Below are 54,303 nucleotides of genomic sequence, written 5' to 3'. Positions count from 1 at the left end.
CCTTCCACACCTGCTTGAACAGCGCGCCCGCGATCATCCCGCCCAGCACGCTGATCAGCAGTGACAGTGGCTTGTAGATCAGGGCCATCGCACCTCACCCCATTTCGACGTGCCGGCGGGCCCGGCGGCGGCGCAGCCACACGAACATGAGCAGGCCGATCCCCGCGGCGGCGGCGCCGCGCGCCCCTGGCGTGGCCGCCGGTGACGTGGCGACGTGGCGCACCTGTACCCCGCTCCGCCGAGCGGCCCACAGCGCTCGCTGCCAGGGGGTCTGCCTGACGGCGTTGCGGCGGCGCAGCCACGCCGTCACGGCGACGGCCCCGCCGCCCGCCGTCGCGACCGCGGCGGTGGCGACGGCGCCGCGACGCACCGCCGGCATGGCGTTGTCCTTCGTGGCGATCTCCCGCGCCTTGGTGGTGACCTCGGTGGCCATGGTCCGGACGTGGGCTTCCGCCTGGTGCGCATGAGCGGCGAGGTTCGCCTTGACGTGCTCGGTCTTGTCCTTGGCCCCGGCCTTCGCACGGGCCTTGACGTCGGCCTTGGCGGCCAGCGCCTCCACGATGTCCCCCAGGTCCTCGCGCATCTGGGCGATGTCGGCACGCAGCCGCGCGGTGGAGTCGGTCTTGTCATCCCCCTGGGGCGACCCGACCTGGGTCGAGTTCGTACTGTGGGATCCGCTGATGGTCATCGTCGTACTCTTTCTTGATCTCGGTCACGTCTTGTCGGGTGCTGTCGATCGCCCGCCAGGGAGGTGCCGGCGCATCGCGTAGGCGACCCGTTCGCGGCCTGTCAGGCCCACCGGCAGGCGGTTGCACCGTGTCATTGCCGTTCGTCTCCTCGCCTGCTGCGCGCAGCCTGCGACGTTCCTCCCCTAGCTGCACCGCTACCCCTCGATGGCCCTCACCATGTGTCATCAGGGCAGGCTCCCTCGTCGGGGACAGGTCAGGGGGAAGCGGAGGAGACCGGAAAGCCGTGGCCCTCGGCGAGTGCCGCGGAAGGGCTCTGCGGGCCGCGATCACTCGATCGCCTGACGGGATGACGAGCTCGGGCCGCGCCCGGGATGGATGAGACGCTCGCTTATGCGCCTGCGCGTCTCGACGATGTTCAGTCTTACCGCCGGCTGATGGACTAGAGCCATGACGAACAACGACAACACCACCACCCTGGTTCTCGGAGCTACCGGCAAGACCGGCCGCCGCGTGGCGGACCGCCTGAAGGCGTTGGGCCGCGACGTGCGCGCCGGCTCCCGCCCCGATTTCGACTGGGAGGACAGCGCCACCTGGGCGCCGATCGTGCGCGACGTCCATGCCGTCTACATCACCTACTACCCCGACCTGGCCTTCCCCGGCGCTCTGGACCGCATCCGCCAGTTCACCGCGCTGGCCGTCCAGGCCGGAGTGCGCCGCCTGGTGCTGCTGTCGGGCCGCAACGAGGAGCTGGCCCAGCAGGCCGAGCAGGTCGTGCTCAACTCCGGCGTCGAGGCCACGATCGTGCGCTGCAGCTGGTTCATGCAGAACTTCAGCGAGGGCTGGCTGCTCGACCCGGTGCTGAGCGGCACGATCGCGCTGCCCGCGGGGGAGGTGACGGAGCCCTTCGTCGACGTCGAGGACATCGCCGACGTGGCCACCGCCGCCCTCACCGAGGAAGGGCACGCGGGGAAGGTGTACGAGCTCACGGGGCCGCGCCTGCTGTCCTTCGCCGAGGCCGCGGCGGACATCTCCGCCGCCAGCGGCCGCGAGGTCGCCTACGTGCCGGTCACCCCCGAGGAGTTCGCCGAGGGCGCACGCGCGGCGGGCCTGCCCGAGGACGAGATCGTCGGCCTCAACGCGCTGTTCGCCGAGGTGCTCGACGGCCGCAACGAGAGCCTCGCCGACGGGGTACGGCAGGCACTGGGCCGACCGGCGCGCGACTTCACCCAGTACGCCAAGGACGCCGCCGACGCCTGGCGCGCCTGAAACGCGAGGTTGCCGACTCGGCCGGCGCCGACCGCACGAGGTCCTCGGCGGCGTGCCGGTCGCCGGTCAGCAGGTACGCCGCGAGGCGATGCGTACAGGATGCGCGGCATACCGGCGGGGCTTCGTGATCGCGTCGTTGCGACCCCAGGCGGACCCGCCGTACTGCGCAAGTCGCACATGAAGCTGGACATTCGTCCGAAGCGCGCGCCTCGGCGAGATCGAGAGCATGGGCGTCATGCAAACCAAGATCATGCGCGGTGCCCGTGTCGCGGGCGCCGTCACGGCGGGCCTGCTCGCCCTCCTCGCGGTCGTGCCGGCGCAGGCCGCGACTCTGACGCGTACCGAGCCCGCCCAGGACAAGAGCCTGGCGCTGCCGGCGCCCACCGGAGCCCAGCCGGTGGGGACGGTCAGTCTGCACCTGGTCGACCGCGGTCGTCCCGATCCCTGGGTGCCTTCGGAGAAGGCCAGGGAGCTCATGGTCTCGCTGTGGTACCCCGCCGAGAAGGGCGCAGGCGGCCGGCCCGCGCGGTACATGACCGACGAGGAGGCCGAGGCCCTGCTGAAGGGTCAGAACCTCACCGGCGTGCCGAGCGAGGTGATCAGCGGCGCCAAGACGCACGCCACCACAGGGGCCCGTCCTGCCGGGCGCAAGGGCGCGCTGCCGCTGATCGTGCTCTCACCCGGGTTCACGATGTCGCGCTCGTCGCTGACCAGCCTCGCCGAGGAGCTGGCCAGCAGGGGGTACGTGGTCGTCGGCATCGACCACGTGCACGAGTCGTACGGCACAAGCCTGCCCGGCGACCGGCTGGCCGGCTGCGCGGCCTGCAAGGAGCAGGAAGCCGACCCCTGGGCCTTCGGCGCCAAGGCGGTCAAGGGACGGCAGGCGGACGTGTCGTTCGTGCTCGACCGCCTGCTCGGGCGGCACCCGGTGTGGAAGGGCGCCAGGCTCATCGACCGCTCGCGTATCGGCATGGCAGGGCACTCGGTGGGCGGCTCGAGCGCGACGTGGACGATGCTGAAGGATTCGCGCGTGCGGGCCGGAGTCAACATGGACGGCACCTTCTTCGTGCCCATCCCTGACAAGGGTCTGGCCCGGCCGTTCATGCTGATGGGCGCGGGCGAGGTGCACGAGCCTGGTGGCAAGGACTTCACCTGGGGCCGCGACTGGGCGCGCATGACGGAGTGGAAGCGCTGGATCACGGTGGAGGGCGGCGACCATACCTCCTTCACGGACTACCCGCTGCTGACCAAGCAGTCGGCCAGGGAACTGGAGGTCACCCGGGCCTACGTGGTCGCCTTCATGGACCGGCACCTGCGCGGGCGCGAGCAGGAGTTGCTGGACGGGCCCTCCGCGACCTTCCCCGAGGCCAAGTTCTGGAAGTGAGGCCCACCGCGGGCCGTTCCTGAGATGGCCGGAGGAAGCTGACCGATCCCGTCCGGTCGTCCTGATCGGACGGGCGCGCGCGCCTCAGGTGATGTCTCTGCGCAGCGGTGCCAGGACCGCGATGGCCACCGCGACCAGCGCGTAGCCCACCAGCACCGCGCCACCGGCCGGCGCGGACAGGAGCGGGACGGCCGGCTCGCCCGTCTGGCCGGCGACGGCGTCGGCCAGGTAGGTGAACCCGGTCAACGCGGCCGTGGCCCCGCCGGGCAGGAGGGGGTACAGGGCCTTCACCCCTGGGATCATCGTCAACGCGGTCTCCACCGCGTAGAGATACCCGCCGACGACCGCCATCGCGGCGACCTGATTGCGCAGGAGCGCGCCGATCGCCACACCCAGGAGGGTGTAGACGGCCATGGTCAGCGCCACACGGGCCAGCAGCGACAGCACGACACCCACCGGCAGACCGAGCGTGACGCCGTCGATCGCGGCCGCGGCGAACAGGGCCGCGCCCGCCACAGCCGCGGCCAGGAATCCGTAGACGAGGCCGGCCCCCGTGTAGGCCAGCAGTTTGGCGGTGAGCCAGGTCCAGCGCCTGGGCGCGAAGAGGCTCGTGGTGGTGACCGTCCCGTGACGGTATTCCGAGGCCACGGCGGCGGTGCCGAACAGGGCGGGGAGGCAGGCGAGGAAGCCGAGCAGGCCCACCAGCACCCGAGTGCCCTCAGCGGTGTCCAGTGGAGGCAGCGGAGGGTCGAAGTTCTCCGGGCCCGCCAGAGCAAGCAGCCCGATGAAGGCGCCGCTGGCGAGCGCGGCGACCCCGCCCCACAGCCAGATCCTGCTGCTGGTCAGGCGGATCCACTCGGCGGAGATGAGTGTGGTCAAGGGGTGCCTCCTGTCAGGTGGAGAAATGCCTGCTCCAGGGTGGGCCGCTCGGAGGTGAGCTCCTGCAGCGGGATGCCGTGCGCGGCGGCCACCGAGGCGATCTCAGCGGCGCTCAGGTCGTGGACACGCAGGGCCTCGGAGCTCAGGATCTCCGTCGGCGCCGCGAGCATCGTGCGCAGCCGGTCCGCCTGCGGCGAGCGGACCAGGACCGAGGCGGAGCCGTACAGCTCGCTGAGAGGGCCCGCGGTGACCAGCCGCCCTTCGCGGATGACGACGACCCGGTCGGCCGTCTGCTCGATCTCGCCGAGCACGTGGCTGGAGACCAGGATCGTGCGGCCCTGCGCGGCCAGGTCGCGCAGGAACCGGCGTAGCCAGGCGATGCCCTCAGGGTCCAGGCCGTTGCTCGGCTCGTCGAGCAACAACACCCGCGGGTCGCCGAGCAGGGCGGTGGCCAGGTTGAGCCGCTGCCGCATGCCGGTGGACAGGCCACGGGTCCGCCGGTGGGCGAAAGCGGAGACCCCGGTCACCTCGGCCACGCGGGCGACGCGGTCGCTGCCGTACCGGCCCATGCGGGCGTACAGACGCAGGTGGTCGCGGGCGGTGTGCGCGGGGTGGAAGCCGGAGCTGTCGAGTACGGCGCCGACGACGGAGGTGGGGTCCCGCAGTTCGCGGTACGGCCTGCCGTCGATGGTGACGCTGCCCGAGCCGGGAGCCACCAGGCCCAGCATCATCCGCATGGTGGTGGTCTTGCCTGCTCCGTTGGGGCCGAGGAAGCCTGTCACGGTGCCGGGTCCGACGTCGAAGGTGAGGTCGGTGACGGCGGCCACCGGGCCGAAGGTCTTGGTCAGACCGCGCACCTCGATCATCGGCGCACCTCCGCCAAGGCCGGCGCGGGAGCGCTGAGGATCAGTTCGTCGTATCCCGAGGAACGGTCGGCCAGGACGATCCGCACGCCGGGCTCGCCCCGCCTGGCGGCGACCAGGCGCTTGACGCCCCGCAGGGAGATCCAGGCGCCGACCTTGGCGACGCCGCTCATGCGCATTCCGGCATGCAGGCCGGTGGCGGCGCGGAGCGGGTGGTCGAGGTGCTCGATCTCGCGGATGGACGCCAGCGGCACGGTCATGGAGCTCCTGCGGGTGAACAGCCGGGCCCACGGGTCGAACAGCACGGTCAGGGCTTGGTCACGAATCTCGATCTTGATCACGTTGATCTCCTAGATCTATCTGTTCTATTAGTTATACATCAGATAAGATGGCCTTGTGAATCTGAGTCTCGATCTGGACAGCGAGGTCCCGATCTACCAGCAGATCCGTGACCGGATCGTGGAGGCCATCGCCTGCGGCGAGGCACGGGAAGGCGATCCGCTCCCCTCCACGCGGCAGCTGGCGGCCGACTTCGGCATCAACTTCCACACCGTGAACAAGGCCTACGACCTGCTGCGGCATCAGGGCGTGATCCGGATCAACCGCAAGAGCGGCGCGGTCATCCGGCGTGACGCCGCCTCCGGCCCACCGGAGGCCGGCTTCACCGACGACTGGGAGGAACGCATGCGCGTACTGCTGGCCGAAGCCACCGTCCACGGCCTCGACCGCGACGAGGTGGTTCGCCGCTGCGAGACACTGCTGGAGGGATTTCGCCCGTGATCGCCATGAACCTGGCCACTGTCACGCTGATCACCATCGTGATGGCCGCGCTCCCTGCGCTGTCCCGTCCGACGCTGCCGTTCGGGGTGCGGGTCCCCGCGGAACGGGCCTCCGACCCGGTGATCATCGCCGAGCGGCGGGTCTACGCCCGCCTGATCGTGGCAGCGGGCGTGGTCGCCGCGGCCCTCTCCTTCGAGGTGCTCGCCGTCGTCGCCCTGGTGCCTGTCGACCTGCTGCTGTTCTACCGCGCCCATCGCCGGGTCGCGCGCGCGAAGCAGGAAGGACGATGGCAGGCCGGACACCGTCAGCGCGTCACCGTGGACACCAGCTTCCGCACCGATCCGGTCCGCATCCCCTGGCGCTGGGCCCTGCCCGCGCTTGCCGTCCTGCTGTCCACCGCCGCCCTCGGCTGGTCACGGTACGGCGGGCTGCCCGCCACCCTCCCGGCGTTCGGCGGCTACGGCGTCGACCCCGCGCGCCGCGTGGCCACCACGATGCCGAGCGCCTTCCAGCCCGTGTTCCTCCAGGCCGCGATCACTGTGCTGACCCTCGCGCTCATGCTGGTGAGCCTGCGCGCACGCCCCGACCTCGACGCGGCCAGGCCTCGGGGCTCGGCCCGCCGATACCGGACCTACCTGCGCGGCATCGCCGTGCTGTCGCTGCTGGCCGCCGCCTGCCTGAACCTGGGCCTGCTGATCTCGGCCCTGCAGCTCTGGGGTGTCGTCGAGCCGTCCGGCGGCTGGCGGGTGGCCACGTACCTGCCGCTGGCCGCGCTGGGGGTCGGGGCTCTGGCCTGGGAGCGACGGGTGGGCTCGGCGGGGCACCGCCTGCCCGCCCTGCCCGGCGAGGAGAGGGAGGACTCCGGGGTCGTCCAGCGCGATGACGACCGGCACTGGTTCCTGGCAGGCATGGTGTACGTCAACCGCCGCGACCCCGCCCTGCTCGTCCACGCCCGCATCGGCCACACCTGGACGCTCAACCTCGGACACCCGGTGGCCTGGGTCGTCGCGGCCCTCCTGGTCGGGCTGATCCTGCTCGCCCTGACCGGCGTGGTCGATCTGCCCATGAGGGAGAGCGCCTTCTAACCGCCTCCGGAGGCATGACCCGCTTGCGTTAGTCGGACTAACGATATAAGTTCGTTCGTGTCATAAACGTTTGCCGCACTAACAGATTGTCGGGCCATGCCCTCCATTGATGTCCTGGACTCCTCCATCCACTACGAAGACAGCGGAAGCGGCGCCCCGATCGTCTTCCTCCACGGCAACCCCTCCTCCTCCCACGCCTGGCGGAAGGTCCTGCCCGCGATCGGCGAACCGGCCCGGCTGCTGGCCCCCGACCTGATCGGCATGGGGCGCTCCGGCAAGCCCGACATCGCCTACACCTTCGCCGACCACGCCCGCTACCTCGACGCCTGGTTCGACGCCCTCGACCTGCGGGACGTCGTCCTCGTGGGCCACGACTGGGGCGGCGCCCTCGCCTTCGACCAGGCCGCCCGCCACCCCGGACGGGTGCGCGGCATCGCCTTCTTCGAAACCATCGTCCGCCCCCTGTCATGGAACGAGCTGGGCGAAGGCCCCCGCTCCCGTGCTGAGACGATGCGCTCGCCGAAGGGCGAAGAGCTGGTGCTCGACCAGAACTTCTTCATCGAGACCGCCTACACCGGCGGCGTCCTCACCCCGCTGACCCCGGACGAGATGGCCCCCTACCTCGACCCCTACCCCACCCGCGAAAGCCGCCGCCCCGTCCTGCAGTGGGCCCGCTCGCTGCCGCTCGACGGCGACCCCGCCGACGTGGCCGAACGCGTGGCCGCCTACGACACCTGGCTGGCCGCCAGCCCCGACGTCCCCAAGCTGCTGCTCACCTTCGACTCCTCACCGACCCTGCTCATCACCCAGGAAACGGCCGCCTGGTGCAGGGACAACATCGCCGGCCTGAGGATCGAGCACATCGGCCCGTCCGGCCACCACGCCACCGAGGACCAGCCCGAGGCGATCGCGGCGGCGATCACGGCCTGGATCGCGGGGAGCACCAGTCACTGACCCTCGTGCCGCCGGCGAGCAGCACGCCGGGCTCGCCCGGGAGCACACCGATCGCGAGGCCCGTCGCGGTTCCTATCAGCGACTCCGACCACCAGGTGAGCGGTGCCATTGCGCAGAGGGGAAACGACAGGATCCCGCCCGAACATCACGATCGGACGAGATCCTGCCGGCCGTCCAGGAGCGGGTGACCGGGGAGCCCAGGCTCGCGCCGGTCACGCCTGTCAGACGATCAGCAGTACTTGGCCTTCCTGACGCTGCCGACGGCGGTGGGGGCGGTGATCCGCGCGTTGACTCCGTGACGGATCTCGCGACACAACGGATCCGGCCCGTACGCGATGTCGAGCGTCACGAGGTCCGTGCTGCCGCAGTTGAGGACATCCGCCCAGGCCTTCCCGCTGGTCTCGCCCTTGGCCGTGATGTGAAGGCCGGTCTTCCCCGAGCACGGGGCGCCGCTCGCGCCCGCCGAGGCCGCGGTGGTTCCCGCTCCCAGCCCCACGATGGTGAGAGCTCCGACGAGGAGTGCGCCCGCCGTACGCCTGTGGATCGACATCTGTCCCCTATTCTGACTTGAAGGCAAAGATCACGTTCGGCCGCATTGTAAAGGTTTGTCCGCCACCGGTGCGGGCGAACGCGGAGAGCGGGCGGCCCCGGCACATCGACCTTCTCGAAGCGGATGCGGGGCCCCCGGGCCGGAGAGACGGCGCACTCCGTGTTCGTGGGAAGATCATTAGCGGTGGGCGATGGGCGAGCCGTATGCCAAGCGCGGCCGCCACGCCGCCGGCGGCCGTTCCCTGCCCGAGCCTGCGGCGCGGCAGCTCGGACAGGAACGGCCGCACCGACCACACATGCCCCCTGTCCGGCCCTCGGAATGCGCGGCTCGCGTGACCATCTTGATCAGATATGGATGATCATGTGATACTTCGCGCAAAGAGTGACATATGTCGGAAGAGCGACTCTTTTGGCATGTGATGCCCGAGGCGTTTGAAGTGGGGATCGACGCATGCCGTTCGACGCGGACACCGCTGCCTCTGGACTGCGCGTCCTTCCCTTCTACCGTGCCGTCCCCCGACTGGTGAAGGATCCGGTCACCGAGCTGGCCAAGATGGGCACCGAGACCGGCGGCCGGATCGTCCGGTTGGACATCGGTCCTTTCCGGCCGTACCTGGTCTCCCACCCCGACCACGTCCAGCAGGTACTGAAGACGGACTGGTCCAACTTCGTGCGCGAGGGAATGTTCTGGCGGCCGCTCCAGCGCGTGATCGGCCGGAGCATCCTCGGGGAGGGCGAGGGCTGGGAGTCCAGCAGGAGGATCCTCCAGCCGCTGTTCACCGCGAGATACACCGCCTCGCTGGGCGAGGACATGGCCGACATCATCGCCGACTGTATCCTCGAGCTCGACGCGTACGCGCTGAGCGGCCGGCCCGTCGACGGCGGCCATCAGATGACGAGGATCGTCAACCAGGCCGTCATCAAGGTGCTGTTCGGTGGGCGGATCTCCCGCGACGTCGCCGAGCGGCTTGCGCCGGAGTTCGCCACGTGCGCGACCTCGATCGCCTTCCGGCTGCTGTTCCCCTTCGCGCCCTACTCCATCAAGGTGCCGGGGGACCGCGCCTTTCTCGCGGCCGCCAAGAAGATCGACGAGATCGTCTATCCCCTGATCGAGCAGGCGCGCACCGAGGGCACCGGCTCCAGAGAGGTGGTCTCCGCGCTGATCGGCGCCAGGATCCGGCAGGACGGTGAAGTCGACCTCAAGCAGGTCCGCGACGACCTGGTCAGCATCTACGGGGCCGCGTCGGAGACCACCGCGATGTCGCTGACCTGGCTGTGGTCCGTCCTGCATGATCATCCTGACGTCTACGCCCGCCTGCAGGCGGAGGTCGACGAGGTGGTCGGGGAAGGCCCGGTCCGCTCGGAGCACGTCCCCAGGCTCGGCTACCTCCGCATGGTCCTGCAGGAGCTGTTGCGTGTCTACCCGTCGGGGTGGATCATCCCTCGCCAGACGGTGGCGGACACGGAGATCGGTGGCGTCCCGATCAAGGCGGGCTCGCAGGTGCTGGTCAGCCCCTACACCACCCACCGGCTGGAGGAGTTCTGGCAGCGGCCACTCGTCTTCGACCCCGAGCGCTGGGCGCCGGAGCGTAACGAGCGGCGGCATCGCTACGCCTTCATCCCCTTCGGCGCCGGTCCGCACAGCTGCCTCGGACAGCACCTGTTCTACCTCAAGGCCCCGTTGGTGGTCGCCAACCTGCTCAGCAGGTACCACCTGACGCTGACCAATCCGCAGCGCCTGACGCCCGTGCCCGGGGCGTCGGCGCGGCCCAAGGAGAAGCTCCTGCTGAAGCTCGAGCTCAGGTCGGGCCGCAGGGCGTGAGCGTGCGGCCCCGCCAAGACGGCAGGCCGGGCTCGCAGGGAGGAGGCCGGCACCCGGCCGGGTCCCGCACAGACGACGACTGCGCCTCGGGACCCAGCCCCCTGGGAGCAGGACAGCCGGGTCGGCCAGGGATTGCTTCTTGACCTCTAGCCGTGGCGGAGGCCGGCCTCGCCCGCCAGGTCCCGCACGGTGTAGGCGTGGGTGTCCCTGGCCATGTACCAGCGGCCGTTGAAGGAGACGCTTCTGAGCTGCCCTTCCGCGATCTCCGCCAGTTCACCGCCCACCTGGGCGACCTCGCCGAGGAAAGCCGCGTCGATCTCATCGATGTGGGCCGTGACCCGCCGCACCGCAGCGGCCGCGCCGACGCCCGAGGCCTGCAGGATGCTGATGGAGTTGGGCTTGCCCTCGCTCTTCTCGCGTTCGAACGAGCGGATGTCGTTGGCCAGCCGCATGGATGATGCGCCCAGATGCGTCATGGGCTCGATCGCCGTCCAGTGCTCCGCGTCCGCCGGGGCGGGGCCGCACATGGCCAGGGCCGCCGCCCACCAGGTGGGGTAGAGGATGGTGAGCAGCCCGTTGGCGAGATAGCCGTCGTAGGACGGCCACGGCTCGACTCCCGCGGCCCAGGCGCGCTCCCGCGCCATGGCCGCGAAGGCGATGTCCATCTGCCGCACCAGGTTCGGCGAGTGAACCTCGGCGCCCGCGTAGGCGTGGAAGCGGGCGCACCAATGGGTCCACGCGGCCAGGATCTGCCCGACGGGCTCCTCGGACGGGTCCGCGCCGGCGTCACCGGACAGGATCGCGAGGAGCTCGGCGAAGAACGCCGAGACCTCCCCCTCGGACCATTCGCCGGCGATGCCGTCCGCGATGTCGTCGATGCCGAACAGGATCGCGGTCAACGCTCCGAGATCGGCCAGCCGGCCACGGGTCGCGCGCGGAAACGTGGCGGCGGCCGACAGGCAGCTGAAGGCCACCCGGCTGGCCGAGCTCTCGCCGTCGGCGAACAGCACAGGATAGGGGCGCAGCATCGCGGAGGCCTCGGGTACGGCATCCAGCGCCGCGCGCAGGACGGTCGCCCGATCCGTCTCGGGCACACCCGCGAGTTGGTGTGACCCCTTGAGCAAGCCGTCCGCGAGGTCGTTACGGATCTCGAAATAGGCCTCAGGGCCAGGTCCGCTCACGAACCGACCCTACCTATTAACGATCTTGCTTGACAAAGGGAAAAACCAAGCGGAAAAGACTGCTTGATCAAGATCACGATTCTTTGCTAGGGTGCCCGGGTCGTCGGCGCCGTTATGCCGCTGTCTCCCGGCACTCAGCCCCTCACATGACTTCGCAGAGTAGGTACTATGCGCCTCCGCAATACACGTCTGCGGACCAAGGTCACGGCTTTGCTCCTCTCACTGGCGGCTCTGTGGTCCTTCGCGGCCTGGGTCACCCTGCGCGAGGGCGTCAACCTCCTCTGGGTCGCCCAGCTCGACAGCAGCGTGGTCGGGCCGAGCGAGCCTCTGCTGGTCGAACTTCAGCGCGAACGCCGGGCATCGATGATCCAACTGGGTGAGCGTTCCCCTCGCTCCCGCAAGGAGCTGCAAGATCAGCGGCAGCGCGCCGATCGGACCAAGGCCGAGTTCGAGACCTCAGCACGCGCAGGAATCGTCGAGTGGGCGGTCGACGACCTGGGCGAGAAGCGGCTCGCCGACATGTTCGCCAAGCTCGACGACCTCGCGAGCATCCGGCAGGCCGTCGACGCGGGACGCGTGACCCGCATCGAGGCCAGCGCGGCGTACGCCGACGTCATCGACTCCGTCTATCGGATGTACGGCGCGATGGCCACCCTCGACGACAAGACCCTCGCCGGGGACATCCGTACCCTCATGGCTCTCAGCAAGGCGCGAGAGATTCTCGCCAGAGAGGACGCTCTGCTGGCCGGGGCGCTGGCCCAAGGACGGCTGGACGCCGAGGAGCACGAGCAGTTCACCAGAACGGTGGGCGCCTGGCACATCGTCGCCGAGCAGGCCGCGTCGGAGCTGCCCGATGCCGATCGAGCGGCCTACGACAAGCTGATCAAGGGCAGGTCGTTCACCCGGCTGCACGACCTCGAGACTCTTCTCGCGCGGCAGGGAAGTGTCGTGGAGACCATTCCTTTCAGCGCCGAGCAGTGGAAGGCCGCGACCGAGCAGGCCCTGACCGACTTCAACGGCCTGGTGCTCGGCGCGGGCGACCGTGTCGTGGAGCGCGCGACGCCCGTCGCCGTGGGCGTCGTCGTGCGGCTGGCCCTGGCCGGCGGTCTCGGCCTCATCGCCGTCGTCGCGTCGATCGTCCTGTCCATCACCACCGCTCGGGCCCTCTTCGCCCAGCTGCAGAAGCTGCGCGACGCGGCGCACGAGCTCTCTGACGAACGGCTGCCTCGGGTGGTCGAGCGCATCGGCAACGGCGAGCGGGTCGACGTCGCCGTCGAGGCGCCGCCGCTGCAGTTCGGCACCGGGGAGATCGGGCAGGTCGGTCAGGCGTTCAACACCGTGCAGGAGACCGCCATCCGGATCGCCGCCGAGCAGGCGGCACTGCGGCAGAGCATCCGCGACATCCTCATCAGCATGGCCCGCAGAACCCAAGGCCTCGTGCAGAGGCAGCTCAACGTGCTGGACGTGATGGAGCGGCGCGAGACCGACCCAGTGGAGCTGGAGGATCTCTTCCGCCTGGACCACCTGGCCGTCCGCACGCGGCGCAACGCGGAGAACCTCATCGTGCTCTCCGGCTCCTCTCCCGCGCGTACCTGGCGCCGCTCGGTGCCCATGGTCGACGTGGTCCGCGGCGCGCTGGCCGAGGTCGAGGACTACACCCGCGTCTCGCTCATGCCCATGGGCGATGTCGTCCTGGTCGGTCGCGCCGTCGGAGACGTCGTCCACCTGCTGGCCGAGCTGATCGAGAACGCGGTCTCCTTCTCCCCGCCCTACACCAACGTCCAGGTCAGCGGGCAGCTAGTGGCCAACGGCTACGTGGTGGAGATCGAGGACCGCGGTCTTGGCATGAAGCCGGAAGACCTGGCCGCCGCCAACGAGCGCATCGCCGACCCGCCGGAGTTCCGCATCACCGGGGCCACGGCGAGGCTGGGCCTCTACGTCGTCAGTCGCCTGGCCGCACGTCACCAGATCCAGGTCGTGCTGAAGGCCTCCCCTTACGGCGGAACCACCGTCGTCGTGATGCTGCCCCAGGAGCTCGTCGAAACCGGCCCCGTCCAGCCGCTCGAGGACGAGCCCCTCACGAGCCTGCCGATCAGGCAGACGACCGCCACCGCCACGCGTGCCACGGCCACGCGCGCGCCGGCCACGCGTCAGCCTGCCCGTCCGGCCTCGCCTCAGACCGGCCTCACAGCGCTGCCGCAGCGTACGGCACCGCCCGCCGCCGACAGCGAACCGGCCGAGGAGGCCGCGCCCGCCGCGCCGACGCCCACCGGGTTCACTCCGTCGGGGCTGCCGTTCAGGGTGCCGCAGGCCAACCTCGTGCCCGCCCTGCGAGAGGAGGCCGCGCCCACACCGCCCAGCCTCATCGGGCCACCACCGGATGAGCAGGACGACGACCTGCGCTCGCCGGAGGAGATCCGCGCGATGATGCAGTCCCTGCAGTCCGGTAACCGTCGCGGCAGGTCCGCGGCGGAGAAGCTCATACAGGACCACCAGTCTGGAGACGACGCGTGACATCCAGTGCGAGCCCAGATCTGAACTGGCTGCTCGACGATCTGGTCAATCGGGTCAACCACACCGACCACGCCATCGTGTTCTCCTCTGACGGCCTGCTGATGGCATCCTCAGCAGACCTGCAGCGCACCGACGGCGAGCATCTGTCGGCCGTGGCGGCCGGACTGCAGAGCCTGGCCAGAGGCGTCGCCGATCACGTCAGCGGCGGCAAGGTACGGCAGACGGTGGTGGAGTGGAAGTCCGGGTTCCTCATCGTCAGCGTGGCGGGACAAGGGGCCTGCCTGGCCGTCCTGTGCGGCCACGAGGCCGACATCGGCCTGGTGGTCTTCGAGATGGCCACGCTCGTCACTCGTGTCGGCCACTACCTCACTTCAGACGCCCGCACTGCAGAGATGCACGCCCGGAGCCAACAGTGAACGAACTCCCAGGTGACGGATGGGTCGAACCGGAGATCATCCGGCCCTACGTGGTGACACGTGGGCGGGCGCGACCCGCCAACGGTAAGTTCGACCTGATCTCCATGGCGCTCACGGTGGATTCACCGCCCGAAACCGAGACAGGACTCGACCCCGAACACCTGTCGATCCTGCGGCTCTGCAGGGCGCCCAGATCCGTCGCCGAACTCGCCGCCGATCTGAATCTCCCCGTCGGCATCATCCGCGTGCTGCTGGCAGACCTCTACGACCGCAATCTCATCTCCGCACGAGAACCGCAATTCGAGGCGGACATGGCCGACATGAACATGTACAAGGCGGTGCTCGATGGCCTTCGATCGCTCTAACCACCTACGACTGCCCACTGCTGTCAAAATCGTCGTCGCGGGCGGCTTCGGCGCGGGCAAGACCACCATGGTCGGCGCCGTGTCCGAGATCAGGCCGCTGCGAACCGAGGAGATCCTCACCGACCGCGGCGTCGGCGTCGACGACCTCTCAGGAGTGGCCGCCAAGGGCACGACCACCGTCGCGATGGACTTCGGACGCATCACCCTCGGCCAGGACTACGTGCTCTACCTGTTCGGCACACCGGGCCAGGAGCGGTTCTGGTTCGTCTGGGACGAACTGGCCAAGGGCTCCCTCGGTGCTGTCGTCCTCGCCGACACCCGGCGCCTGGCCGACTGCTTCCACTCGATCGACTACTTCGAACGGCGCGGAACACCGTTCGTGGTCGCGGTCAACGCCTTCGAAGGCGCGCCCACCTACGACCTCGACGAGGTACGGCTGGCGCTCCAGCTCAAGCCCTCGATCCCGATCGTCATGTGCGACGCGCGGAAGCGGAACTCCACCAGGGACGTGCTCGTCACACTGGTGCAGCACTCCGCCGAGTCGCGCATGATGCCGCTGCCGGCCCCGTAGGGAGGGGGCGCCACGACCGGTGCTCACACGGAGAACGGGATCGTCAGGCCGGTCTTCACCGTGTCGAACACGACCAGCGTCTCGTAGCGCTGGACGTTGTCGTCGCTCTTGAACAGCCGGTTCCCGAGCATCCCGCACTCGTGGATGCTCGGAGCCGCCAGGATGACGACGTAGTCCCACGGGCCCGCGACGTTGTAGCACTGCTGCACCTGCGGCGTCTCCCGCATCCTTTCGGCGAAGGCGCGGTGGTGCTCGAACGTCTCGTGAACCAGCGTCACCAGGACGGTGGCCAGGACCACGGGGCCGAGACGCCGAGGATCCAGGACGGCGATCTCCTTGAGCAGCACCCCGTCGGCGCGGTAACGGGCGATACGACGCTGCACGGCGCTCGGCGAGAGACCGACCAGCTCGCCGAGCTCGAACAAGGTACGGCCTGCGTCGTCCTGCAGAAGACCGAGCAGGCGGTGGTCGATCTCGTCCATGCGAAATTATTGCGCCTGGGCGCGAAAAATCTCAATCGCCTCGATCACGTGTTCGCCTAGCGTCTGACGGGAAACCCCTCGCGAAAGGCGACGACCATGGATCTCGACCTGGCCAACATCGAGAAGGCCGCGCGGGTGATCGACCCGCAGTTCCTCGACACCCCGCAGTACGTCGACGAGCTACTGGACCGCACCGTCACGGTGAAACTCGAGACCGCCAACCCCATACGCAGCTTCAAGGGCAGAGGCGCCGACTTCGCGCTGAGCGCCCTTGACCCCGGCACCCGGGTGGTCTGCGCGTCCTCGGGGAACTTCGGGCAGGCCGTCGCCTACGCGGGGCGGGCTCGCGGCATGCGGGTCCAGGTGTTCGTCCCTCGGACGATCAATCCGGGCAAGCAGGCCAGGATGGAGGCCTTCGGCGCCCGCGTCAGCCCGGCCGGCCCGGACGGCTCGGCCGCCCGCGCCGCCGCGGCCGCGTACGCCGCCGAGCATCCCGACGTCGTCTTCCTCAGAGACGGCTTCCAGCCGGCGATCGCGGAGGGGGCGGGCACCATCGGCGTGGAGCTGGCCGCGGGCCAGGCGTTCGACGCCGTCGTGCTCCCCGTCGGAGACGGCGCCCTCATCAGCGGTGTGGCGCGCTGGATCAAGGCGCACTCCCCCACCACCCGCGTCGTGGGGGTCAACGCCGCGGGCGCGCCCTCGATGCTGCGCAGCCTGGAAGCAGGGCATGCGGTCGCCATCGAGCGGGCCGACACCTTCGCCGAAGGGATCTCGGTGTGCCTCCCCATCGAGGAGTCCGTGCGGCGGGCGCGCGAACTCATCGACGAGATGGTGCTGGTGACCGACGAGGCCATCGCCGCCGCCATGGAGCGAGCGGCACGGACGCTGGGAGTGCTCCTCGAGCCCGCGGGCGCGGCGGGCCTGGCCGCGATCGCCACGGGACAGGTCGCAGGCGAGCGGCTGGCCACCGTGCTGACCGGCGCGAACCCCCGGCCCGAGCAGCTCGGAGAGCTCCTCGCCCGGCTCGCGCGCTGAGCGGGATGGAGCCTGCCGGCGTCAGATCCTGCTGCTGATGGTGCTCAGCAGCAGCCCGAACCCCCGCGTGGCAAGTCCCGGTGGCACGAAGCCGTTCATGCGTAAGACGTACTCGCTCTGCATCAGCGCCCTCGGACCCGACACCGCGAGGCTGTGCGAGGCGACCGTGGAGGCCAGGGCCGCCCGCCGCCTCCGCCTGGAGGAGTACGCGCCGACGACCGCGGCCGGATCGGGCGCGGCGTCCAGGCAGTCCAGAAGGGCCGCCACGTCCTCGAGCGCCTGGTTGGTGCCCTGCGCCATGACGGGCGGCATCCCGTGCGCCGCGTCACCGAGCAGCACGCACCGCCCGTCGCCCCAGCGGCGCGGCACCTTGTGCCTGGTGTGCGGGAACACCTCGGCGTCGCCGTCCGCCAGCGACGCCAGAACCTGCTCGACCTGCGGACCCCACCCGGCGAACCGCCGGCGCAGCATCTCCAGCGGTTTGTCCTCCTGCGGCGCTCCCGGCGACCACGGCACGTCGAAGAACCACTGCATGAGCCCGTCACCCGCGCCCATGTAGCCGAAGTCGCCCTGCCGGCCGACCATCAGCGTCGTGACCGGCCCGGGATCGAACGGGGCCGGTGTCAGTCCCTGCCAGATCGCCGTGCCGGTCATGGCCGCCGGTCCGTCACCCAGGACGAGGGCGCGCACCCGCGAGCGCACGCCGTCGGCTCCCACCAGGAAGTCGCCGCTGTACTCCTGACCCGTCGGCGTGCGCAGCCGTACTCCGTCACGGTCGGCCCGCAGTTCGGCGACCTCCGCGCCGAACTGCACGGTCCCCTCCGGCAGCCCGCTCTCCAGGAGGGTGATCAGCGATCCGCGCGGGATCACCCGCGCCGCCGACCCGAACCGTGCCGCCAGCGCTTCCAGGTCGAACTCCAGCACCTTGCGGCCGCTGCGCGTCCGCAGGCGCAACGTCGCCAGCCGCTGCCCCGTGCCGTCCAGGTCGACGCCCAGGTCCGCGAGGATGGCGGTGCCGTTGTACCAGAGGGTGACGGCCCCGCCCCCGAGGCGCAGCCCCTGCGCCCGCTCCAGCACCACCACCTCGTGCCCCGCGGCGATCAGGCCCCGCGCCGCGGCGAGCCCGCTGATCCCCGCCCCCACCACAAGCACGCGCACCGGCGGCCCCCTATCAACTCTACAAGCAGTAGTACTACACGTTATAGAGCAATTGGGTGTCGCCCACAAGATCCCGATCCGTACCACTCGCGGCGGCGAGCGAGGCCCGCGAGCTCGATCCGATCGGGTGGCCACCCGCGCTCGCCGGTGAGCGCGGCGTAGACGGCGACGTCCAGAGCGCCGCGTAGACGTCGACGGCCCCCTCCCCATCCGCCCCCTCGCGCAGGCCTCCCCGCGCGACCGCGTCTACGTGGCGTGGTGCTGGACCAGCCGGCTCAGCAGCCCGACCAGCTGCTCCCGTTCCGCCGGCGACAGCGGGGCGAGCACGTCGTCCTGGAGGGCCGACACGAGATGGTCGAGCCGGCTCAACTGCTCCCGCCCTTCCGCGGTCAGGGTGATGATGTTGCGCCGGCGGTCGGACAGGTCATTCTCCCGTCGCACCAGCCCACGTCCGGCCAGTTCGTTGATGACCGAGACCAGGTCACTGCGGTAGATGCCGGTGCGACGGCTCAGCGTGGCCTGGCTGGCCTGACCGGAGTCGTCCAGGGCGGCCAAGACGGCGTAGTGCCACTTGTGCGCGTCGGCGGCGGCCAGCCCCGCGCTCACCGACCGGTCGGCCTGCGCCGCCGCGATCGACAGCAGCCTGCTCGGGATCTGCCTCAGCCGCGCCGGAGTGGCCGGATCGTCGCCGAGGTGCCGCATGTCGCCGGTGCTCATGCCGTCGATCGTAGCGACTTGCGTTAGTCGCCCTAACGGTACCGGCGCCGCGCCGACGCTCGGGGCCATGACGATCCGCGGGGCGCCATCAACGGCGCTTGACCCTCCGTTGACGTCTTCCAGAAGAGCGCCCGGGACGCCGTCGCGCGGAGGGGCGCTCAGCGGAGGCGTCAGCCATGCGCCACGTCGCCGCCGAAGCGTGCCCATCCACCGGGCTCGTCACCAAAGTTCCAGGTCAGTCGGGGTAACGTCCTATATGTAGGACCCTGGAATGAGGTGGTGGCTTTGGGGCGACAGTTCCCACCCAACGAGACGATCTCCGCCTCGGATGAGGGAGACGACCAGGACGCGCTGCTCAAGGTCCTGACCGAGATGCTGCAGGAGATCGGCGCCCATACCGGTGCTATCTACCGCCTCTCTCCTGACGGCCAGGTGCTGGAGCTGGCGATGATGGAGGGGTTGCCGCGGGAGTTCGTCCAGCCGTGGGAGCGGGTGAGCCTGACCGCGCCGATCCCCGTGGCCGACGCGCTGCGGGACAAGCGGCTGGTGTGGGTGGGCAGCGAGGAGGACATGGTCCGCTGCTACCCGACGATCGCCGTCGCCCTGCCCTACGAGTTCTCCCTCGCGGCGGTCCCGCTGTCCACCCCCGCGGGCGACTACGGGGCGATGTTCATCGTCTGGTCCGGCTCCTATCCTCCGCCGCCCGCCCACACGCGTGAGCGCCTCACCGCCGCCGCGGCCGAACTGGCGGAGAAGCTGCAGGCCCTGGCCGGCAAGAGTCCGTCGAGGCGGCGCAGCGGCCGGCACGAGGCGGCGCCGCTCACCGATCCGGCGGAGATACTCGGGGCGATGGTGGCCCGCCTGCCCGAGGGGATCTGCACGCTGGACGTCAAAGGCCGCCTCACCTACATCAGCCCCAGGGGAGCCGCCCTGCTCGGCGAGTCGCCGCTGCGGCTGATCGGCGCCCAGCCCTGGACCGTGCTGCCGTGGCTGGACGACCCGGTGTACGAGGACCGCTACCGCAGGGCGATGATCAGCCAGCAGCCGTCCTCGTTCGTGGCGCTGTGCCCACCGGAGCGGTGGCTGGCCTTCGACCTGTACCCCTCGATCTCCGGCATCACCGTACGCATCAGCCCGGCTCCCGTGGAGACGGAGGCCGCTCCGGCCCACACGCTTCCGATCGACGTGGCGCTTCCCATCAGGACAGGGGCCATCTACCACGTCCTCCATCTGGCCAGCACGCTGACACAGGCCGCCGGCGTCCGGGATGTGGTGACCCTGGTCGCCGACCAGATCATGCCCGCGTTCGGCGCCCAGGCCGTGGCTCTGCTGGCGGCCGAGGAGGGACTGCTGCGCGTCGTCGGCCATCGGGGTTTCCCGCCCCACATCATCGAGCAGTACGGCCGGCTCACCCTGACCTCACCCACGCCGAGCATCAGGGCGATGGTCACCGGCGTGCCCAACTTCTTCGAATCGCATGACGAGCTGTACCAGATCTACCCGTCCGCCGTCGCCCCTGACGACGGCATGGCCGCATGGGCGCTGCTGCCCCTGATCGCCTCGGGCCGCCCCGTCGGCACGTGTGTGCTCGCCTTCCGCGAGCCGCACCCCTTCACCGTCGAGGACCGCGCCGTCCTGACCTCGCTGGGCGGCCTGATCGCGCAGGCGATGGAGCGCGCCCGGCTGTACGACGCCAAGTCGGAACTCGCTCGCGGCCTGCAGGAGGGCCTGCTCCCGCACGCCCTTCCGCGCATACCGGGGCTCGACGCGGCGGCCCGCTATCTGCCGGGCACCGAGGGCATGGACATCGGGGGCGACTTCTACGACCTCATCCGCCTGCCCGACGGAGCGGCCGCGGCCATCATCGGCGACGTCCAAGGGCACAACGTCACCGCCGCCGCCCTCATGGGCCAGCTCCGTACGGCGGTGCGCGCCTATGCCGCGGCCGGCGCCGACCCCGGCGAGGTGATGTACCGGACGAACCAGATGCTCACCGACCTCGATCCCGGCCTGTTCGCCAGTTGTGTCTACGTTCATCTCGACCTCCGGCGCTGCGAGGCGCGTCTCGCCCGGGCGGGTCATCCTGAGCCTCTCGTCCGGCATCCCAACGGCGACGTTGAGGTGATTCACGTCCCTGGGGGCCTCCTGCTCGGCATCGAACCCGAGACGGAGTACCCGTGCACGAACGTGCCGCTGGAGGTCGGCAGTCTCCTGGCGCTCTATACCGACGGCCTGATCGAGGTGCCGGGCATCGACATCGACGACGGCCTGGCGGCTCTTGGCACCAGGCTCGCGAGCGACGGCGACCAGCCGTTGAACGAGCTTGCGGAGAGCCTGATCAGGAACGTCGAGGAGGTCGGCCGTCGCAGCGACGACGTCGCCCTCCTCCTGCTGCGCCTGGCCGCCGAGCCGCTCCCGTAGGGCCGGCCTTTACAAAGTATGTCGCGAGCCGACGACTCCACGGAACCGTCACCGAGCCCGTTGCCGTAGCCGGCTCCTCGGGCGACTTCCCTTCCGGCGGAACCTAGTTGCCGAACTGCTTGGTCTCGGGACGCTCCACCATGAGCGCGTGCGCGGGCTCGTCGGCGACCGGGCGGTGGCGCGTCCCTCTGGGCACCACGAAGACGTCTCCAGCGCTCATCGGGACCGGCTCGCGCCCCTCGAGCTCGATGCGGAACGTGCCGTCCCAGCACAGGAACAGCTCGTCCTCGTCGTGGTGGTGCCACGGGAACTCGCCGTGGAAGCGAGCCACTCTGACCACGGCGTCGTTCACCTCGGCCAGCTGGCGTTGCTGCCACGGACCGGGCAACGTCGAGACGACCTCGGGCACGGACACCGGCATGCTGGTTTGAGTCTCCAACTTTCCTCCTCAAAGGGTTTCCGCCATCGTCCTTGATGCCTGGCGCGGGCCTCCAGATCCAATTCGGGAAAATTGGCCCATCGTTAGGGCCAATACTCCTCACGAACGATCCGTCCTCGCGGCGCCCCTCAGCTCGAGATCTCGCGACATCTCCCGCAGGTCTGGATATGGAACTGCCTTTACGTCTGCGCGGTGAACGCGATGGAACGATGGCCTATGTGCCGTCATGACCTCTACGGGGCAGATCCGGCCTCCCGCCGCTGCTTCGACATAGCGGGAATCGGGGGATTCCATGAGCAATCTGATAGCCATCGCCTATCCGGACGTCGCCACGGCGACCCGGGTGCGCGACCGACTGCTGGAGCTGCAGCGCGAAAGGCTCATCATCCTGGCCGACGCCGCGGTGGCGGAGAAGAAGCCGGACGGCAAGATCAAGCTGCACCAGCTCAACAGCACGACCAGCGGTGGCGCGGCGACGGGCACCCTGTGGGGCGGGCTGATCGGCATGCTGTTCCTGGCGCCGCTGCTGGGGATGGCGGTGGGAGCGGCGACAGGCGCGGCCGCGGGGGCGGCGACGGACGTCGGCGTCAACGACGCCTTCATGCGGGATCTGGGGCAGCGGCTCCAGCCCGGCGGGGCCGCGCTGTTCCTGCTGGTCACCCAGAGCACGCCGGACAAGGTGATCGTGGAGGTCGCCCCCTTCGGTGGGGAGATCATCCAGACCTCGCTGAGCGAGGAGGCGGAGGCCGACCTGCGGGAGGCCGTCCGCCACGTCCAGGCCGTCGCCGAGCAGTAGCGCGTCCATCTCCATTCCGATCGACCCGCCCAGGAGGCGTCGTGAGTACCAAGTACGGAGTCCACTCCGAGGTGGGCACGCTGCGACAGGTCATCGTGCACCGGCCCGATCTCAGCCTGAAGAGGCTCACCCCGGCCAACAAGGACGAGCTGCTCTACGACGATGTGCTGTGGGTGCGCCGCGCCCAGATGGAGCACGACGAGTTCGTGGAGGTGATGCGCGGCCGCGGCATCGAGGTGTTCCACCACCAGCAACTGCTCGCCGAGGCGCTGGAGGCCGCACCCGAGGCCAGGAGGCACGCGGTCGAGCGGACGGTCACCCATCTGACGGTGGGTCCGTCACTCGTCGACGAGGTCCGCGCCGAGCTCGCGTCATGGAGCGGGGACAAACTCGCCGAGCATCTGATCGGCGGGCTCACCAAGGAGGAGTTCGTCGCCGAGGCCCGGGCCAGCCGCGAGGACTTCGACACCCGATCCCTGGTCACCGCGATGGCCACGACCGGATCGTTCATCCTGCCGCCGCTCCCGAACTCCCTCTACCAGCGCGACCCTGCCGCCTGGCTGTACGGCGGGGTCTCACTCAACCCGCTCTACTACCACGCCCGCCGGCTGGAGACGATCAACCAGAGCATCATCTACCACTTCCATCCGATGTTCGCCGACGACGGCTTCGCCTACTGGTATCCGCCCATGGGCGACGACGGCACCTTCGACGAGGAGGACTTCGGCCGTGCCTCGCTGGAGGGCGGCGACATGATGCCCATCGGAAAGGGCGCCGTCGCCATCGGCGTGAGCGAGCGCACCAGCCCCATCATGATCGAGCACCTGGCCAGGGAGCTGTTCGACGCGGGGGCGGCCACCAGGGTGCTGGCGGTCAACATCCCTCCGCACCGCTCCTACATGCACCTCGACACCGTGTTCACGCTGCTGGACGTGGACAAGGCCACCGGCTACCCACCCGTGGTGGAGAACGCGGCGGTCTACTCGCTGCGGCCGGGCGACAAGGAGGGCACCGTGGACGTGCACCGCGAGCCGAGCCTGGCGGCCGCCTTCGAAGACGCGCTCGGCATCGGCAAGCTCGACATCATCCCCACCGGCGGGGACGACTACCAGCGGGCCAGGGAGCAGTGGGACAGCGGCAGCAACTTCGTCGCCCTGGAGCCTGGCGTCGTGGTGGGCTACCACAAGAACGAGTTCACCAACAGGAAGCTGCGCGAGCACGGCGTGGACGTCGTCGAGATCGAGGGCTTCGAGCTGGGCAAGGGCCGAGGCGGCGGGCACTGCATGACCTGCCCGATCCTGCGCGACCCCGTCTGAGGCCGGCCGTTTCGTCCATCGCGTGTAACTCCCCCTGCGACCAGCCGCCAGGCGTCCATCCAGGAGCACCACGATGACACACCCAGCACTGATCCTGTTCTTGGCGCTGTTCGGGCTCTACAGTCCGGTCGCCGCGCTGGCCTCCTACCTGCCGATCGTCCGCCCGTACGAGCACAGGGACGTCAACCGGCTGGCACTGGGGCTGGCGCTCAACGTCGCGGTCTTCGTGCTCGTCGCGCTGTGGGTGGGTGAGCCGTTGCTCAAGCTGCTCGGGATCAGCACCGCGGCGCTCACCGCCACCGGCGGCATCGCGCTCGCCTACGCCGCCATCCCGCTCATGCGCGGTCAGGCGGGGGCGGTCGAAGAGCTGGAGAAGCTCCAGCGCCAGGAGGAGCAGAGGGAACAGGGGGTCGCGACGCCGCCCGAGCCCGTCGCCGACATCAAGTCGATCCTGTTCACCCCGCTCACCTTCCCCCTGACCGTCGGCGGCACCACCTTCGCCTTCTGCGTCGCCGCCTCGGCGGCGGCGACAAGCATGCGGGAGAAGCTCGCCCTGTCTCTCGCGGTCGTGTGCTTCGCGGCGCTCACCGGCCTGACCCTGTACCTGTCCGGGCACGTCAAACGCCGCATCTCGCTGAAGGGGGCCATGCTCCTCGACCGCGTGGCCGGCATCCTCCTCACCGCCATCGCCGTCATCCTGCTGGCCAACGGTTTCACCGACCTGGTCACCGCGCGGCTGAACCAGTGAGGGGTCTAGTTCGCGATGGACACCAGCACGGCGCCGAGCAGGACGAGGATGAGGATCAGCGGGATGAGCAGGGCGCCCAGCAGCGCCAGCTGGTAGGCCAGTCCGTTCCACGGCTGCGGGGCAGGCCCGAGCGCGCCGGGCGAGAAGGACCACACCGGCGCGCGGTACTCCACGGCCACCGACTGCCCCTGCGCGACCCACACCTGGAGATCGGCGTTGCCGACCCGGGGCGGCAGGATGCCGGGGATGTGCACGTGGAGGTGGTAGGCGCCGGGCGCCACAGGGATCACGTTCTGCCCCCACCTGATCGGCACCGGGTATCCGTTCAGCGTGACCACGGGCTTGAAGAGGGCGAGGCCGAAGACGGCCCAGTGGTACTTCAGATCGAGCAGAAGGTGGTTCATGCCGGGGTCCTTCGGGCTGGGCGACTGGTTCGAACGGAGAACATTCTGGCCGTAGCCCATGAGGAAGGAGGCCCGATTCTTCCTGACGTCGGCTCGCCTGCCGGTCGTCAGGGGGAGCGCGGTCGACCGACCACGCGCTGTTCGCCGAGGCTGTCACGGCGCTGGACCGGCTCGCGAGGCCAGGCCGCCCGCACAGGTGGACCTGTCGGCCGACGCGATCGGTCTCCGGGGCGAGGGTCCGATCGCCTGCGAGCGGCGTCGGCGAGCTGACGTAAGATCCCCGCCATGGATCGCCCAAGTCTGCCCGGCAGCCTCCAGCTGCTGCTCTCCGACGACCCCGTCCTGGACCTGTACTCCTACGGCCCCTGGCGAGTCCCGGACGGCCTGTACGAGCAGGTGCGGGCGCGCGCCGTCGCGCTGAACGGCGATCCCGCGGCCGAGGCGCTCGCGGTGGAGCTTCCCGGCTTCTTCGCCGAGGACACCACCGTGATCGGCGCGGAGCTGTGGCACCTGCTGCAGTTCCTCGTCGGCTCGGTCGCGCTGTGCGGGGGCTCGGCCTGTGACCTCGCCTACGAGACGATGAGCGACTTCGTGGCCGAGCCGCGGCAGCCGAACCGCAGCTGGACGTGGTCGTCGGGCGACACACCCTTTCTTCCGCCCGCCTACTGGCTGATGGACGGCACCGGCGACGACCCGGAGCTGCGCGAGCTCGCGTTGGGGCTGGCGCGCCGGTGTCTGGACGTCTTCGCGGGCATCGAGCCGCTCGAGCCCCGGCGCAGGGCGCTGATCGCGCTGCACGACCTGCGCGCCGCGGATCCCGCCCTGGCCAAGGAGGATCGGGTCGCGCCCCTGGAGGCGCTGCCCGGGCTGTGGGCCGAGCGGGCCGGGCCCGAGCTGCTCGCCGTCCTGCCGGAGCTCCTGGGACCCGCCGGCTACCTGGACTGGGCCTGCTCGGGCTTCCTTGCCGCGCACACCCGCCTCATCGAACACGTGCCCGGCGCGACGAGTGCGGGACCGTTGCCTGGCACCGCCCTCACGTTCGAACACGAGGTGACGCTGGCCTGCCTGCTCGCGCAGGCCGAGGTCAGCGAGGTCCCCGCCGAGCTGGCGATGAGCCTGGGCCTGTCGAGGTACACCCAGGTGCAGGCGGGCTTCTCCCGGCTGCGCGAGGGATTCGACGCCGACACCTGGCACTCGCTGGTGCGGTCGTGGCTGGCGCGCGGGGTGCTGGCGGGCGAGGCCGAGGCCTGCCGCGCCTGGCTCGACATGGCGATCAGGGTCTCCGGCGCCGTCCAGGGGTTGCCGGGGCCGGCGGTGAACCCGGAAAGCTCGCTGCCGGTCACCGCGTTCCAGCGGGATCTGCGCGTGCTGTGCGCGCCGCGCAGGGCCGTCAACCCACTGCTGGCGAGGTACGTCGCCGATCAGCGCCCGCACACCGACCCCGCCGCCGAGCTGGTCGGTCAGCCGGAGCTGGCCGAGGCGCTCCGTGCCGTGGTCGAGGCCAGGTGGCGCGGCGACAGGAGACCGGCGCGGCTGCTGCTGGCGGGGCCTGACAGCACGGGACGCATGACGGCGGTCGACATCCTACGGCGCGCCCTGGCGGGGGCCGACGGCCCTCCCGAGGTGGTCTACATCTCCGACCAGGTGTTCGCCAGCATGAACGCCAGCGAGGCGGCGCTGCACCTGCTGTCGAGGACGAGGGGCCTGGCGGACGGCGACCTGCTGGTGTTGCAGGGGCTGGACCGGATCGGCGAGTACGGCCGCTGCGGGGCCGTGGCCCTCGAGGAGCTGCGGCGGGTGCTGCGGCAGCAACGACACCTGCACGTGGTCGCGACCTGCGCGGTGGGCGGCGACCTCGAGCTCGCGCGGGCCAACCCGGCGCTGCTCCACGAGTTCCGCGTCGCGCGCACCCGCGAGTTCACCGAGAACGAGCGGGCGGAGCTGTTCAGGCGGGCCGTCGCCCGTCGGGACGCGGTGGCCTTCGACGACGCGGCGGAGGCCGCCGCCCGCCTGGTGGGCCATCTCAACCTGCGCGGCGCCCGCCTCATGGAACACCTCGCGGAGCAGGCCGTCGCCTCGGCGCGCGGCCGGGGCTCGGTCAGGGTGAGCGGCGCCGACCTGCCCGCCACCCCCTTCCCGCAGGGCACCGGGCTGGACGCCTGCCTGGGCCTCGAGCCGGTCAAGGCGGAGCTCGCCCTCGTCATCGCCGAGGCGCGGGCGGCGAGGCTGCGGCGTGAGGCGGGGATGCCCTCGCCCGTGCGGGCGCCGCACCTGGTCTTCACCGGCCGTCCCGGCACCGGCAAGACCATGGTGGCGGGCCTTGTCGGCCGGATGTTCGCCGAGCTCGGGCTGCTCTCCTCCGGTCACCTGGTCACCGTCGACCGCGCCGACCTGGTGGGGCAGCACATCGGGGACGCCACGGTGAACGTACGGCGTGCCGTCGACCGCGCCCTCGGCGGCGTGCTGTGCGTCGAGGACGCGGGCAACCTCGCCCGTCCCGGCATCGACGTCGACAGGGCCCGCAGCCGCGACGTCGTCGACGCCCTGCTCGCCGCGGTCCGGGCGCACCGCGAGGACCTGGTGGTCGTCCTGTGCGGACCGGACGGGGCGATCAACGGTCTGCTGAAGTCCTCGCCGGAGCTGGCGGAGTACTTCCCGAAGGTGGTGCGCTTCCCCGACCTCACCGGCGACCAGGTGGTCGCCCTCTACGAGATCAAGGCGGCCGAGGCCGGGTTCACCCTTCGTGAGGGGGTTCTGGCCAAGGTGGGGAGCATCGTCCGATCGGCGCGGCCGGAGGCGGCGGGCGCCCGCCTCGCGCTGCGCCTGCTGGAGCGGTCGGTGGCCATGCAGTCACGCCGGGTGCTGGCCGACGGGGTGATCGACGGGGACGAGTCGCTGCACGAGATCCTCCCCGAGGACGTCCCCGGCACCGCCGCCGCCCGCGTGAGCACCGGCCCCTCCGACGACCCGCTCGCCGCGATCGACGCGCTGATCGGGCTCGAGCCGGTCAAGCGCGAGGTGCGGCTGCTGGCCGCCGAGGTCGAGGCCGACCGCCTGCGCAGGTCGGCGGGCCTGCCGATCACCTCCCCCACCAGGCACCTGGTGTTCACGGGCAACCCCGGCACGGCCAAGACGACCGTCGCCAGGCTCCTCGCCTCGGCGTACGCGCGGCTCGGCCTGCTGTCCTCCGGCCATCTGGTCGAGGTCTCCCACGCCGACCTGATCGCCGAGTACCTCGGCCAGACCGCGCCCAAGGTGCGCGCGGCGGTCGAAAGGGCGCTGGGCGGCGTGCTGTTCATCGACGAGGCGTACGCGCTCACGCCAGGCGGCTCGCACAACTCCTACGGCCCTGAGGCGATCGCCGAACTGCTGCGCCTGATGGAGGAGCACCGAGACGACCTGGTCGTGATCGCCGCCGGGTACGACAACAGGATGAAGGACTTCCTCGCGGCCAACCCCGGGCTGGCGTCGCGTTTCCCCACCACGGTGCGATTCCCCGACTACTCCGAGGACGAGCTCGTCGCGATCTTCGAGTCCATGGCCTCGGCCGCGGGTCTCGCCCTGTCCGGCGACGCGCGCGAGGAGGTCCGCCGCGCGCTGCGGGCGATTCCCCGAGGGGAGTCCTTCGGCAACGGCCGCGTCGTGCGCAACCTGCTCGACCGCGCGACGGCGCTCCAGGCCGAGCGCGTCCTGGCCCTGCCGAACCCGACGAGCGAGGAGATCAGGGCGCTGCTGCCCTCGGACATCGTGGCGAGCCCCTCGCACATCCCCGAGGAGGGCGGGACCGGCCAGTACCTGTGACCGCCACCCCGAACCGCGGGGCGACGGTTCCCTGTGAACCTCGGCCGGGTCGCTCACGTCGTCAGGCAGAGAGGAGTTGCGATGACGCGAGCATGGGTCGCCGTCCTGTCGGTCGCCGGCGCGCTGGCGGCGGGGTGCGGTGCCGGCGGGACACCGGGCCGTGACCCCCGGCTCAGCGGGCGCAGGCGCCCGCGCCTTCCCTCAGGTCGCGCCGCAGCGTATGGGCGTGCTGCAGGTACTCCTGGGCGAGAGTCGTGCGGCCCGCCGAGCGGTACAGCTCGCCGAGCGTCTGGAACGTGGCGGCCTCTCCACTCCTGTCACCGAGCTGCTGGAAGATCGCCAATGACCGCTCCAGCTGGTCGGAGCCGTGTGACCGGTCCCCGTTGACCGCCTGGAGGCCGCCGAGGTTGTGCATGGCGTAGGCCCCGCAGTGCCTGTCGCCCAGTGTCTCGAAGATGCCGAGCGCGTGCTCGTGCACGCGCATCGCCCTGTCGGACTCGGCGGCCAGGCCGTACAGGCGCCCCAGCTGCATGGACACGCAACCTTCACGATGGGCGTCGCCGAGCTCCTCGGCCAGCCGCAGCGCCTGCCCCAGCCACCTCGAGGCCTGGCCGAGGTCCTGGAGGGTCAGGTACACCCGTCCGATCGCCTGCCGGGCGTAGGCCTCGCCGCTCGTGTCGTCCATGGCGAGGAACATCGACAGCGCCTGCCTGAAGTAGCCGAGCGCCTTGAGCCGGTCGCCGGAGAACTGGCTGGCCGCTCCCAGCCCGCAGATCGAGATGGCCTCGCCGCGTCTGTCACCCAGCTCGTGGAAGATCGCGCGCGATCTCCTGAGCATCTCCTCCGCCTCGGCGTACCGGTCCTGGTACAGGCAGACCTGGGCCAGCCCCCGGAGCATGGAGGCCTCACCGTTGAGGTCGCCTGCCGTGCGCGCGGACTCCAGGGCGATCTGATGGGTGTGCCGCCACTCCTCGTACCGGCAGTGAAGGTCGAAGTAGGGGACGAGCGCCGCGGCCAGGCCCCATGAGGCCTGCGTCAGCCCGGCGTCGGCGGCCAGCCGTACGGCACCGACCAGCGACTCCCGCTCGGCGTCGAGCCACGAGAGAGGGTCGGCGGTCAGGAGTCCGAAGGTGTCTCCCTCGGGGTTCCACCGGGGCGCCGTCGGGGAGGTGAGGCTGAAGAGCGTGGTCGGCAGCCGCGCCGAGGCCTGCTCCGTGGCGCTCATCCACGCCCCGAGCACCCGGGTCAGCGCGTGACGCTCGACGTCGCCTCCGGCCTTCTCCCTGGCGTTGCAGCGGGCCAGGTCGTGCAGCCGGTAGCGGAGCTGGCCGATGGCGTCCGTTCCTGCCAGCCGCACGAGGTTCACGTCCACGAGGGCGTCCACCACGGTCTCGGTCCTGTGACGGTCCAGGACCGCGTCGACCACCCAGCCGGGCATGGAGAGCGGGCCCAGCAGGCCCAGCGTCCGGTAGGCCGTGGCCACGTCGTCGGGCAGCTGCCGGTAGGTGCGGTCGAAGGAGTCGCGTACCTCCAGGTCGCCGGCTCTCAGCTCGTCGAGCCTGTTCGCCTCGTCCTCCAGCCGCTGCCGCAGCGCGCTCAGCGGCCAGCCCGGCCGTCCCGCGAGCCTGGCCCCCGCGATCCTGACGGCGAGCGGCAGACAGCCGCAGGAGCGCACGATCATCGCGGCGGCCTCCCTCTCCTCCCGCAGCCGTTCGACGCCCACGATCTTCTCCAGGAGCTCCTCGGCCTCCGCGGGTGACAGGACGTCCAGGTCCAGCTGGAGCGCGCCGGGCAGCTCGATGATCCGCCGCCTGCTCGTCACGAGCACCGCGCAGCCGTTGCCCGGCAGCAGCGTCCGCACCTGGGCGGCGTCGGCGGCGTCGTCGAGGAAGACGAGCATGGGGCGTTCCGCCAGCAAGGAGCGGTACAGGGCGGAGCGTTCGTGCGTCGTGGGCGGCAGGTCCTTCTCGTCCGTCCCCAGCGCGCGTAACGCCTCCGCCAGGAGCTCGGCGGGGTCGGCGGGGGCATCCGCCGTACCGCCGAGGCTGAGGTAGAGCTGCCCCGCCGGATAGTCGGCCCGTACGGCGCGCGCGCAGTGCACGGCGAGCGCCGACTTGCCCACGCCGGGCGGCCCCACGACCACGGCGATCGTCGGCGGCCCCTCCGGCCGCCGTCCCGCCTTCGCCAGGGCCCGCGTCGTCGTGGCGACGGCGTCGGCTCGTCCGGTGAAGTCAGGGATGTCCGGCGGGAGCTGCTGGGGCGCGACGACGCTTCGTGCCGAGCGCGGCGGTGCGTGCTGGGGCGCGTTCGCGGCGGGCACGGCGGGCGGCGACTCTCCCGCGAGGACGGCGGCGTGCACCATGCGCAGGTCGGGCCCAGGCTCGACGCCGAGTTCGTCGACCAGCTGCCGCCTGACGGTCTTGTAGGCCTGCAGCGCCTCGGCCTGCCGTCCGCTGCCGTGCAGGGCGAGCATCAGCTGCCGCCAGAGATCCTCTCTGAAGGGGTGGACCGTGACCAGCTCCTTCAGGTCGCCGATCGCGGCCGCGTACTCGCCTCTCGCCATTCTCATGGCGGCCAGCTCCTCGGTGGCGGCGAACCGCGCCTCCGTGAGCGAGAGGAGCCTTTCGTCCCACAACGGGCTGGCTGGCAGATCGCCCAACGGTGTGCCCCGCCAGAGCGCGAGGGCCCCGCGCAGGTGCTCGGACGCCTCCTCGTCGTCGTCCGCCGCCCTCGCCCTGGCGATCAGGTCCTCGAACAGCAGCGCGTCGAGCTGCTCTGACTCCAGCTCGATCGCGTAGCCGGACGGCCTGGCCAGGATCTGCGCGCCGACCGCGGCGAGGGTGCCCCGTAAGGAGCTGACGTAGGTACGGAGGTTGGCCAGCGCGGACTGCGGGCGGCGCTGCGGCCACAGCACCTCCACGAGCACATCCGAGCTGACCACCCGGTTCGCGTCGAGCAGCAGCGAGGCCAGCAGGACCCGCGGCTTGGTGCCCGCGACGGGAAGTCTCCCCTCCGGCATCCGGACCAGCAACGAACCGAGAACGCTGAAGACAGGCTGATCAACCACCATGACGCAGGTACTCCTCAATGGAGGCTTGCAACTGGTTGCAGTGCGTACTGGAAGCTCTTTATACCGATTTCGGATGTTCTTTGTATGGATTCCTCGCACTCTTGAGCCGCAACACGAGCCTTTCGACAGCTCCACGGACAGCACATGGCGCGAGCCGGGTCTTCGCCTCTCGCGCCGCAGAAAGGATCCGCATGAGACTCAACGGGGTGCTCACAGCAGGATTGGTCCTGCTACCCGGCCTGCTCGGGTTCACCGGAGCGACGGCCGCGGCCGCCTCGAACCCACCGGCCAGCCCCACGCCGAGTCCCACGGCCACGCAGCCGAGTTCCACGGCCACGCCGGCCCCCTCGGCCGGCGAGGACAACGACCCGCCGAACGAGGCCACCGTGGCCGAGCGATCGGCCACGGTCATGGCGAGCACCAACTTCCAGCTCCCCTTCCCCTGCGGCCAGACCTGGGTCGGCAACAGCAGCGGGAGCAGCGCCCACAGGGCCTATGAGATCGACTTCAACCGGGGCAGCACGGCCGAGGCCGACCGCGGAGACCCCGTCGTGGCCGCCGCCGCCGGCACGGTGGTCATCTCCTCCCACCAGGGCTCGGCCAACGGCTTCGGCAACCTCGTCAAGATCGACCACGGCGGCGGTTGGACGACCTTCTACGCGCACCTGACCGTCCGTAGTGTCAGCGCGGGCGCCCGCGTCACCCAGGGCCAGCAGATCGGCACGGTCGGCAGGACCAGCAAGCCGGGCAACAACATCTCCTCCCACCTGCACTACGAGGTCCGTCAGGGCGAGGGTTACCCGGGCAACATCCGCAAGGCCGTCTTCAACGGAGCCACGTTCGGCTACCCGATCCAGACCCTCACGTCCAAGAACAAGTGCGGCGGCGGAGGCGGCGGCGCCACCAACCCGCACACCGCGCAGTCGGTCTGCGGCAGCGGCTACAAGGTGGTCGACTCCGCGGCGCTGGGCACGGCGGGCACCGTCTACCTGCTGTACAGCGCGGGCAGCGGCAAGAACTGCGTCGCCACGATCAAGAAGACCTCGCTCAGCAAGGCCACCGCCACCAGCGCCTATCTGGAGGTGCAGGGCAAGAGCCGCGTCACCGACAGCGGCAACTTCGCCTACTTCGCCGGCCCCGTGCAGGCCAGCGCGCCGGGCAAGTGCGTCAAGTGGGGCGGCAAGGCAGGCTCGGACGTCTACAACAGCCCCTTCGAGCACTGCGGCTGACGCGTGAGAACCCCCCAACCCTTCGAGGAGAACCTGTGAAGGCTCGACTCCGCCGTTCGGCTGCCCTGCTGGCCGGCTCGCTCATCCCCCTCTCCCTCCTGATGGGACAGCCGGCCAACGCGCTCTCCGCTGATCCCATGACCGACGCGTTCGCCCGCGCGGCCGCCACCTATGAGGTGCCGCGCGACCTGCTGGTCACGCTCGCCTTCGCCGAGACCCATCTCGACGGGCACGAAGGCGAGCCCAGCGCCAGCGGCGGCTACGGCGTCATGCATCTGGTCAGCAACCCCACCGCGCACACGCTGGAGCGGGCGGCCAAGCTGACGAACCAGCCGGTCTCGGCGCTGAAGGCCGACGACGCGGCCAACATCACGGGCGGCGCGGCCGTCCTGCGCGCCTACGCCGACGAGCTCGGCCTCGACGCGGCGGCCCGCAAGGACCCGGCCAAGTGGTACCCCGTGGTCGCCAAGTACGGCAACGCCGCCTCGCCCGACGTCGCCAGGCTGTACGCCGACACCGTCTACGACCTGCTGGCCGAGGGCGTCGACGCCGACACGGCGGACGGCGAGAGCGTCACCGTGCGACCGCAGGCCGTCGAGCCCGACCGCGGGGCCTACGCCAGGGCGCGCGACCTGAACACCAGCGCCGCGGCCGCCGCCGTGGACTACCCCGCGGCCCACTGGGTGCCGGCGCACAGCAGCAACTACGCCGTCTCCAGCCGTCCCACCAGCGACGCGATCGACCGCATCGTCATCCACGTGGCGCAGGGCTCCTACGCGGGGACCATCTCCTGGTTCCAGCAGGGACCGAGGCCCAACCCCACCTCCTCGCACTACGTCATCCGCTCCTCCGACGGCGACATCACCCAGATGGTGAGGGAGAAGGACAGGGCCTTCCACGCGGGCGAGTACAACAGGCGCTCGGTGGGCATCGAGCACGAGGGCTACATCAACAACGCCTCCTGGTTCACCGACACGATGTACCGGGCCTCGGCGGCGCTGACCCGCAACATCGCCGACAGGTACGGCATCCCCAAGGACCGCACCCACATCGTCGGGCACCACCAGGTTCCCGGAGCCGACCACACCGACCCCGGCCCGAACTGGGACTGGACCAAGTACATGCAGTACGTCACCGGCAGCAGCGGCGGCAGCAACCCGCACACCGCCGAGTCGGTGTGCGGCAGCGGGTACAAGGTGATCGACTCGGCGGCCCTCGGCACGGCGGGCACCGTCTACCTGCTGTACAACTCGGCCAACGGCTACAACTGCGTGGCCACCATCAAGAAGACCTCGCTCGGCACGGCCACCGCCACCAGTGCCTACCTGGAGGTGCAGGGCAGGACGCGAGTCACCGACTCGGGCAACTTCGCCTACTACGCCGGTCCTGTGCGCGCGAGCGCGGCCGACAAGTGCGTCAGGTGGGGCGGCAAGGCAGGCTCGGCGGTCTACGACAGCCCCTTCGAGCACTGCGGCTAGCACCGGCCCCCTACCAGCGCTGATCCGCATGGCGTGCGCCCGCTCTCCCCTGGTGGAGGGCGGGCGCTCGTCCGCTGTGAGGCATACTCTGGTCGATCATCGCCGGAGGGAGAGCCGTGCTGTTCAGGCAGAGAATCCTGGAAGGCATCGCGGACGGGAGCGTCACCCTGGCCTTCCGCCGCTGGAAGCGCTGCGGCGTACGCAGGGGAAGCCGGCTGCGCACCCCTGTCGGCGTCGTGGAGATCGACGGGGTCGAGGAGTACGCCGCGGGCGACGTGACACCGCAGGAGGCCGCGAGCGCGGGCTACGCCTCACTGGACGGCCTGTGGAAGGACCTGGCCCCCGACGGCACCCTCTTCAGGATCGGACTCCACCTGAGCGGTCCCGATCCCCGCACCGAGCTGCGCGAGCGGAGCGACCTCGACGCCGGGGAGATCGCCGAGATCCGTCTGGCGCTGGACCGCATCGACGAAGCCAGCCGCCGGACCCCCTGGACCGCGGATCTGCTCCTGCTCATCCGTGAGCGACCGATGACCCCTGCCGCCGTTCTGGCCGAGCGGCTCGGCAGGCCGACAGCGGCGCTGAAACGCGACGTCCGGAGGCTCAAGGAGCTGGGCCTGACCGAGAGCCTGGACGTCGGGTACCGGCTGTCCGCGCGAGGCGAGACGGTCGCGAGGGCGCTGGTCCCCACCGTGCAGAAGGGCGAGAGCCCAGATGGTCCTGACACACCCTGACCGCGGCGGGGTGAGTGGACGTTCTAGCACGGGGCTATCGTCATCAGCGGGAAGTCCTTCAAGCCGCCACCGGTCGCCATGCTCGTCCACGCCTGGGCGATGGCGTTCGTGGGGACGGTGACACAGTACTTCTCGGGGGCCTCGGGGGCGGGCGTCCCGGAGGGCTGGGGAACGGGCCCGCCGCGCGGGCTCCGGTCGGCGATCGACGGCGCGCCGGCGGCGGCAGGGGCCGCCAGCAGGGCCAGGGCGAGGGCCAGGGTCGTCACGGACGCGGCGCGGTGCTGCATGGATCCTCCGGCGAGTGCAGAGCGCCCGGGCGAGGAGCGCATCCGCCGGGATACCCGGCGGAGGGGATCACTTATCCATACGTTCGATCTTGCCTTCTTTGGGGCCCGGCGCGGCGTGCCCGCCGCCTCGCAACCCCGCGACGTGCTACTGCCGCGTGACCCGAGGAGAGGGGCGCGGAAGCCCGTTCCGGACTCGTGGCCTGGGACGCACCGAAGTGGCGCCATGGGCGGGACCCGAGCGCGGCGAGCCTGGTACAGGGCGGAATGTCCCAAGGGCTGACGGGCTGCCGATCAGGGCGTGGAGCGGGTGGCGTAGTAGCGCCGGGCCTTGTCGCGGCTGCCGCAGGAGGCCATGCTGCACCACCGGCGCCTGCCGTTCTTGCTGGTGTCGAGGAACAGCCAGCAGCACGAGGGGCATCCGCCGAGCCGCTCCAGCTGCCCGTGGGTGAGGAGTTCGACGGCCGAGGCCGCGACCTCCCAGAGGAGGATCTCCGCCGTCCGTGGCGCCTGCCATGCCAGCCGGTAGCCCGCGCCGTGCGCCTCGAGGTGGCTGCGGGCGACGCCCTCGGCGTACAGGACGGCGATGGCGTCGAGGTCCTGCCGCGGCGGATCGTCCTCGTGCGCCAGCGCCTCGAACACCCTGAAGACGGCTTCGCGTAGCTCGCGGGCGGCGGGCAGCGCGGCGGCGAGGCCGCGCGGGTCCTCGATCGGACGGCCCGCGGCGTCCGCCCAGGTCGTCGCCTCCTCAGGGGTGGCCATCCAGTCCCGTCGCGCCACCGGCCTGCTGTTGACGGTGTTGGCGAAGTCAAGACAGAGCGCGTTGCCGACCAGCTCGACAGGGGTCATGCGGCCATTCTCTCACCCTCTATCGGCTATTGACAGGTGAGATAGCCTGAGGCCGATATTACCGATCAAATGGCTTTGACAGGTGAGAATCCATGCGCGTACTACCCGCCTCACTGGGCCGATCGTTCAACGGGCTGTGGTTCGGCACCGGGGCGGCGAACCTGGGTGACGGCATGGCCCTGTTCGTCCTGCCACTGCTCGCCCTCGCCGTCGACGCCTCACCCGGCGGCGTGGCGGCCGTGACGACGGCGCTCACCCTGGCCTGGCCGATCTTCGGGCTGCACGCCGGCTGGATCGTCGACAGGGTCGACCGCCGAGCCCTGTTGAGCGGCGTCAACCTCGTCAGGGCGCTCGTGCTGGCGGGGCTCACGGCCGGCCACCTCACCGGCACGCTGTCGCTGCCGCTGCTCCTGGCCGCGGCCGTGCTGCTCGGCGTCGGCGAGACCCTGGTCGACACCGCGCTCACCTCGACCATCCCCTCCGTCGTCGAACCGGCCGGCCGGGGCAGGGCGAACGCGCGGATCGAGGCGACCATCAACGTCACCAACCAGCTGGTGGGGCCGCCGCTCGCGGGGCTGCTGGCGGGCCTCACCCTGGCCATGGCCACGGGCGTGAGCGCGGGCCTGTACGTCCTGGCGGTCGCCGGGATCGCGGCGATGACGCTGCGCCGCCCGCCGGTCGGGGCCCTGCCCGAGGAGGGTGGCCCACGGGCCGCGGGTAGCGGCGGGGTCGTCGCGGGATTCCTCCACCTGTGGCGGCAGCCGGTGGTGCGGGCGATCACACTGTTCACCGCCGCGATGAACGTGGTCTGGGCGGCCGCGACCGCGCTGCTCGTCGTCTACGCCGTGCGTCCCGGCCCGCTCGGTCTCACCGCCGCCCAGTACGGCCTGCTGCTGACCGCGATGGCCGTCGGCGGACTGCTCGCCTCGATGGTGGTCGAGCGGCTGCGGCGGCGGTTCGGCGTGACCACACTGCTGATCGCGGACGCCGTCGGCACCGTCCTGCTGGTGGCGCCGGTGGCCTTCGACGCCCCGGTGTGGGCCGTGGCAGCGGGCGCGGTGGTCGCGGGAGCCGGCTCGAGCATCTGGCGGATCCTGGTCGCCACCATCCGGCAGAACCTCTCACCGCCGGAGCTGCTGGGGCGCATCTACTCGGCGTCGCGGGTGCTCAGCTGGGGCGTCATCCCGGTCAGCGCCGCGTTGGCCGGGGTGGGCGCGGAGCTGTTCGACGTGCGGACGGTGTTCGCCGTCGCCACCGGGCTGGCGCTCCTCATCCTGGCCGTCTTCGTGCCGTTCGCCCGCCGTACGGACCTGTCGGCCGCCATGGAGGCGGACCAGGAGCACCGGGCCCTCGCCTGAGGCGGGAGCGAGTGATCGCCTCCGTGAGGGGTAGGCCAGATTCGGGATCGGGCTGCCGGGGAAGGACCTTCACGATCATGGGTGTGCCGCGCTCTTCGCCCCGGTCCGGGCGGTCGATGGCGGCCGCGGCGTTGATCGGGGTGGCGGTGATGGCGGCGGTCGACGAGATCGTCTTCCACCAGCTCCTGGGCTGGCATCACTTCTACGACCGTTCCACCCCCGCGGTCGGACTGCTGTCGGACGGCCTGCTGCACACCGCCGAACTGCTCGCCCTGGTGGCCGGGTTCGTGATGTGGGCCGATCTGCGTCGCCGCCGCGCGCTGTCACCAGGCCACGCCTGGGCCGGGCTGCTGCTGGGGCTGGGCGGTTTCCAGCTGTTCGACGGCCTGGTCGACCACAAGGTGCTGCGGGTGCACCAGATCCGGTACGGGGTCGAGCTGCTGCCGTACGACCTGGCATGGAACGCCGCGGGCGCGGTCCTGCTGCTCATCGGCGCCGGGCTGGCCCTCAGGGCCAGGCGCGCGCCGGGCGCGAAGGACACCGAGAGGTGACGGCGCACGAGCACGCCTCCGCCGGGCTGGACGCCTGGCAGGTGGCGGCGGCGATCATCGGCGCGCTGGCGGTCGCCCTCTACCTGGGGGCGGCGCGACGGCTGCGCCGCAGGGGCGACGCCTGGTCGTGGAGGCGAACCGCCTCGTTCACCGCCGGCGGCCTGTCCCTGGTGGCCGCCGCCACGCTGGAACCGCCAGGGGAGCCGTTCACCGCTCACATGGCCCAGCACCTGGTCGCGGGGATGGCCGCTCCGCTGCTGATGGCGCTGGGGCGCCCGCTGACGCTGGCGCTGCGGGCGCTGCGGCCCGGCGCCCCTCGGCGCGGACTGCTGGCGGTGGCGCATTCACCTCCGGTGTCGTGGCTGGTCTTCCCGCCGACGGCGGCGGTGCTGGATCTGGGCGGGCTGTGGTTGCTGTACCGCACGCCGCTGCTCGCCGCCGCCCAGGAGCGGCCATGGCTGCACGCCGCCGTCCACGTCCATGTCGTGGCGGCCGGCTTCCTGTTGGCCTTCTCCGTCTGTCAGCTCGACCCGCTGCGCCGGCGCTGGAGCCTGCCGTGGCGTGCGGCCACGCTGCTCGCGGCGGGGGCCGCTCACGCCGTCCTGGCCAAGACCCTGTACGCCACTCCCCCGCCCGGCACCGGCTTCGCCGTCCCCGATCTGCGCACCGGCGCCCAGCTGATGTACTACGGCGGCGATCTGGTCGAACTCGGCCTGGCCGCCGTGCTGGCCGTCCAGTGGTACGCCGTCACAGGCAGGACCCACGCCCGCACCCTCCGCCGGGCTCGACTCCTCCAAGAGCCTGTCACCCCGCCTTTCGGGAGTCGCTGAAGGGCGGCGGCGGCCCGTGGGGTCAGCCGCACACCTCGACCGCGGGGACGTCCGGCAGGTGGGCCGCCCACTCCTGTTCGGTGAGCGTCCTGCCGGATCGGCCGCAGAGGGCGGTGGCGACGGCCGAGGGGGCGACGGGGTACTCGTGCCGCCCGCCGTACTGGTCGAAGGTGATCAGCCTGGCGCCGTCGGGAGTGAAGGCCGGAGACACCTCTGATGACGGTCCTGGACGAGCCCGCGTGGTCCCAGACCGTGAGGCGGCCCCTGCTGTCGGCCGTGACGAACTCTCCCGCCCTGGTGAAAGCGCCGTAGACGACGCTGGTCGCCCTGCCGGTGGCGGTCAGGCCGCCGCCCAGCTTCCTGCCGGTGGCGGTGTCGAGGAAGACCGGCCTGTCCGCCAGCACGGCGAGTCTGGAGCCGTCGGGGCTGAAGGCGACGTCGGTGAGCCCGTTCTGCTCGGCCGACCACAGAAGTTCGCCCTTCCGCCAGTCCTACAGCTGGAGGGCGGATCGCGTCGAGTCGTCCGAGATCATGATATCGACGGCCACCTTTCCCCCGTCGGGGCTGAAGCCCCGCAGGAACGCCTGCGTCCGGTCGCTCAGCGTGAACCGCCTGATCTCCTTGCCGGTGGCGGTGTCGTGGACCCTGAGGTAGGTGGTGTTGCGCACCTCGCCCGGCGGTGTTTCGGTGATGTGGAAGGTGGCCATGGCTGATGACCACGCGGCCCTGGTTCCACCGGTCGGGACCGACGTCGATCAGCGAGCATCGCGACAAAGTTCGCATATCACCCGTATTGCTGGGTCTGCTGTGGTTGACGGTGCCAGGCCGCTCGTCCGCGCCTGGTTCAGGGGAGGTTCGTCGCAAGGGCGAGCGTGGCCGCGGCCAGCGCCAGGAAGGCGCCGGGAATGATCATCTTGCCGAACACTCTGGCCCGTACGTGAGCGACGAGGGCGCCGACGAAGAAGAGGACGAGCCCGCCCGCGGCGGCGACTCCGATGTACGGGACACCCAGGAGCGCGAGCAGGAGCCCGGCGGCTCCTGCGGCCTTCAGCCAGCCGAGCGTCGAAAGCCACGTGCGGGGAAGGCCCAGCTGGTCCGAGTTGTCGACGACGAACTGAACCTTCGCGAAGTCGGCCAAAGCCGCCCACGCGTTGGCCGCGATCGTGACGATGGTGACGACGACATAGGCGGTGAACATCCGCTTGACCTCTGTTCGGTGGCTCGCTGACGGGGTCAAATCTCGCGGCGCCGACCGGTTGGCGTCCAATACCTGCATCTATAACCTGGCGGCATGGATGTCGACACGCGGCTGTTGCGCTACTTCGTCGTTGTGGCGGAGGAGGGGACCCTCACCAGGGCCGCGGAACGGCTGTTCGTGTCGCAGCCCGCGCTGACCAAGCAGATCAAGCAGCTCGAGGCCCTGCTCGGCGTGCGCCTGTTCACCCGGTCCAGGGCCGGCATGACGCTCACGGAGCCAGGGAGGGCGCTGGCGGCGCGGGTGCCCGAACTGCTGGCCGGCTGGGACCAGCTGCTGCGGGAGGCCAGGAGCGCGGCAGGCCGCGAGGCCAGGGTGTTGCGGGTCGGCTCCGTGGCCAGCGCCGCCAACGAGGCCACCCAGGACATCATCGCGGCGTTCGCGCGTCGCCGTCCGGGCTGGCGGGTCGACATGCGGCAGGCCTCGTGGTCGAATCCGACCGCTGGGCTCGCCGAAGGGGACGTCGACGTCGCCCTGCTGCGGCTGCCCTTCCCCGGACAGGAGAAGCTGCGGGTGGAGACGCTGTTCACCGAGGACCGCTGGGTGGCGCTCCCCTCGTCACACCGGTTCGCCGCGCGGGAGGTGATCTCCTTCAGGGAGCTGTGGGACGAGCCGTTCGTCGCCGCCCCGCCCGAGTCGGGGCGGTGGAGGGACTACTGGCTGGCGGCCGACGAGCGTGACGGCCATCCGGTCCGCGTGGGGGCGGTCACCGACCAACCTGACGACTGGCTCAGTGCGATCGCCAACGGGTACGGCGTGGCGCTCGCCCCCGCCTCCTCGGCCCGTTTCTACGCCCGTCCCGGTGTCGTCTACCGGCCGGTCAGCGGCGTCAGCCCCAGCCGGGCGGCGGTGGCGTGGAGGCCCGACGACGACGCCAACCCGGTCGTGCGGGACTTCGTCCGGAGCTGCCTGGACATGGGCACGTACCAGAACTCTCCCCCGCGAGGGGGAGCGTCGTCGCCCGCCATGGGGAGGCCCACGCAGGGGGGCGGCTGCCAGCCTTGACGGCATGACGATGTGGAGCGGGCGACGGGCGGGCTGGGCGGCGATCGGGTGGACGCTGCTCTACGTGGTGTCGAAAGCGCTCTTCGCCCTCGACGGGCGTCTCGGCGTCACCGGCGGGCCTCGAGTGCTCCCCGACGCCTACCGCGGCTACGGACCGGGGGAGGTCGCGCAGGCTCAGTGGGCCAACGCCGCGGCAGGGGCGCTCATCATCGGGTTGCTGCTGGCCTCCTTCCTGCCGATCCGTCGTCCGCTACCGCGACGGGCGCTGATCGTGACGCTGTGGCTGTGCGTCGCCATGGCCGCGGCGGGCGCGGTCGGCATGCTGGGCGGCGCCGTGCTGACCGGCAGGGGCGGCGCCGTCTTCGGCGGCTACTGCGCGGTCTGGGCGCTCCTCCTGACGACCGCGACCCTCGCCTTCCACCGCCGTACCGCCGTGGACCGACGGGTGGAGGCGTCCTGAGGAAGCGGGCATGGCCGGATATGCAATGTACGTGTCATTGACGCCATAGTGCCCACTGACCAGCATGAAGGACATGCAGCGACGTGTCGTCATGGTGATCTTCGAGGGGTTCCAGCTCCTCGACATGGCCGGGCCCGCCGACGTGTTCGCCATGGCGGCGCTGTTCAGCGGCGAAGGCGATTATCAGGTCGAGGTGACCTCCCTGCGGGAGGGGAACGTCCGCGCGGTCAACGGCGTCGCCATCGCCGTCGACACGCCGCTCGCCGACGTCACAGGGCCCATCGACACGCTCGTGGTCGTCGGCGGATGGGCCACCATGGACCTCCTCGCGAACAGGGAGCTCGTCGACGGCATCGCGCGCCTGGCCGGTTCGTCCCGCCGGGTCACGTCCGTGTGCAGCGGGGCGCTGTTGCTGGCCGAGGCGGGACTGCTGGACGGCATGCGCGCGACCACCCACTGGCTGGCCGCCGACGAGCTACGCGGCAGGTATCCGCGCGTCGAGGTGGACTCCGACCCCATCTACGTCAAGGAGGGACAGGTCTGGACCTCGGCAGGCGTGACGGCGGGCATCGACCTGGCCCTCGCGCTCGTGGCCGAGGACCACGGGCACGCGCTCGCCAGGGACGTGGCCTGCGCGCTGGTCGTCTACCTGCACAGGCCAGGCGGGCAGAGCCAGTTCAGCGTGCCGATGAACGCGCTGCCCCCGCGCAGCGAGCCGTTGCGCGAGCTGCAGGCGTTCATCGACGCCAACCCCGCCGACGACCTGAGCGTGCCCGCGCTCGCCCGGCACGCGGGGATGAGTGAGCGGCACTTCTCCCGCGTCTTCACCGAGCAGTCCGGCGTGTCTCCTGGCCGCTACGTCGAGCTCAGCAGGGCCGACGCGGCCAGGCGGCTGCTGGAGACGACCGACCACCCGCTCGAACGCGTGGCGAGGGAGGCGGGCCTCGGCACGCCGGAGACCCTCTATCGCGTCTTCCGCCGCCACTGGCGGATCTCACCGGGCGACTACCGTCGCCGATTCCAGGCAAAGGAGTGCTGACCATGCAGGTCGCCATCCCGCTGTATCCGCGTTTCACCGCGCTCGACGCCGTCGGGCCGTACACCGTGCTGGCCTTCGCCCCCGGCTTCACCGTCACGTTCGTCGCCGCCGAGCCGGGACCCGTCACCGACGACAAAGGCAGCCTCACCCTCGAGGCGACGGCGAGCTACGCGAGCGTTCCCAGGCCCGACGTGATCCTGGTGCCGGGCGGCATCGGGACCTTCGACGCGCTCGGCGACCAGGCGCTGCTCGACTGGATCACCGAGGCGCACCCGCACAGCCGGTGGACGACCTCGGTCTGCAGCGGGGCCCTCCTGCTGGGCGCCGCCGGACTGCTCGACGGCAGGAAGGCCACCACGCACTGGGCCCTGCTCGAGCACCTGGCCACGTACGGCGCCGAGCCGGTGAGCGAGCGGACCGTGGTGGAGGGCAAGATCGTGACGGCGGCCGGGGTCTCGGCGGGGATCGACATGGCGCTCACCCTGCTCGCCCAGGCCAGTGACGTGGAGACGGCGCAGGCCGTCCAGTTGGCCATCGAGTACGACCCGCAGCCGCCGTTCAACGCCGGCTCGCCCAGGACCGCTCCCGCGGGGCTGGCCGAGCGGGCCATCCAACTGATCGTCTAGGAGGCGCCCTGGTCGAGGAGCGCGATGCCGCGCTCCCCCCAGAGCGCCCGCGAGGCCGCCTCGGGGTCGGAGACGTCCGAGGGCTCCACGTCGAACAGGTGGGTGGTGACCGTCAGCGAGTCGTAGGCGGGCCAGCCCGGGTCGCCGGTGGCGGCGAAGCCTGTCCACGCCGTGCGGAACTGCCTGGACAGCCCCTCACCCTTCGGCGCGCCGCCCGTCAGCATGCGCCCGAGGGGGCAGTCGAGGGTGGCGAAGGTCAGCGGCACGTCGAGCCCGTGACAGGCCCCCATCGGGGTCGGCGACCAGGTCAGCTCGTAGGCGTGCGCGTCTTCGCCTGGCTGTTCATGATCCGCGCCAGAGTCCCGAGGTCTTCGCCCGCGATCTGGCCGCCCGGCTGACGTCGGCGTTCACCGGGCCGTCGCCGTCAAGCCCTGCTCTGGTCCATCTGAAATCACGGTAAATACGTTCAATGCCGGAAAAACGCGTTTTATGGTGCTAAGAGCGGGATCAGGGCTGGCGAGGAGTCCGAGGTGCTCTGTCGCGGTCCCTGGTGCCGGGCGACATCAGCTCGAAGCGAAAGTCGGTGACTATGGCCACCACGCTGAGCAGGGCCGACGACTACAGAGCCCTGGTGGAGAAGTTGCGGGACGTCTACCCTGCCGTCGAGAGCCGGCTGGTGTCGACCTCGGTGGCGATCGCCGCCGACTGCGCCAGGCATGTGGGCTGCACGCCGACCGAGGAGATCGTGGAGCGCCTGGCGGTCGAGTACCTGCGCGCCAGGGTCGCCACGCAAGCGACCCTGCCCGCCGCGCGACCGCGTCACCAGCTCCACAGGCCGACCCGTACGGGCACCCCCGGCGAGGCGTGCAGAAGAGGGGTCTGATCGGGGGCGGGAAGCCCCGCCACCCGTAGAAGGTCCTGGTCAAGGCGGGCCAGACGGGCGTGCCGCAGCGGCCATGGGGGGTGTTCGACCTCGGCGGAGGCCAGCCGGCCCGCCACGACCGTGAACAGCCGGAAGCGTGCCGTCAGGAAGTGCGCGAGCCCGTCGAGCTCGTCCTCCGCCAGGTCAGGGCCGGTTTCGACGTCCACGTCGCAGCGCGCGCCGCTGGGTCCTGGCCAGTACCTTCGCGATCTGTACCGCCGCAGTGAGCCGTCCGTCCGCACGGACATGTCCGACCAGAAGTAGGGCAGCCAGTAGCCGGCGCGTCCGCCGAGGGCGGCGGGGAGCCGTCCAGCCTCCATCGACAGGAACCAGATCCCGCTGCGTCCGCGGGCGTCGCGGACGTAGGTGCGCAGGTTCGTCTCGGGGAAGCGCGACAGCCATGGCAGGGCGGGCGCGCCCGGCACCCTCACGTCCTCCATGAGGAAGGGTGTCAGCCCGACCCAGGCGGTGCCGTCGAAGGTCTCGACCGTCAGGCAGCCGGGCACCAGGGCCTGCACGACGTCGGCGGGAAAGCGCCAGTGGACGAAGGTGATGTCCGACCAGCGGTGGTACATCACCGGCCTGGCGACTCTCGGGGAGTCGGGTGCTCGCATCAGGTGCTCCTGTCCTCGGGGGAACGCTTCTACGAACGCCCTTCCGCGACCGTCTCGGTGAGGAGGCGCTGTTCGAGCACCGCCTCGAGCGACAGCTCCCGGTAGCCGGCCTCCTGGAAGAGCACCGTCAGCCTGTCCTCGCCGCGCTGGATGACCTGGCCGTGGCCCCAGGTCTCGTGCTCCACGTGGGCGTGCACGCGGAAGGGGCCCTCCCCGTTCGCCGGCTGGTCGGCGGTTCCCGCCCGGCAGGTGTCGCAGTTGCCGCAGGGTTCGGCGAGCTCCTCGCCGAAGTACCCGAGCAGGAAGCGGCGGCGGCACTCCTCGGTCTCGGCGTAGCGGCGCATCATCTCCAGCCGGGTCCTTTCGACGTCGCGACGGCGCTCGGCCAGCCGCATGGCCAGCTCCGCGGCGGCGTGCGGGTCAGGCGCTCCAGGAACGGGAGACACCCTGCGCGTGCCCAGCCGTACGGCGCCGGCCCTTTCCAGCAGGTCGAGCAGTGAGGTCAGCCGCCGTGGCGACAGCTCGGTCCGCTCCCGCAGCTGCTTGCGGTCGGCGCCGGGGCCCGCCGCCGCGACGGCCTGCGCCAGCCGCTCGAGCGTCTCGGGATCGGGCAGGGCGCCGGTGAAGAAGCGGTGCAGACCCAGATCCTCAGGCCGGTAGAACAGCACCGCCCTGGCCGCCTCGCCGTCCCTGCCCGCCCTGCCGATCTCCTGGTAGTAGGAGTCGGGCGAGCCGGGAACCTCCGCGTGATGGACGAAGCGCACGTCCGGCTTGTCGATGCCCATGCCGAAGGCGTTGGTCGAGACCACGACGTCCAGCTCGCCGTTCATGAACCTGCCGTGCACCTGGTCACGCTCGGCCCGCCGCAACCCCGCGTGGTAGGCCTCGGCCCTGAGACCCGCCTCGGTCAGCATCCCCGCCAGCCGGCCCGTCTGCCTGCGCGAGGCCGTGTAGACGATGCCGGGAAGCGGCTCCTGCGCGACCGCCGCGACGAGCTCGGCGGCGGGGTCGTCGAGCATCCTGCGCACGGTGAGCGAGATGTTGGGGCGGTCGAAGCCCTGCACGATCTCCAGAGGCTCGCGCATGCCGAGCCTGTCGACGATCTCCGCGCGCACGGGCGGCGCCGCGGTGGCCGTCAGAGCGGCGATCACCGGACGGCCCAGCGCCTCGGCCACCGCCCCCAGCCGCAGGTAGTCGGGGCGGAAGTCATGCCCCCACGAGGAGACGCAGTGAGCCTCGTCCACCACCATGAGCGAGGGGGAGGCCGCCGCCAGTTCGCGCACCACGTCGGGGCGGGCCAGCTGCTCCGGCGCGCAGAACAGGAACTCCGTCTCCCCCGCGCGCAGCGCCTCGAAGGCCTCCGACCGCCTGCTTGCGGGCGTGCTCGCGTCCAGGCTCACCGCCTCCTCGTCACGGCGGCGCAGGCTCTCCACCTGGTCGCGCTGCAGGGCGATCAGCGGTGAGACCACCAGGGTGGGTCCCGGCAGCAGCAGCGCGGGCACCTGATAGATCGCCGACTTGCCCGCCCCCGTCGGCATCACCACCAGCGTGTCCCTGCCCTCGGCCAGCGCCGTCATGGCCGCCAGCTGGCCAGGACGCAGATCGGTCAGGCCGAGGACGCGCCTGGCCGTCCTTTCGCACTTCGCGCCCGCATCCCGCATCGAACCTCCTCGTCAGAGAGGTCCTTCCTGCCCAGGCAGCCACCCGGCATGTCAGCCGATCTCCCACTCCTCGGCCTCCAGCGCACGGCGGACCTTCGCCACCCTGTCGTCGTCCCACTCGATGCCGGGGTCGGGTTCGAGGAACGTTGCTGCCCGGCTACGCCACCGGCGAGACCCTCATCGCCCGCTCCGCCCTGGTCACCGCGCTCGCCGCCACGGCGTTGACCACCCTCGTCCCCACCGGCGCGGGCGCGCGCGCTCACCTCGACCCGTCGAGATAGGCCAGGACGGCCAGCACGCGGCGGTTGTGGTCGTCGGAGGCCGCCAGACCGAGCTTGGCGAAGACGGCGGCGATGTGCTTGCCGACGGTGCCCTCGCTGATGAACAGCCCTGCCGCGATGGCGGCGTTCGAGCGTCCCTCCGCCATGAGTCCGAGCACGTCGCGTTCCCTCGCGGTCAGCGTGGCCATGGGAGGCAGGTGGGCGCTGCCGGTCACCAGCTTGGCGATCACCTCGGGGTCCATGGCGGTGCCGCCGTCGCGGACGCGCCTGAGCGCGCCGACGAACTCGTGGGTGTCGAAGACACGGTCCTTGAGCAGGTATCCCACCCCGCCCGAGCCCTCGGCGATCAGCTCGCGGGCGTAGATCTGCTCGACGTACTGCGACAGCACCAGGACGGGGAAGCCCGGCGTGCGGCGACGGGCCTGGATGGCGGCGCGCAGTCCTTCGTCGGTGAAGCCGGGAGGCAGCCGCACGTCGACGATCGCGGCGTCGGGCCGCGTGCTCTCGATCGCGTCGAGCAGCGCCTGGCCGGTGTCGACGCCCGCCGCCACCTAGACGCCGTGCGCGTTCAGCAGGTGGGTCAGCCCCTCCCGCAGGAGGTAGAGGTCCTCGGCTAGGACAACACGCATGGCAGCTCCATGGTCACGACGGTCGGGCCGCCCGGCGGGCTCGACAGGGTCAGGGTGCCGTCGAAGCCGGACAGCCGCCTGCGGATCCCCTCCAGGCCGCTGCCGCCGCCCGGGACGGCGCCGCCCCTGCCGTCGTCGGTGACGGTGCACCGAAGGACACCGTCGGCATGCGTCAGCTCGATGGCGACCTTGGTCGCGGACGCGTGCTTGCCCACGTTGGTGAGGAGCTCGGAGACGGCGAAGTAGACGGCCGCCTCGAGGTGCGGGTCCGGCCGTCCCAGCAGGTCGATCCGGACGTCGGCGTCGAGCGGTGCGTCCATGGCGAGCGTTCGCAGCGCGTCAGGCAGCCCGCGATCGGCCAGGATCGGCGGGTGGATGCCGCGGATGAGCTCCCTGAGCTCCGACAGCGCGCTCGCGGCGCTCTGCTTGGCCTGCGCGAGGACCGCCTTGGCCGCGGCGGGATCGCGGTCGACGAGATGCTCGGCCACGCCCAGGTTCATCCCCATGGCCACCCACCTGGCCTGCGCGCCGTCGTGCAGGTCGCGCTCGATGCGGCGCAGCTCGGCGGCCTGGGATCCGGCCGCCTGTTCCCTGGTCACGGCGAGGTGCTCCACCCTCCGGGTGAGCGCCGAGGTCCTGGTGGGAGCCAGCAGCAGGCCGCAGACCCGCCCGTGCAGCCGCAGCAGGGCGGGAGCGGTCGCCAGGCCGAGCGCTGCCGCGGGCAGACCGAGCAGCGGGCCTGGAACCTGCTCCAGCGCCGGGATCACGGCGCCGACGAGCTCCATGGGAGACCAGGTGAAGCCGGGGATGCCCAGGGCCAGCCCCGCCGTCCACGTCCACAGCCAGCACAGCCAGACCAGCCCTCCCGCCACCAGCGACACAGGCGGCGCCGCGAGGACGACGGCGCAGAGCGGTTCCAGCGCCAGCCACAGCAGATCCCGCCAGGAGGCCGGATCCTCGGCGATCCACTGCAGGCGGCGCGCCCTGGCCGCCCGCTCGGGCGAGCGGTACACCGACCCGAAGGCCAGCCACCCGACCCGGTAGCCGCCGTCGGGGTCAGGTTCGGGCGCGGCAGGCTCAGGCGCGTACGGCTCGGCGATCACCGCCCCGTTCCACCGGCCTGCCAGCGCGCGCCTCCAGGAGACGAACCGCCTCGCGGCCGGCACGGCGCCCGGCCCTGCCACGTGCGCGACGGCCAGCGCGGCCCCCGCCACCGAGAGCGCCGTCACCGCCGCCAGCCTGAGCACCGCCGTCATCCTCGGCGCCGTCCACGACCACAGCGGTGACGGGCCGCGGCGCCGTACCGGTGCCAGCAGGACCCGCGTCCACCTGCCGTGCAGGCGCAGCGCGGCGGGGCCGGCGGCCACTCCTAGCGCGGCGGCGGCCCAGCCGATCGGCCGGTCGGCGGAGATCGCGCCGTACCCGATCAGCAGCGGCGGCAGCGCCGCGAGCACACCGCCGACGAGCGGATCGAGCAGCATCCACCACAGGTCGCGGGCGGTGGCCGGATCGCGCGCGACCCACTCGAGACCGCGCAGGTAGCCGGGGATCCACGGCGAGCGGAACAGGTCGTCGCCGTGCCGGTACCAGCCGTCCAGGTCACGGCGCGGCGGCTCGGGCGGCGGATGGTAGGGCCGGTCGATCGGCTCGCCCGACCAGCGGCCCGCGAGCCGCCTGGCGAGGCCGGGCAGCGCCCGCGCCCGCGCCACGACCAAGGCCGGGGACGGCACGCCCGCGTGCGCGCAGACGAACGTCACGACGAGCACGACGGGACAGGCCAGTGCCACCAGCACGAGGACGGCGCAGCGCAAGGGGGCGAGCGCGTACCTGCCTGCCATGGTCATCGTCCCCGCCGTCGTCACCGCGTCCGACCCATGAAAACACGGCGGCACGCTCGTCGGCATGGGGGCTGGCACCCATGAGGGCCGGGTGCTGGACGGGTTCTGCGGCAGGCACGCCGTTCGTAGCGTCGTCGTCACCCGTCGAAGGAGAAGCCCGATGTCGACCCCGCTCGAGACCGCGCCACGCGCGACCGTGTTCGTGGACCGGCTGCGCGTCGTGCTCATCGCGCAGGTGGTGCTGCACCATGTCGCGCTGACCTATGGGAGCTTCCCGCTCTGGTACTACCACGAGCCCACGATGCGCGGCCCCGGCCTCCCCGCCGGGTCCGCGTGGCCGCTGGACCTGCTCCTGCTGCTGAACCAGACCTACTTCATGGGTCTGTTCTTCCTGCTGTCCGCCTGCTTCGTGCCTGCCTCGCTCGAACGCAAGGGCGGGGCGCGCTTCCTCCTCGACCGGCTGCGGCGGCTCGGCCTGCCCACGCTCGCCGGCTACGTCCTCATCGTGCCGCTGGCCAAGATCCCCAAGTATCTGTGGCTCAACGAGCGCGAGCCGGTGCCCTTCGGCGCGTTCTACCTCGACGAGCTGGAGATGGGGCCCTTCTGGTTCCTCGCCACGCTCCTCGCCTTCACCCTCGCCTACGCCGGCTTCCGCGCCCTGCGCGGCCAGGCTCCGCCGCCGGTCAGTTCGGCGCCGAGGGCGAGGACGATCGTCGGGTTCGGCGCGGTGCTGGCGGCGACAGGGGTGCTGTGGCGGATCTGGGAGCCGATCGAGCGCGTCCCCGTCCTCGAGGTGGCGGCCCCCGCCTACCTGCCGCAGTACGTGTGCATGTTCGTGGCGGGCCTGGCCGTCCACAGGCGGGGCTGGCTGACCGCCCTTCCCGCCTCCGCCGCCGGGTGGGGGTTCGGGGCGGCGTTCGCGGGCGCGCTGCTCCTGCTGCCGGTGATCGTGGTGACCATGGGGGCGACGGGCGAGCCGCCCCTGCTCCAGCACCTCGCGCACGGCCTGTTCGACGGCGTGTTCTGCACCGGGATGACGGTCGGCCTGCTGTCGCTGTTCCGCCACAGATTCGCCGGGACGCCGCGCACGGCCTTCCTGACCTCGAACGCCTTCGCCGTCTACGTCATCCACGCGCCCGTGCTCGTCGCCGTCTCCGTGGCGCTGGCCGACCTGCGCGTCGACCCGGTCGCCAAGTTCGCCGTCGTCTCGGTCGTCGCGCTGCCCGCCTGCTGGGGCCTGGCCCATCTGCTCCGCAAGGCGCTTCCCCGCCGCGGGACCCGGTCATAACCGGGGGTTATGACAAGGGGTCTTGGACAGCGCCGCCGAGAGCGATCGAGCATGAACGCATGCAGCGCCTTCGCCTCGCCCTCTGCGCTCTGGTCCTCAGCGCCTGCTCCACCGCGCCGCCCGTCACCGCGCCGCCCGTCGCCTCGACGGCTCCCACCTCAGCGCCCGCCACCTCCGCGCCCGGCGCTTCCACGCCCGCGACGCCCGGGTCCGCGACAACTGGGGCCGGCTCCGTGCCCGCCGATCACCGCGCGCTGGTCGATCGGTTCGTCGCGGCGATCAACGCGGGTGACGCGGGACAGGTGGCCGAGACCTTCACGCAGGACGCCAGGTTCGACAGCGTGGGCAGGATCTACGACGGCCGGGCGCAGATCATGGACCGGTTCCTCGTCCCCGAGGTCATCGAGGCGGGCGGCGCCTACACCCTGCGCGGGGTGAGCGCCGGAGCGGGCGGCCGGGTGATCGCCGAGTACGACTTCGCCACCGGCCACGGCGGATCCGAGCACTTCACCTATGACTGCGCGGTCGAAGGCGCCAGGTTCGCCGACTGCGTGGGCCGCTACGTCGGCTAGCTCATCCCGCTTCATCACCCGCTAAAGGGCGTGGATCTCCCCCACGGGCACGCCGCCGCCGAGCACCTGGACCACGGAGAAGGCGTCGGCGCCCGACACGTCGCAGCCCATGCGGCGCAGCACCGACAGCGCGATGGCCGTCGTCGCCCTGGGGCTGCCGTCGATGACCTTGACGGCCGCCGTGTGGCCCGACTCCAGCGCCGCGACCAGCACGCCCTCCGCACCGCCCTTCACGACCGCGCCGGGGAGCGCCCTCATGAGCTCGGTGTTCTGGTGCCCGGTGCCGCCGACGTACTCGGGATGCTCCCGCATGGCGTCGGCGACCTGCCTCGGCGCGCTGCCAGGCGTGGCGAGGACGAGCGCCTGCACGGCCCTGGCCAGCCCCGTGAGGGAGAGCCCGAACAGCGGCGCGCCGCATCCGTCGACCGCCACGGCGGCGGCCTTCTCCCCCGACAGCTCCTCCACGGCGGCCCTGACCTGGCGCTGCAGCGGGTGGTCCTGGTCCAGATAGGAGGCGACGTCCCAGCCGTTGGCGACCGAGGCGGCGAGCATCGCGGCGTGCTTGCCCGAGCAGTTCATGCGCTCGCGGGTCTTGGTGAGCCCTTCGCGGATCAGCCGCCGGCGGGTGCTCTCGTCCTCCGGCCAGTCCTCGGGGCAGCGCAGGGCGTCGAGGCCGAGGCCGTACTCCTCGAGCAGTTCGGCGACCAGCCGGACGTGGAAGTCCTCGCCCGTGTGGCTGCCCGCGGCGATGGCCAGGCGGGCGCCCGGCAGCGCCGCGCCGGTGACCAGGCAGGCCAGCGCCTGGAAGGGCTTGGCGGAGGAGCGCGGAAGGACGGGGGCGTCCACGGGGCCGAGCGCGACCTCGGCGCGGCCGTCGGGGGTGAGGCCGACGGCGCTGCCGTAGTGGACGCTCTCGGCGAATCCCGAGCGGACGACCTCGGCGAGGGCGGCGAATTCAGGCATGGGCTCTGCTCCTTTGCTCCAGGACCCTGGCGAGCTTGGACAGTGAGGCGTTGACCACGAGGTAGATCAGTGCCACCACCACGTAGGTCTGGATGACCAGGCCGTTGTAGGAGGCCAGGACCTTGCCCGAGTACAGGAGCTCGCCGTAGCTGACCACGAAGCCGAGCGAGGTGTCCTTGAGCAGGCCGACGGACTGGCTGACGATCGAGGGCAGCACCCTGCGGGCGGCCTGCGGCAGCACGATGATCCGCATGGTCTGGCCACGGCTGAGACCGACCGCCAGACCGGCCTCGGTCTGGCCGCGTTCGATCGACAGGATGCCGGCGCGGAAGATCTCGGCGAAGGCCGCCGCGTTCGACACCGTCAGCGGCACCACGAGCTTCCAGAACAGCGGAAGGTCGAGCCCGTACTTGGGCAGCGCGAACAGCACCACGTAGACCAGCAGCAGTGCGGGGATGACCCGTACGACCTCGACATAGGCGGCGGAGGGGGCGCGCAGCCAGCGTCGCTCCGACAGCCTGCCGAGAGCGAGCACCAGACCGAGGGCCATGGACAGCGCCGCCGACACGACGGCGGCCAGCGCGGTGGACCACAGCCCGTCGAGCAGGTAGCGCCACATGGGCCAGGTGGCGTACGGCTGCCAGCGCTCGGGAGCCAGCTGCCCGTTGGCGGCGAACTGGCGGATCGCGAGCGCGACGAGCGCCACGGCGGCCAGCACGCCGAGGACGGTGGCGATGCGGATCCTGCGCCTGGCGCGCGGGCCGGGCTCGTCGAACAGCACGCTCATCGCACCATCACCAGCCGCCGTTCGAGGCGTCCTGTCACGTAGCCGATGACGGAGGCGAGGAGCGCGTACATCACGCCGACGCCGACGAAGATCGCGATGGGCTGGGCCTCGACCAGGTTCACCCTCTTGGCCTCATCCGTCAGGTCGACCACGCTGATCGCGCCCGCGAGCGTGGTGTTCATGAGAAGCGCGATGACGATGTTGCCGAGCGGCTGCACGACGGTGCGCAGCGCCTGGGGCAGGATGACGTGCCACAGCGACTGCCTGAACGTCAGCCCGAGCGCCCTTGCCGCCTCGCCCTGTCCCTTGCCGACCGCGTTGACGCCGGAGCGCAGCGCCTCGGCGATGTAGGCGGCCGTGTAGACCGAGATCACCACGATCGCGGTCACCAGCGCGTCCGCCTTGATCCCGATCTCGGGCAGGGCGAAGAAGGCCAGCGTGAGCAGCACCAGCAACGGGATGTTCTGGAAGGTCTCCACGTAGGCGGTGCCCATGGCGCGCAGCACGCCGACCGGGCTCACCCGCATCGCGGTGATCAGCACCCCGAGCACCGCCGCGCCGAGGAACGACGCGACGGTGAGCTGGAGCGTCACGACCAGTCCCTGCCAGATCACAGGCAGGTGGTCCAGCAGGACGGACATCAGGAACCCGGCACCGAGCCGATCTGCGGCGGGGCGGGGGCCTCACCCTGGACGACCGTGCCGATGGAGTTCTTCCACACCTGCTGCCAGACGCCGGCGCTCTGCGTCTTCTTCAGCCAGTCGTTGACGAACGTCTTGAACTGCTCGTCGCCGTGCTTGAGGCCGATGCCGTAGGGGTCCTGGGTGAAGGGGTTGCCGATCACCTCGATGGACGGGTCCTTCTTGGCGTTGGCGATCAGCAGCGTCTCGTCCTGGACGTAGGCGACGCCCCTGTCCTGCTTGAGCGCCTGCATGCACTCGGGGTCGCTGCCGAAGGTGACGATCTCGGCCTTCGGGGCCAGCTTCTTGATCGCGGCGATGGCCGGGGTGTTGGCGCCCGCGATGACCTTCTTACCGTTGAGGTCCTCGGGCTTGGCGATGCCCGTGGTGCCCTTCTTGACGGCGATCGTGAGGCCGGAGGTGTAGTACGGACCGGCGAAGGCGACCTGCTCGGCCCGCTCGGGGGTGATCGTGTACGTCTGGAAGACGACGTCCACGGTGCCGTTGCCGAGCAGCGCCTCACGCGTCTCCGAGGCGGAGTTGACGATCTTCACCTTCGGCTCGCCGATGATGTACTTCGCCAGCGCCTTGCCCATGTCGGCGTCGAAACCCTCGATCTCGCCGCTGACCGGGTTCTGCTGGGACAGCAGCGGTGCGTCGAGCGA

Annotated in this window: 57 protein-coding genes (2 of these 57 cut by a window edge); 30 read left to right on the top strand and 27 right to left on the bottom strand. The window is 71.1% G+C overall.

Features of this window, described 5'->3' with window-relative positions; genetic code table 11:
• Nucleotides 1–88 carry the 5' end (the start) of a DUF4235 domain-containing protein gene (locus tag ABFX50_RS31075; protein WP_346151286.1) on the bottom strand. Its footprint begins 209 nt before the window's first position, so only the first 88 of its 297 coding nucleotides appear in the window; its start codon is at nt 86–88; the stop codon falls past the left edge of the window.
• A 6-nt stretch (nt 89–94) separates the two neighbouring features.
• Nucleotides 95–688, bottom strand: a complete 594-nt coding sequence (locus ABFX50_RS31070; protein ID WP_346151284.1) for a DUF3618 domain-containing protein — start codon at nt 686–688, stop codon at nt 95–97.
• Nucleotides 689–1,136: 448 nt separating this feature from the next.
• Between ABFX50_RS31070 and ABFX50_RS31065 the strand changes: the two genes are divergently transcribed.
• On the top strand, nt 1,137–1,955 hold the full coding sequence (locus tag ABFX50_RS31065) for a Rossmann-fold NAD(P)-binding domain-containing protein (RefSeq protein WP_346151283.1): 819 nt from the start codon (nt 1,137–1,139) through the stop codon (nt 1,953–1,955).
• A gap of 235 nt (nt 1,956–2,190) precedes the next feature.
• The gene (locus tag ABFX50_RS31060) at nt 2,191–3,339 is read left to right on the top strand and encodes an alpha/beta hydrolase family protein (RefSeq protein ID WP_346151281.1); all 1,149 of its coding nucleotides are present in this window, start codon (nt 2,191–2,193) and stop codon (nt 3,337–3,339) included.
• 84 nt (nt 3,340–3,423) lie between these two features.
• Here ABFX50_RS31060 and ABFX50_RS31055 read toward each other — a convergent pair whose 3' ends face one another.
• The 3 genes from ABFX50_RS31055 to ABFX50_RS31045 are packed head-to-tail and all read right to left on the bottom strand — an operon-like array spanning nt 3,424 to nt 5,422.
• Nucleotides 3,424–4,218: an ABC transporter permease gene (locus ABFX50_RS31055; RefSeq protein ID WP_346151279.1), complete on the bottom strand. Its 795-nt coding sequence runs from the start codon at nt 4,216–4,218 to the stop codon at nt 3,424–3,426.
• A complete protein-coding gene (locus ABFX50_RS31050) occupies nt 4,215–5,084 on the bottom strand; it encodes an ABC transporter ATP-binding protein (RefSeq protein WP_346151278.1) in 870 nt (289 codons plus the stop codon). Before ABFX50_RS31050 ends, ABFX50_RS31055 begins: the two co-directional genes overlap by 4 nt.
• Nucleotides 5,081–5,422: a hypothetical protein gene (locus ABFX50_RS31045; protein WP_346151276.1), complete on the bottom strand. Its 342-nt coding sequence runs from the start codon at nt 5,420–5,422 to the stop codon at nt 5,081–5,083. The genes ABFX50_RS31050 and ABFX50_RS31045 overlap by 4 nt, the downstream gene beginning before the upstream one ends.
• Nucleotides 5,423–5,477: 55 nt before the next feature.
• Between ABFX50_RS31045 and ABFX50_RS31040 the strand changes: the two genes are divergently transcribed.
• The 3 genes from ABFX50_RS31040 (at nt 5,478) to ABFX50_RS31030 (ending at nt 7,900) form a co-directional block, all read left to right on the top strand.
• Complete coding sequence (locus ABFX50_RS31040; protein WP_346151274.1) at nt 5,478–5,861, top strand: GntR family transcriptional regulator; 384 nt, start codon at nt 5,478–5,480, stop codon at nt 5,859–5,861.
• 5 nt (nt 5,862–5,866) lie between these two features.
• Nucleotides 5,867–6,946: a DUF1648 domain-containing protein gene (locus ABFX50_RS31035; RefSeq protein ID WP_346151320.1), complete on the top strand. Its 1,080-nt coding sequence runs from the start codon at nt 5,867–5,869 to the stop codon at nt 6,944–6,946.
• Nucleotides 6,947–7,042: 96 nt separating this feature from the next.
• On the top strand, nt 7,043–7,900 hold the full coding sequence (locus ABFX50_RS31030; RefSeq protein WP_346151272.1) for a haloalkane dehalogenase: 858 nt from the start codon (nt 7,043–7,045) through the stop codon (nt 7,898–7,900).
• Nucleotides 7,901–8,129: 229 nt separating this feature from the next.
• Here the strand turns inward: ABFX50_RS31030 and ABFX50_RS31025 are convergent, their stop codons facing one another.
• Entirely contained in the window at nt 8,130–8,450 is a 321-nt protein-coding gene (locus ABFX50_RS31025) for a hypothetical protein (RefSeq protein ID WP_183648135.1), read from the bottom strand.
• 450 nt (nt 8,451–8,900) lie between these two features.
• Between ABFX50_RS31025 and ABFX50_RS31020 the strand changes: the two genes are divergently transcribed.
• Nucleotides 8,901–10,271 (top strand): cytochrome P450, encoded by a 1,371-nt coding sequence (locus ABFX50_RS31020; protein ID WP_346151269.1) that lies wholly within the window; start codon nt 8,901–8,903, stop codon nt 10,269–10,271.
• A 146-nt stretch (nt 10,272–10,417) separates the two neighbouring features.
• Here the strand turns inward: ABFX50_RS31020 and ABFX50_RS31015 are convergent, their stop codons facing one another.
• Nucleotides 10,418–11,452 (bottom strand): terpene synthase family protein, encoded by a 1,035-nt coding sequence (locus ABFX50_RS31015; RefSeq protein ID WP_346151267.1) that lies wholly within the window; start codon nt 11,450–11,452, stop codon nt 10,418–10,420.
• Between the two features lie 168 nt (nt 11,453–11,620).
• On the opposite strand from ABFX50_RS31015, the gene ABFX50_RS31010 reads away from it, so the two are divergent.
• Genes ABFX50_RS31010 through ABFX50_RS30995 form a run of 4 tightly spaced genes read left to right on the top strand, consistent with a single transcriptional unit; the run spans nt 11,621 to nt 15,318 of the window.
• Nucleotides 11,621–13,966, top strand: a complete 2,346-nt coding sequence (locus ABFX50_RS31010) for a sensor histidine kinase (RefSeq protein ID WP_346151265.1) — start codon at nt 11,621–11,623, stop codon at nt 13,964–13,966.
• Nucleotides 13,963–14,382: a roadblock/LC7 domain-containing protein gene (locus ABFX50_RS31005; protein ID WP_346151263.1), complete on the top strand. Its 420-nt coding sequence runs from the start codon at nt 13,963–13,965 to the stop codon at nt 14,380–14,382. Before ABFX50_RS31010 ends, ABFX50_RS31005 begins: the two co-directional genes overlap by 4 nt.
• A complete protein-coding gene (locus tag ABFX50_RS31000) occupies nt 14,379–14,747 on the top strand; it encodes a DUF742 domain-containing protein (RefSeq protein WP_183648158.1) in 369 nt (122 codons plus the stop codon). The genes ABFX50_RS31005 and ABFX50_RS31000 overlap by 4 nt, the downstream gene beginning before the upstream one ends.
• The gene (locus ABFX50_RS30995; RefSeq protein ID WP_183648161.1) at nt 14,728–15,318 is read left to right on the top strand and encodes a GTP-binding protein; all 591 of its coding nucleotides are present in this window, start codon (nt 14,728–14,730) and stop codon (nt 15,316–15,318) included. The genes ABFX50_RS31000 and ABFX50_RS30995 overlap by 20 nt, the downstream gene beginning before the upstream one ends.
• Before the next feature lie 23 nt (nt 15,319–15,341).
• Here the strand turns inward: ABFX50_RS30995 and ABFX50_RS30990 are convergent, their stop codons facing one another.
• Nucleotides 15,342–15,800, bottom strand: a complete 459-nt coding sequence (locus tag ABFX50_RS30990) for an Lrp/AsnC family transcriptional regulator (protein WP_346151261.1) — start codon at nt 15,798–15,800, stop codon at nt 15,342–15,344.
• Nucleotides 15,801–15,896: 96 nt separating this feature from the next.
• On the opposite strand from ABFX50_RS30990, the gene ABFX50_RS30985 reads away from it, so the two are divergent.
• Nucleotides 15,897–16,835 (top strand): threonine ammonia-lyase, encoded by a 939-nt coding sequence (locus tag ABFX50_RS30985; protein WP_346151259.1) that lies wholly within the window; start codon nt 15,897–15,899, stop codon nt 16,833–16,835.
• Between the two features lie 21 nt (nt 16,836–16,856).
• Here ABFX50_RS30985 and ABFX50_RS30980 read toward each other — a convergent pair whose 3' ends face one another.
• Together ABFX50_RS30980 and ABFX50_RS30975 are read right to left on the bottom strand one after the other, a co-directional pair.
• Complete coding sequence (locus tag ABFX50_RS30980) at nt 16,857–17,993, bottom strand: FAD-dependent oxidoreductase (RefSeq protein WP_346151257.1); 1,137 nt, start codon at nt 17,991–17,993, stop codon at nt 16,857–16,859.
• A gap of 246 nt (nt 17,994–18,239) precedes the next feature.
• Nucleotides 18,240–18,710, bottom strand: coding sequence for a MarR family winged helix-turn-helix transcriptional regulator (locus tag ABFX50_RS30975; RefSeq protein ID WP_346151255.1), 471 nt, complete (start codon nt 18,708–18,710; stop codon nt 18,240–18,242).
• 279 nt (nt 18,711–18,989) lie between these two features.
• On the opposite strand from ABFX50_RS30975, the gene ABFX50_RS30970 reads away from it, so the two are divergent.
• On the top strand, nt 18,990–21,131 hold the full coding sequence (locus ABFX50_RS30970; RefSeq protein ID WP_379504427.1) for a SpoIIE family protein phosphatase: 2,142 nt from the start codon (nt 18,990–18,992) through the stop codon (nt 21,129–21,131).
• A gap of 103 nt (nt 21,132–21,234) precedes the next feature.
• Here ABFX50_RS30970 and ABFX50_RS30965 read toward each other — a convergent pair whose 3' ends face one another.
• Nucleotides 21,235–21,570: a cupin domain-containing protein gene (locus ABFX50_RS30965; RefSeq protein ID WP_346151251.1), complete on the bottom strand. Its 336-nt coding sequence runs from the start codon at nt 21,568–21,570 to the stop codon at nt 21,235–21,237.
• Nucleotides 21,571–21,862: 292 nt separating this feature from the next.
• Here ABFX50_RS30965 and ABFX50_RS30960 point away from each other — a divergent pair, with 292 nt between their 5' ends.
• The 3 genes from ABFX50_RS30960 to ABFX50_RS30950 all read left to right on the top strand — a co-directional run bounded on the left by ABFX50_RS30960 (nt 21,863) and on the right by ABFX50_RS30950 (nt 24,430).
• Entirely contained in the window at nt 21,863–22,366 is a 504-nt protein-coding gene (locus tag ABFX50_RS30960) for a DUF1269 domain-containing protein (protein ID WP_346151250.1), read from the top strand.
• Between the two features lie 41 nt (nt 22,367–22,407).
• Nucleotides 22,408–23,682, top strand: a complete 1,275-nt coding sequence (locus tag ABFX50_RS30955) for an arginine deiminase (protein WP_346151249.1) — start codon at nt 22,408–22,410, stop codon at nt 23,680–23,682.
• Between the two features lie 73 nt (nt 23,683–23,755).
• A complete protein-coding gene (locus tag ABFX50_RS30950; protein ID WP_346151247.1) occupies nt 23,756–24,430 on the top strand; it encodes a MarC family protein in 675 nt (224 codons plus the stop codon).
• 5 nt (nt 24,431–24,435) lie between these two features.
• Here ABFX50_RS30950 and ABFX50_RS30945 read toward each other — a convergent pair whose 3' ends face one another.
• Entirely contained in the window at nt 24,436–24,834 is a 399-nt protein-coding gene (locus ABFX50_RS30945; protein WP_346151245.1) for a hypothetical protein, read from the bottom strand.
• Between the two features lie 285 nt (nt 24,835–25,119).
• On the opposite strand from ABFX50_RS30945, the gene ABFX50_RS30940 reads away from it, so the two are divergent.
• Nucleotides 25,120–28,635 carry an AAA family ATPase gene (locus ABFX50_RS30940; RefSeq protein ID WP_346151243.1) on the top strand — a complete coding sequence of 1,172 codons (3,516 nt, stop codon included), beginning with the start codon at nt 25,120–25,122 and terminating at the stop codon, nt 28,633–28,635.
• Between the two features lie 172 nt (nt 28,636–28,807).
• On the opposite strand, the gene ABFX50_RS30935 is transcribed toward ABFX50_RS30940, so the two are convergent.
• A complete protein-coding gene (locus ABFX50_RS30935) occupies nt 28,808–31,705 on the bottom strand; it encodes an AfsR/SARP family transcriptional regulator (protein WP_346151241.1) in 2,898 nt (965 codons plus the stop codon).
• A gap of 191 nt (nt 31,706–31,896) precedes the next feature.
• Here ABFX50_RS30935 and ABFX50_RS30930 point away from each other — a divergent pair, with 191 nt between their 5' ends.
• The 3 genes from ABFX50_RS30930 to ABFX50_RS30920 all read left to right on the top strand — a co-directional run bounded on the left by ABFX50_RS30930 (nt 31,897) and on the right by ABFX50_RS30920 (nt 35,146).
• Nucleotides 31,897–32,934: a M23 family metallopeptidase gene (locus ABFX50_RS30930; RefSeq protein ID WP_346151239.1), complete on the top strand. Its 1,038-nt coding sequence runs from the start codon at nt 31,897–31,899 to the stop codon at nt 32,932–32,934.
• A 35-nt stretch (nt 32,935–32,969) separates the two neighbouring features.
• On the top strand, nt 32,970–34,412 hold the full coding sequence (locus ABFX50_RS30925) for an N-acetylmuramoyl-L-alanine amidase (RefSeq protein WP_346151237.1): 1,443 nt from the start codon (nt 32,970–32,972) through the stop codon (nt 34,410–34,412).
• 116 nt (nt 34,413–34,528) lie between these two features.
• Nucleotides 34,529–35,146 carry a hypothetical protein gene (locus tag ABFX50_RS30920; RefSeq protein WP_346151236.1) on the top strand — a complete coding sequence of 206 codons (618 nt, stop codon included), beginning with the start codon at nt 34,529–34,531 and terminating at the stop codon, nt 35,144–35,146.
• A gap of 23 nt (nt 35,147–35,169) precedes the next feature.
• Here ABFX50_RS30920 and ABFX50_RS30915 read toward each other — a convergent pair whose 3' ends face one another.
• Nucleotides 35,170–35,433, bottom strand: coding sequence for a hypothetical protein (locus tag ABFX50_RS30915; RefSeq protein ID WP_346151234.1), 264 nt, complete (start codon nt 35,431–35,433; stop codon nt 35,170–35,172).
• Nucleotides 35,434–35,724: 291 nt separating this feature from the next.
• Entirely contained in the window at nt 35,725–36,279 is a 555-nt protein-coding gene (locus tag ABFX50_RS30910; protein ID WP_346151232.1) for a CGNR zinc finger domain-containing protein, read from the bottom strand.
• A 92-nt stretch (nt 36,280–36,371) separates the two neighbouring features.
• On the opposite strand from ABFX50_RS30910, the gene ABFX50_RS30905 reads away from it, so the two are divergent.
• The 3 genes from ABFX50_RS30905 to ABFX50_RS30895 all read left to right on the top strand — a co-directional run bounded on the left by ABFX50_RS30905 (nt 36,372) and on the right by ABFX50_RS30895 (nt 39,018).
• Complete coding sequence (locus ABFX50_RS30905; protein ID WP_346151231.1) at nt 36,372–37,637, top strand: MFS transporter; 1,266 nt, start codon at nt 36,372–36,374, stop codon at nt 37,635–37,637.
• A 77-nt stretch (nt 37,638–37,714) separates the two neighbouring features.
• Complete coding sequence (locus ABFX50_RS30900; protein ID WP_346151229.1) at nt 37,715–38,188, top strand: DUF2243 domain-containing protein; 474 nt, start codon at nt 37,715–37,717, stop codon at nt 38,186–38,188.
• Complete coding sequence (locus tag ABFX50_RS30895; protein WP_346151227.1) at nt 38,185–39,018, top strand: cytochrome c oxidase assembly protein; 834 nt, start codon at nt 38,185–38,187, stop codon at nt 39,016–39,018. Before ABFX50_RS30900 ends, ABFX50_RS30895 begins: the two co-directional genes overlap by 4 nt.
• 22 nt (nt 39,019–39,040) lie before the next feature.
• Here ABFX50_RS30895 and ABFX50_RS30890 read toward each other — a convergent pair whose 3' ends face one another.
• From ABFX50_RS30890 to ABFX50_RS30880, 3 genes are all read right to left on the bottom strand, one after another.
• Nucleotides 39,041–39,229, bottom strand: coding sequence for a hypothetical protein (locus ABFX50_RS30890; RefSeq protein WP_346151225.1), 189 nt, complete (start codon nt 39,227–39,229; stop codon nt 39,041–39,043).
• A gap of 280 nt (nt 39,230–39,509) precedes the next feature.
• Nucleotides 39,510–39,725 carry a hypothetical protein gene (locus ABFX50_RS30885; RefSeq protein ID WP_346151223.1) on the bottom strand — a complete coding sequence of 72 codons (216 nt, stop codon included), beginning with the start codon at nt 39,723–39,725 and terminating at the stop codon, nt 39,510–39,512.
• Nucleotides 39,726–39,862: 137 nt separating this feature from the next.
• Entirely contained in the window at nt 39,863–40,216 is a 354-nt protein-coding gene (locus tag ABFX50_RS30880) for a DoxX family protein (protein ID WP_346151222.1), read from the bottom strand.
• Between the two features lie 93 nt (nt 40,217–40,309).
• Between ABFX50_RS30880 and ABFX50_RS30875 the strand changes: the two genes are divergently transcribed.
• From ABFX50_RS30875 to ABFX50_RS30860, 4 genes are all read left to right on the top strand, one after another.
• Entirely contained in the window at nt 40,310–41,278 is a 969-nt protein-coding gene (locus ABFX50_RS30875; protein WP_346151220.1) for a LysR family transcriptional regulator, read from the top strand.
• 4 nt (nt 41,279–41,282) lie between these two features.
• A complete protein-coding gene (locus tag ABFX50_RS30870; RefSeq protein ID WP_346151218.1) occupies nt 41,283–41,738 on the top strand; it encodes a hypothetical protein in 456 nt (151 codons plus the stop codon).
• A gap of 73 nt (nt 41,739–41,811) precedes the next feature.
• A complete protein-coding gene (locus tag ABFX50_RS30865; protein WP_346151216.1) occupies nt 41,812–42,777 on the top strand; it encodes a GlxA family transcriptional regulator in 966 nt (321 codons plus the stop codon).
• 2 nt (nt 42,778–42,779) lie between these two features.
• Entirely contained in the window at nt 42,780–43,403 is a 624-nt protein-coding gene (locus tag ABFX50_RS30860; protein ID WP_346151214.1) for a DJ-1/PfpI family protein, read from the top strand.
• Here the strand turns inward: ABFX50_RS30860 and ABFX50_RS30855 are convergent.
• Entirely contained in the window at nt 43,400–43,693 is a 294-nt protein-coding gene (locus ABFX50_RS30855; RefSeq protein ID WP_346151213.1) for a hypothetical protein, read from the bottom strand. The two genes, ABFX50_RS30860 and ABFX50_RS30855, sit on opposite strands and share 4 nt — an antisense overlap.
• A gap of 299 nt (nt 43,694–43,992) precedes the next feature.
• Here ABFX50_RS30855 and ABFX50_RS30850 point away from each other — a divergent pair, with 299 nt between their 5' ends.
• Complete coding sequence (locus ABFX50_RS30850; RefSeq protein ID WP_346151211.1) at nt 43,993–44,286, top strand: hypothetical protein; 294 nt, start codon at nt 43,993–43,995, stop codon at nt 44,284–44,286.
• On the opposite strand, the gene ABFX50_RS30845 is transcribed toward ABFX50_RS30850, so the two are convergent.
• Nucleotides 44,223–44,939 (bottom strand): YqjF family protein, encoded by a 717-nt coding sequence (locus tag ABFX50_RS30845; protein ID WP_346151209.1) that lies wholly within the window; start codon nt 44,937–44,939, stop codon nt 44,223–44,225. The genes ABFX50_RS30850 and ABFX50_RS30845 overlap by 64 nt on opposite strands.
• 29 nt (nt 44,940–44,968) lie before the next feature.
• Entirely contained in the window at nt 44,969–46,600 is a 1,632-nt protein-coding gene (locus ABFX50_RS30840; RefSeq protein ID WP_346151208.1) for a RecQ family ATP-dependent DNA helicase, read from the bottom strand.
• Nucleotides 46,601–46,746: 146 nt separating this feature from the next.
• Here ABFX50_RS30840 and ABFX50_RS30835 point away from each other — a divergent pair, with 146 nt between their 5' ends.
• The gene (locus ABFX50_RS30835) at nt 46,747–46,881 is read left to right on the top strand and encodes a hypothetical protein (RefSeq protein ID WP_346151206.1); all 135 of its coding nucleotides are present in this window, start codon (nt 46,747–46,749) and stop codon (nt 46,879–46,881) included.
• On the opposite strand, the gene ABFX50_RS30830 is transcribed toward ABFX50_RS30835, so the two are convergent.
• Nucleotides 46,860–47,432 (bottom strand): LuxR C-terminal-related transcriptional regulator, encoded by a 573-nt coding sequence (locus ABFX50_RS30830; RefSeq protein ID WP_428834712.1) that lies wholly within the window; start codon nt 47,430–47,432, stop codon nt 46,860–46,862. The two genes, ABFX50_RS30835 and ABFX50_RS30830, sit on opposite strands and share 22 nt — an antisense overlap.
• A gap of 62 nt (nt 47,433–47,494) precedes the next feature.
• Nucleotides 47,495–49,348 (bottom strand): sensor histidine kinase, encoded by a 1,854-nt coding sequence (locus ABFX50_RS30825; RefSeq protein WP_346151204.1) that lies wholly within the window; start codon nt 49,346–49,348, stop codon nt 47,495–47,497.
• A 160-nt stretch (nt 49,349–49,508) separates the two neighbouring features.
• Between ABFX50_RS30825 and ABFX50_RS30820 the strand changes: the two genes are divergently transcribed.
• Both ABFX50_RS30820 and ABFX50_RS30815 read left to right on the top strand, forming a co-directional pair.
• A complete protein-coding gene (locus tag ABFX50_RS30820; RefSeq protein ID WP_346151202.1) occupies nt 49,509–50,636 on the top strand; it encodes an acyltransferase family protein in 1,128 nt (375 codons plus the stop codon).
• Between the two features lie 59 nt (nt 50,637–50,695).
• On the top strand, nt 50,696–51,208 hold the full coding sequence (locus tag ABFX50_RS30815) for a nuclear transport factor 2 family protein (protein ID WP_346151200.1): 513 nt from the start codon (nt 50,696–50,698) through the stop codon (nt 51,206–51,208).
• A 21-nt stretch (nt 51,209–51,229) separates the two neighbouring features.
• Here ABFX50_RS30815 and ABFX50_RS30810 read toward each other — a convergent pair whose 3' ends face one another.
• The 4 genes in view from ABFX50_RS30810 to ABFX50_RS30795 are tightly spaced (each overlapping or abutting the next) and all read right to left on the bottom strand, a layout consistent with a single transcriptional unit that may run on beyond the window.
• Nucleotides 51,230–52,171: an asparaginase gene (locus tag ABFX50_RS30810; RefSeq protein ID WP_183648248.1), complete on the bottom strand. Its 942-nt coding sequence runs from the start codon at nt 52,169–52,171 to the stop codon at nt 51,230–51,232.
• Nucleotides 52,164–52,958 carry an amino acid ABC transporter permease gene (locus ABFX50_RS30805; RefSeq protein ID WP_346151198.1) on the bottom strand — a complete coding sequence of 265 codons (795 nt, stop codon included), beginning with the start codon at nt 52,956–52,958 and terminating at the stop codon, nt 52,164–52,166. Before ABFX50_RS30805 ends, ABFX50_RS30810 begins: the two co-directional genes overlap by 8 nt.
• Nucleotides 52,955–53,599: an amino acid ABC transporter permease gene (locus ABFX50_RS30800; RefSeq protein WP_346125185.1), complete on the bottom strand. Its 645-nt coding sequence runs from the start codon at nt 53,597–53,599 to the stop codon at nt 52,955–52,957. The genes ABFX50_RS30805 and ABFX50_RS30800 overlap by 4 nt, the downstream gene beginning before the upstream one ends.
• Nucleotides 53,599–54,303 carry the 3' portion of a glutamate ABC transporter substrate-binding protein gene (locus ABFX50_RS30795; RefSeq protein ID WP_346125187.1) on the bottom strand. The gene runs 213 nt beyond the window's last position, so the window shows 705 of its 918 coding nt (coding positions 214–918); its start codon lies beyond the right edge, outside the window; the stop codon is at nt 53,599–53,601. Before ABFX50_RS30795 ends, ABFX50_RS30800 begins: the two co-directional genes overlap by 1 nt.

This window comes from Nonomuraea recticatena (genome assembly GCF_039533245.1).
Taxonomy (GTDB): domain Bacteria; phylum Actinomycetota; class Actinomycetes; order Streptosporangiales; family Streptosporangiaceae; genus Nonomuraea; species Nonomuraea roseola.
This window is presented reverse-complemented; position numbering and strand designations above follow the sequence as displayed.

Bases quoted from the DNA above. Each gene is read 5' to 3' on its own strand.
- ABFX50_RS31070 (WP_346151284.1), bottom strand. From the start codon at position 688: ATGACCATCAGCGGATCCCACAGTACGAACTCGACCCAGGTCGGGTCG.
- ABFX50_RS31065 (WP_346151283.1), top strand. From the start codon at position 1,137: ATGACGAACAACGACAACACCACCACCCTGGTTCTCGGAGCTACCGGC.
- ABFX50_RS31060 (WP_346151281.1), top strand. From the start codon at position 2,191: ATGCAAACCAAGATCATGCGCGGTGCCCGTGTCGCGGGCGCCGTCACG.
- ABFX50_RS31050 (WP_346151278.1), bottom strand. From the start codon at position 5,084: ATGATCGAGGTGCGCGGTCTGACCAAGACCTTCGGCCCGGTGGCCGCC.
- ABFX50_RS31035 (WP_346151320.1), top strand. From the start codon at position 5,867: ATGAACCTGGCCACTGTCACGCTGATCACCATCGTGATGGCCGCGCTC.
- ABFX50_RS31030 (WP_346151272.1), top strand. From the start codon at position 7,043: ATGCCCTCCATTGATGTCCTGGACTCCTCCATCCACTACGAAGACAGC.
- ABFX50_RS31025 (WP_183648135.1), bottom strand. From the start codon at position 8,450: ATGTCGATCCACAGGCGTACGGCGGGCGCACTCCTCGTCGGAGCTCTC.
- ABFX50_RS31020 (WP_346151269.1), top strand. From the start codon at position 8,901: ATGCCGTTCGACGCGGACACCGCTGCCTCTGGACTGCGCGTCCTTCCC.
- ABFX50_RS31010 (WP_346151265.1), top strand. From the start codon at position 11,621: ATGCGCCTCCGCAATACACGTCTGCGGACCAAGGTCACGGCTTTGCTC.
- ABFX50_RS30995 (WP_183648161.1), top strand. From the start codon at position 14,728: ATGGCCTTCGATCGCTCTAACCACCTACGACTGCCCACTGCTGTCAAA.
- ABFX50_RS30990 (WP_346151261.1), bottom strand. From the start codon at position 15,800: ATGGACGAGATCGACCACCGCCTGCTCGGTCTTCTGCAGGACGACGCA.
- ABFX50_RS30985 (WP_346151259.1), top strand. From the start codon at position 15,897: ATGGATCTCGACCTGGCCAACATCGAGAAGGCCGCGCGGGTGATCGAC.
- ABFX50_RS30975 (WP_346151255.1), bottom strand. From the start codon at position 18,710: ATGAGCACCGGCGACATGCGGCACCTCGGCGACGATCCGGCCACTCCG.
- ABFX50_RS30960 (WP_346151250.1), top strand. From the start codon at position 21,863: ATGAGCAATCTGATAGCCATCGCCTATCCGGACGTCGCCACGGCGACC.
- ABFX50_RS30950 (WP_346151247.1), top strand. From the start codon at position 23,756: ATGACACACCCAGCACTGATCCTGTTCTTGGCGCTGTTCGGGCTCTAC.
- ABFX50_RS30945 (WP_346151245.1), bottom strand. From the start codon at position 24,834: ATGAACCACCTTCTGCTCGATCTGAAGTACCACTGGGCCGTCTTCGGC.
- ABFX50_RS30940 (WP_346151243.1), top strand. From the start codon at position 25,120: ATGGATCGCCCAAGTCTGCCCGGCAGCCTCCAGCTGCTGCTCTCCGAC.
- ABFX50_RS30935 (WP_346151241.1), bottom strand. From the start codon at position 31,705: ATGGTGGTTGATCAGCCTGTCTTCAGCGTTCTCGGTTCGTTGCTGGTC.
- ABFX50_RS30930 (WP_346151239.1), top strand. From the start codon at position 31,897: ATGAGACTCAACGGGGTGCTCACAGCAGGATTGGTCCTGCTACCCGGC.
- ABFX50_RS30915 (WP_346151234.1), bottom strand. From the start codon at position 35,433: ATGCAGCACCGCGCCGCGTCCGTGACGACCCTGGCCCTCGCCCTGGCC.
- ABFX50_RS30910 (WP_346151232.1), bottom strand. From the start codon at position 36,279: ATGACCCCTGTCGAGCTGGTCGGCAACGCGCTCTGTCTTGACTTCGCC.
- ABFX50_RS30905 (WP_346151231.1), top strand. From the start codon at position 36,372: ATGCGCGTACTACCCGCCTCACTGGGCCGATCGTTCAACGGGCTGTGG.
- ABFX50_RS30900 (WP_346151229.1), top strand. From the start codon at position 37,715: ATGGGTGTGCCGCGCTCTTCGCCCCGGTCCGGGCGGTCGATGGCGGCC.
- ABFX50_RS30885 (WP_346151223.1), bottom strand. From the start codon at position 39,725: ATGGCCACCTTCCACATCACCGAAACACCGCCGGGCGAGGTGCGCAAC.
- ABFX50_RS30880 (WP_346151222.1), bottom strand. From the start codon at position 40,216: ATGTTCACCGCCTATGTCGTCGTCACCATCGTCACGATCGCGGCCAAC.
- ABFX50_RS30875 (WP_346151220.1), top strand. From the start codon at position 40,310: ATGGATGTCGACACGCGGCTGTTGCGCTACTTCGTCGTTGTGGCGGAG.
- ABFX50_RS30870 (WP_346151218.1), top strand. From the start codon at position 41,283: ATGACGATGTGGAGCGGGCGACGGGCGGGCTGGGCGGCGATCGGGTGG.
- ABFX50_RS30865 (WP_346151216.1), top strand. From the start codon at position 41,812: ATGCAGCGACGTGTCGTCATGGTGATCTTCGAGGGGTTCCAGCTCCTC.
- ABFX50_RS30860 (WP_346151214.1), top strand. From the start codon at position 42,780: ATGCAGGTCGCCATCCCGCTGTATCCGCGTTTCACCGCGCTCGACGCC.
- ABFX50_RS30855 (WP_346151213.1), bottom strand. From the start codon at position 43,693: ATGGGGGCCTGTCACGGGCTCGACGTGCCGCTGACCTTCGCCACCCTC.
- ABFX50_RS30850 (WP_346151211.1), top strand. From the start codon at position 43,993: ATGGCCACCACGCTGAGCAGGGCCGACGACTACAGAGCCCTGGTGGAG.
- ABFX50_RS30845 (WP_346151209.1), bottom strand. From the start codon at position 44,939: ATGCGAGCACCCGACTCCCCGAGAGTCGCCAGGCCGGTGATGTACCAC.
- ABFX50_RS30840 (WP_346151208.1), bottom strand. From the start codon at position 46,600: ATGCGGGATGCGGGCGCGAAGTGCGAAAGGACGGCCAGGCGCGTCCTC.
- ABFX50_RS30825 (WP_346151204.1), bottom strand. From the start codon at position 49,348: ATGGCAGGCAGGTACGCGCTCGCCCCCTTGCGCTGCGCCGTCCTCGTG.
- ABFX50_RS30820 (WP_346151202.1), top strand. From the start codon at position 49,509: ATGTCGACCCCGCTCGAGACCGCGCCACGCGCGACCGTGTTCGTGGAC.
- ABFX50_RS30815 (WP_346151200.1), top strand. From the start codon at position 50,696: ATGCAGCGCCTTCGCCTCGCCCTCTGCGCTCTGGTCCTCAGCGCCTGC.
- ABFX50_RS30810 (WP_183648248.1), bottom strand. From the start codon at position 52,171: ATGCCTGAATTCGCCGCCCTCGCCGAGGTCGTCCGCTCGGGATTCGCC.
- ABFX50_RS30805 (WP_346151198.1), bottom strand. From the start codon at position 52,958: ATGAGCGTGCTGTTCGACGAGCCCGGCCCGCGCGCCAGGCGCAGGATC.
- ABFX50_RS30800 (WP_346125185.1), bottom strand. From the start codon at position 53,599: ATGTCCGTCCTGCTGGACCACCTGCCTGTGATCTGGCAGGGACTGGTC.